Origin of the sequence: Streptomyces sp. NPDC051207 (assembly GCF_040682395.1) — a bacterium.
Taxonomy (GTDB): Bacteria; Actinomycetota; Actinomycetes; order Streptomycetales; family Streptomycetaceae; genus Streptomyces.
Genome location: NZ_JBFBAX010000005.1, coordinates 55,669 through 112,428 on the forward strand (window position 1 = coordinate 55,669; position 56,760 = coordinate 112,428).

The window sequence follows — 56,760 nt, forward strand, 5'->3', positions numbered from 1 at the left end:
ACAAGTTCGCCTACCGCGTCAACGCCGCCGTCTTCCCGCTGTGGACCTTCACGATCATCGCGGGCGCCATCTGGGCGGGCGACGCGTGGGGCCGCTACTGGGGCTGGGACCCCAAGGAGACCTGGTCCTTCATCACCTGGATCGCCTACGCCTGCTACCTGCACGCCCGGGCCACGGCCGGCTGGAAGGGCCGCAAGGCCGCCTACCTGGCCCTGGTCGCGTTCGGCTGCTGGCTGTTCAACTACTACGGCGTGAACATCTTCGTGTCCGGCATGCACTCCTACGCGGGCGTGTAGGCCGGACCGGCCCCACGCCCGGTCGGGGTGGTCCGGTTCACACCAGGCCGCGCGCGACGCTCGTGATGATGTCGCGCAGCCGCTCGGTGTAGAGCCGGAGGTTCTTGTGGGCGACGTCGGTGTCCGGGTAGCGGCCGGCGAACCACAGGCCCTCGTGGAGCCGGCTCACCCACGCGCACACCTGGTCGCCGTACGACACCCGGATCAGCCCGTACGCCTTCAGCTCCGGCCAGCGTTCGGCGCCGGGCATGGCGCGGGAGTCGACGAACGACACGATCGAGTACAGGTCGGGCGACGTCGGCCGGAAGTCGGAGCCGAGCAGCCGCAGCACGCGGGCCAGCGGCATCCGCGCGAGCCGCCGGTTGGCCTGCAGCCCGGCGCGCACCGCCCGCAGCGCGGCCGTGAAGTCGGGCAGTTCGGCCACCGGGATCTCCAGGGGCGCGCCGCCGACGTACCAGCCGACCGAGTCGGCCCACTGGGACCTGGCGCGGGTGTGGAACGGCACGACCGTGCGGTAGACGGGCGGGCCGCCGATCTCGTGGACGATGAGGGCCGTGGCGGCCAGGACACCGACGAGGCTGCCGCCGAAGGGGCGGCAGTGGGCCTCGAAGGCGGCGGCGTCGGCCGCGTCGACCAGCGGCTCGCTCAGCATCTTCTGCCGCGGCAGCGGGTCGCCGGGCCGCAGGCCGAGGTCCACGGGGAAGCCGGGCAGCCTGCCGTCGCACCGGTGAATGAACTCCCGCCAGCGGGCGACCACTTCGTGGGTCTCGTCGATGCGGTCGGCGTCGGCGCGCTCGGCCTCGCAGAAATCGACGTAGCTGCCCGCGGGCCGCCGGTCCACGGGCCGGCCCTCGACCTGCGCCGCGTACAGCTCGTGGATCTCGGCCGGGATGCGGTGCACCGAGTAGGCGTCGACGTTGCTGTGGTCGAAGGCCATGTAGACGCTGGTGCCGTCGTCCCGGACGACGGCCGTGTAGATGAGGTTGGGCCAGCGCAGCGCGTCCGCCGTCTCGTCGAAGCGCTGCTGGAGGTGGCGCACCAGCGCGGCGGCGTCGGTGAACTCCCCGACGTCCTCGCGCTGCAGCGACACCGCGTCGGCGTCGAGCGTGAAGCGGCGCATCTCGTCGCCGGACTCGCCGGCCCAGCGGAAGCCGCTGCGCAGCGTCTCGTGGCGCAGGGTCCAGCCGCGCAGCGCCTCCTGGAGGGCGTCCAGGTCGACGCGGCCCGGGATGTCGAAGGCGGCGCCGAGCCAGGTGGGCACGAACAGGCCGTCCTCGCGCACCGAGCGGGCGGTCCTGATGTGCGACTCCTGGATGTACGCCGGTGGCCGCGAGTCCTCCGGCAGGCCTGCCGCGGTCTCGACGGTCGCCGCGCTGAGCGTCCACTCGACGAGTCGTCCGGGCCGGACCTCGCAGCGTTGGATGTCGGTCGTTCGCACGGGGCGTCTCCGTTCGCAGGTGTGCACAGACCCGACCAAGGGAAAGCGGAGATGGCGAGTCCGCACCCGGCGTGTCGTGAGTTTTCCGTGGAACGGATGGCAGGTCGAACGGCGATGCGAAGGCCCCGGACCCGCGGTGGTGCCGGACTCCCTGTCAGGCCTCGTCCCGCTTGTCGTCCGGCCCGCCGTCCTTCGTGTCGTCGTCGAGGGACTTCAGGAAGTCGGGGTTGTCGTCGGGCGCCACCCACTGCCGGGACCGGCCGCCGCCCGCGCGCATCCCGGACCAGCCCTCGGCGGCCGGGCTGCGCTTCTTGCCGGCGATCAGCCAGGAGACCGAGCCGACCAGCGGGAACAGCAGCACGAGGATCGCCCACAGGGGCTTGGGCATGTGCCGGATGTCCTCGTCCTTCGTGCTGATGCAGTCGATGAACGCGTACACGCTCAGAGCCAGTGGCACGAGGAACATCAGCACCCGCAGCATGGGGCCTCTCCAGCGAAGCGGTCGTCGTAGGGGCCCGGCGGGACCCCCAGGTACAGGGCCAGGGTAGCCGCTCAGGGATACTGGGCCCCATGGCTTACGACGATCTTCGCTCCCTGCTCAGGGCGCTGGAGCGCGAGGGCGACCTCAAGCGCATCAAGGCCGAGGTCGACCCGTATCTGGAGGTCGGTGAGATCGTCGACCGGGTGCAGAAGGCCGGCGGCCCCGCCCTCCTCTTCGAGAACGTACGCGGTGCGAGCATGCCGCTCGCGATGAACGTGTACGGCACCGACCGCCGCCTGCTCAAGGCCCTCGGCCTGAAGTCGTACGGCGAGATCTCCGACAAGATCGGCGGCCTGCTCAAGCCGGAGCTGCCGCACGGCTTCGTCGGTGTGCGCGAGGCGTTCGGCAAGCTGGGCGCGATGACGCACGTACCGCCGAAGAAGGTGAAGTCCGGCTCCGCGCCCGTGCAGGAGGTCGTCCTCACCGGCGAGGACGTCGACCTGGAGCAGCTGCCCGCGCTGTTCACGTGGCCGAAGGACGGCGGCTCCTTCTTCAACCTGGGCCTGACCCACACCAAGGACCCCGAGACCGGCATCCGCAACCTCGGCCTGTACCGGCTCCAGCGGCACGACCGGCGCACCATCGGCATGCACTGGCAGATCCACAAGGACAGCCGCAACCACTACCAGGTCGCCGCCCGCCGCGGCGAACGCCTGCCGGTCGCCATCGCGTTCGGCTGCCCGCCCGCCGTCACCTACGCCGCCACCGCGCCGCTGCCCGGTGACATCGACGAGTACCTGTTCGCCGGGTTCGTCGCGGGCAGGCGGATCGAGATGGTCGACTGCAGGACCGTGCCGCTCCAGGTGCCCGCGCAGGCGGAAGTCGTGCTGGAGGGCTGGCTGGAGCCGGGCGAGATGCTGCCGGAGGGTCCGTTCGGCGACCACACCGGCTTCTACACGCCGCAGGAACCGTTCCCCGCACTGAAGATCGACTGCGTGACCATGCGCAGGCGCCCGCTGCTGCAGTCGATCGTCGTCGGGCGGCCCCCGACGGAGGACGGACCGCTCGGCCGGGCCACCGAGCGGTTCTTCCTGCCGCTGCTGAAGATCATCGTCCCCGACATCGTGGACTACCACCTGCCCGAGGCCGGCGGCTTCCACAACTGCGCGATCGTCTCGATCGACAAGAAGTACCCCAAGCACGCCCAGAAGGTGATGCACGCCATCTGGGGCGCGCACATGATGTCCCTGACGAAGCTGATCGTGGTGGTCGACGCCGACTGCGACGTGCACGATCTGCACGAGGTCGCCTGGCGGGCCCTGGGCAACACCGACTACGCCCGCGACCTCAGCGTCGTCGAAGGCCCCGTCGACCATCTCGACCACGCCTCCTACCAGCAGTTCTGGGGCGGCAAGGCGGGCATCGACGCCACGGAGAAGTGGCCCGAGGAGGGCTACATCCGGGACGGCGGCTGGCCCGACATGGTGCTGTCCGACCCGGACACGGCGGCGAAGGTCGACCGCCGCTGGAAGGAGTACGGACTGTGAGTCCGGCTTCCGCGGCGATCCCGCAGCCGGGGCGCACGAGGGCCTTCCTGCGCCTCGTCATGATCGAGCACTCCGTCTTCGCGCTGCCGTTCGCCTACATCGCCTCCCTGACGGCGATGTACCGGTGGGACCGGAACATCCACTGGGTCGAGCTCCTGCTGGTCACCGTGTGCATGGTGGGCCTGAGGACCTTCGCGATGGCCGTGAACCGGATCATCGACCGCGAGATCGACGCGCGCAACCCGCGCACGGCCCACCGCGAACTCGTCACCGGCGCGATGTCCGTGAAGCACGCCTGGACCGGCGCTCTCGTCGCGCTCGCCGTCTTCCTCGGCGCGGCGGCCCTGCTCAACCCGCTGTGCCTGGCCCTCGCCCCGGTCGCCGTGATCCCGATGGTGGTCTACCCCTACGGCAAGCGGTTCACGGACTTCCCGCAGGCCATCCTCGGACTCGCTCAGGCCATGGGGCCCATCGGCGGCTGGCTCGCCATCACCGGCAGCTGGTCCTGGGACGCGGTGATCCTGGGCCTGGCCGTCGGCATCTGGATCGGCGGCTTCGACCTGATCTACGCCTGCCAGGACGTCGACGCCGACCGCGCCATCGGCGTCCGCTCGGTGCCCGCCCGCTTCGGCGTCCCGGCCGCCGTGTGGGGCGCCCGCGGCTGCCACGCCGTCACCACGGCCCTGTTCGCCTGGTACGCGGTGGCCACCGGAGCCGGCCCCTTCTTCTGGCTCGGTTTGCTGATCGTCGCGGGCGCCTTCGTGTACGAGCACTCCATCGTCCGCCCGCACGACCTGTCCCGCCTGAACCGGGCGTTCTTCTCGACGAACGGCTTCATCGGGATCAGCCTCTTCGTGTGCGCCCTGATCGACCTCCTGGTCCGCGGGCTGACGGTCTGAACCATGCGAGCCGCCCGCTAGGCTCGACGTCATGAAGCCAGGACAGACGCAGCGCACGCCTTGGATCGTGGGGGTGTCCGGGGCCTCCGGGACGCCGTACGCGGCTGCCGTTCTGCGGGCGCTTCTCGACGCCGGGGAGAGCGTGGACCTCGTCGTCAGCCGGGCCTCGCGGCTCACCCTGCTGGACGAGACCGGCATCCCCTTCCGTGACGCCCACTGGCGGGACGACCTGCGCGAATGGCTCGCGCGGGGCGCCGACGGCAAGCCCGACGCCTTCACCGTGGACCTCACGGGCGTACGGCACTGGCCCGCGGGCGACCTCGCGGCGGGGCCGTCGTCGGGGTCGTACCCCGCCAAGGGCATGCTGATCGTGCCCGCCTCCACGGCCTGCGTCGCGGGCGTCGCGCTCGGCCTGTCCAAGGACCTGCTGCAGCGCGCGGCGAGCGTCACCCTCAAGGAGCGGCGCACCCTGGTGGTGGCCGTGCGCGAGACCCCGCTGGGCGGGCAGACCCTGCGGCACCTGGTGACGCTGGACGACGCGGGCGCCAGCGTGGTGCCCGCCTCGCCGGCCTTCTACGCGGGCGCGACGCACATCCAGGACCTGGTGGACTTCGTCGCCGGACGCGTCCTCGACTCGGCGGGCGTCGGACACACCCTGTACCGCCGCTGGAAGGGCGAGATCGGCGGCGGGAGCCGCACCACCTGAGTGCGGCGCGCCACCCCTCAGCAACGTTCAGGACCCTCTCAACAGACCATTTCAGTGGAAGGCTTCAATCGCATGGACGCGGTGGACAGGCAGCTCATCCAGGCCCTGAGGGAGAACGGCCGGGCCTCCTACGCGGAGCTGGGACGCCTCGTCGGCCTGTCGGGACCCAGCGTCACCGACCGCATCAACCGGCTGGAGGCGGCCGGTGTCATCACCGGCTACCGCGCCACCGTGGACGCCGCCTCGCTCGGCCTCGGCGTCATCGCCCTGATCGGCATCTCGCTGTCCGACGCCGCCGACCACGAGGACGTGGCCCGCCGGCTGAAGGACCTGCCGGAGATCGAGGACTGCTGGTTCATCGCGGGCGACGACTCCTTCATGCTCAAGGTGCGCGCCACGGACGTCGACGGCCTGGAGAAGATCATCCGCCGGCTCAGCGGCACCAAGGGCGTCTCCCGGACCCGCACCACCATCGTGCTCTCCACGAAGTGGGAGAACCGGGTGGGTGAGCTGCCCGAGGAGGCCTGACGGGCAGGGCGTACGGTTGACCGAGGCTTGGATCGAGGAGAGGTGGCGGCATGGACGTCGGGCTCAAGCGCGAGCTGGAGGAGAAGGTCCGCTCCGGTGAGCGGCTGACCCGCGAGGACGGCATCGCACTGTACGAGTCGGACGACCTGGCCTGGCTCGGCGGGCTCGCCCACGAGGTGCGGACGCGGAAGAACGGCGACGTCGTCCACTTCAACGTGAACCGTCACCTCAACATGACGAACGTGTGCACCGCGTCCTGCGCCTACTGCTCCTTCCAGCGCAAGCCGGGCGAGAAGGACGCGTACACGATGCGCATCGAGGAGGCCGTCGAGCTGGCCAGGGCGATGGAGGGGGAGAACCTCACCGAGCTGCACATCGTCAACGGCCTGCACCCGAATCTGCCCTGGCGGTACTACCCGCGCTCCCTGCGCGAGCTGAAGGCCGCCCTGCCGGACGTGTCCCTGAAGGCCTTCACGGCCACGGAGATCCACCACTTCGAGACGATCTCCGGGCTGAGCGCGAGCGAGATCCTGGACGAGCTGATCGACGCCGGCCTGGAGTCGCTGACCGGGGGCGGCGCGGAGATCTTCGACTGGGAGGTCCGGCAGCACATCGTGGACCACCGCACCCACTGGGAGGACTGGTCCCGCATCCACCGCCTGGCGCACGAGAAGGGCCTGAAGACCCCGTGCACCATGCTGTACGGCCACATCGAGGAGCCCCGGCACCGCGTGGACCACGTGCTGCGGCTGCGTGAGCTGCAGGACGAGACCTGCGGCTTCCACGTCTTCATCCCGCTGCGCTACCAGCACGACTTCGTGGACATGAAGGACGGCAAGATCCGCAACCGCCTCCAGGCCCGGACGCAGATGGCGACCGGCGCGGAGGCCCTGAAGACGTTCGCCGTGTCGCGGCTGCTGTTCGACAACGTCCCGCACGTCAAGGTCTTCTGGGTGATGCACGGCCTGCACACCGCCCAGCTCGCGCTCCAGCACGGCGCGGACGACATGGACGGCTCGGTCGTCGAGTACAAGATCACGCACGACGCGGACAACTACGGCACGCCGAACAAGCTGACCCGCGAGGACCTGCTGGACCTGATCCGCGACGCCGGTTTCCGGCCGGTGGAGCGGAACACGCGGTACGAGATCATCCGGGAGTACGAGGGTCCCGACCCGGAGCGCCGGGAGTCGCCGCAGCCGATGCGGGTGTGAGTCGCGCCGGGCCGTCGTCCGTGTGCGGGGTGCAGCCGTATCCGGGTACTCGGGCCGCATGCCCACGAAGGTTCCCGAGGATCAGTACACCGCCGAGCCCTTCGTCCCGGACGGCGGCGGTCTCGCCGCTCTCCGGGAGGCCGCCGCCGGCTGCCGCGGCTGCCCGCTGCACCGGGACGCCACGCAGACCGTGTTCGGCGCGGGCGGCGCCGACGCCCGCGTGATGCTCGTCGGTGAGCAGCCCGGTGACCAGGAGGACCGGCAGGGCAGGCCCTTCGTCGGCCCCGCCGGCAAGCTCCTGGACCGGGCGCTGGAGGAGGCCGGCATGGACCCGGCGGAGGCGTACGTCACCAACGCCGTCAAGCACTTCAAGTTCACGCAGGCCGAGCCCCGCAAGCGCCGTGTCCACAAGGCGCCCACCCTGCGCGAGACGACCGCCTGCGGGCCGTGGCTGGCCGCCGAGCTGGCCGTCGTCCGGCCCGAGCTGATCGTGGTGCTCGGCGCCACGGCCGGGAAGGCGCTGCTCGGCTCGTCGTTCCGGGTCACGCAGGTGCGCGGGACGGTGCTGGAGGAGGAGATCCACGGGCGCCCCGAGCGGCTGGTGCCGACCGTGCACCCCTCGTCGGTGCTGCGGGCGGACGACCGCGAGGCCGCCTACCAGGGACTGCTGTCCGACCTCAAGGTGGCGGCACGGGCCCTGGGGTGAGGGTGCGGGGCGCCGCCCGGTGTTCGGTGTCCGTTGGGCGAAACGGCGTTGAGCCGCACACATCGTAATGCCTAGTGTCGCCGCATGTCCCTTACCTTCACTCTCGATCCGGCCGTCACGCCCGAGCTGCGCGACGGGCTTCTCGACCTGTGGACCGACGCGTCCAACGCGGGCGGAGCCGTCGGCTTCGTCCCGCCCGTGACGCGGGAGGACGTCCGGCCCGAACTGGTCAAGCACTTCGCGGCGGCGGCCGAGGGACGCTCCAGGCTCCTCGTCGGCCACGACGAGGCGGGACGGGTGGCCGCCACGGCGTTCCTCACCTTCAACACCCACCGGCTGATGACCCACTGGCTGTGGCTCTACACCGTGATGGTGCACCCGCGGCACCAGGGCAAGGGCTACGGCCGCGACCTGCTGGCCGCCGCGGCCGACGCCGCCCGCCGCATCGACGGCATCGAGGCGATCCGGCTGACCTGCCGCGGCGGCCTCGGCCTGGAGCGGTTCTACGGCTCCTGCGGCTACAAGGAGGTCGGCCGCGTCCCCGGGGCGATCCGCGTCGCACCGGGCGACGACCGCGACGACATCGTCATGCTGCTGCCGCTGACCTGAGCCCCGCACAGCCGGCCCGCGCCCCCCGTACAAGATCCGTCTTCCGGCGTGCTTCACTGGAGAGTGCGCCCGGGAGACCCTGTCCCCCGGAAGACCATTGGGAACGAAAGAGTGGATTGAGATGCTCCGCTACACACTGATGCGCCTGGGGATCTTCGTGGGCTGCCTCGTGGTCGTCTGGGGCCTCGTCCACTTCGGCGTCTTCCCGCGCGGCCTCGGCGAGTCCAACGGCATGTGGATCATCCTGCTCGCCCTGGTGGTCTCCGCGCCGATCAGCTTCGTGGCGCTGCGCAAGGAGCGCGACCGGGCCTCCGAGCAGATCGTGCACAAGATGGACCGCGTGAAGGCCGGCTTCGAGGCCAGCCGCAGCCAGGAGGACGGCGCCGACGACGCGGCCCGCGCGCAGGGCCACACCTCGTAGGCCCCACCGGGCGGCGACTGCGCGGCGCCCCGGTTTTTCCGGTCATGACCGGAAAAACCGGGGCGCTTTGCATTGTGCGGGCGGCCGACGTGTCCAGCCTCTCAAAGCCAGGCTTTGAGTGCCCCAAAGCTCCGGTGTTAAAGTCGTTCTCATGAAGCCCGCAGCCGCGCCCCGCACACCCCCGAGCGTTCCGCTCGTGGCGCGCCTGCACGTGGACCTCTGCCGGTGCGCGTCCGCGACCTGTCGTCCCTGACGTCCTTCCCCGCCGTCCTCCACGTCAGTTCACCCCGCGCATCCCCGACGGAGCATGTCCGTGTCCACGAACACGAAGTCCTTCCCGCTGCCCAAGGTGCCCTTCTGGGCCCAGATACTCGGCGGTCTCGTCCTCGGCGTCCTGCTCGGCTGGCTCGCCCGCAGCCAGGACCTCGGCTGGCTCGTCACGACCCTCGACAAGATCGGCAGCACCTTCGTCGGCCTGCTGAAGCTGGCCGTCGCCCCGCTCGTCTTCTTCGCGATCCTCGTCTCCATCACCAACCTGCGGAAGGTCAACAACGCGGCCCGGCTGGCCTCGCGCACCCTCCTCTGGTTCATGATCACGTCACTGATCGCGGTCGCCATCGGCCTCGTCATCGGCCTGGTCACCAACCCCGGCGCGGGCACCGGCCTCAGCCCCAAGGACGGGGCGAAGCCCGAGACCACCGGCTCCTGGATCGACTTCCTCACCGGCATCGTCCCCACCGACGTCATCACGCCGTTCACCGAGCTGAACGTCCTCCAGATCGTCTTCATGGCCGCCGTCGCCGGCATCGCCGCCCTCCAGCTCGGCGAGAAGGCCCAGCCGATCCTCACCCTGAGCGAGTCCGTCCTCGAACTCCTCCAGAAGGCCCTGTGGTGGGTCATCCGCCTCGCCCCGCTCGGCACCGTCGGCCTCATCGGCAACGCCATCGCCAGCTACGGCTGGGACCTGATCGGGAAGTACGCCACCTTCACCGCCGACATCTACGTCGGCTGCGCGCTGGTCCTCTTCGGGGTCTACCCGGCGCTGCTCGCCACCGTCGCCAAGGTCGGCCCCGTCCAGTTCTTCAAGGGCGCCTGGCCCGCCATCCAGCTGGCCTTCGTCTCCCGCTCCTCCGTCGGCACCATGCCGCTCACCCAGAAGGTCACCGAGCGCCTCGGCGTGCCGAAGGAGTACGCGTCCTTCGCCGTGCCGTTCGGCGCGACCACCAAGATGGACGGCTGCGCCGCGATCTACCCGGCGATCGCCGCGATCTTCGTCGCCCAGATCTTCGACATCCCGCTCGGCGTCGGCGACTACCTGCTGATCGCGTTCGTCTCGGTGATCGGCTCCGCCGCCACCGCCGGGCTCACCGGCGCGACGGTCATGCTCACCCTGACCCTGTCCACGCTCGGCCTGCCCATGGAGGGCGTCGGCCTGCTGCTGGCCATCGACCCGATCCTGGACATGATGCGGACCGCCACGAACGTCGCCGGCCAGGCCCTGGTGCCCGTCATCGTCTCCGCCCGTGAGGGCATCCTCGACCGGGACGCCTACGCCGCGGTCGGCAGCTCGCCCGTGGACGAGCCGCAACCCGTGGTGGCAACTGCCTGACCGATGCGGCGGCGACGGCCCGGACGACGCCGGGCGGACCGTACGCTGACGGTATGGGTGCCGTGAAGACCAAGCGGATGCCGCGTGCGGTCCGCGAACAGCAGATGCTGGACGCCGCCGTACAGATCTTCGGCCGCCGGGGGTACATGGCCGCGTCGATGGACGAGATAGCCGAACTCGCGGGCGTGTCCAAGCCGTTGGTATATCTCTACCTGAACTCGAAGGAAGACCTGTTCACCGCCTGCATCCGCCGTGAGGCGAGGGCGCTCACCGAGGCGGTGCGCGCCGGGGTCCGCCCCGGCACGCCCGCCGACCGGCAACTGTGGGACGGGCTGCGGGCGTTCTTCACACACACCGCCCGGCACCCCGAGGGCTGGGTGGTGCTGCACCTCCAGGCCCGCACGCACGGCGAGCCGTTCGCCGCCGAGGTCGCCGCGATGCGCGAGGAGATCGTCGCGTTCGTGACACAGCTCATCGTGGCCGCCGCGCGGGACGCGCACCGCGACCCCGACCTGCCCGAGCGCGAGGTCGCCGGGCTCGCCGAAGCCCTCGTCGGCGCCGCCGAGGCGCTCGCCGACTGGGCCAACGCCACCCCGGGCGTCACCGCCGGGCAGGCCGCGGCGACACTGATGAACTTCGCGTGGGCGGGCCTGGGGAACCTGATGGACGGACGGCCCTGGGCGCCGCCCGGCGACAGCGGCACGCCGGCCGCTCAGAGCGGGGAGACCGTCCCGCTGACGTGACGGCGCTCCCCGCCGCGCAACTCGAAGCGCCCGTCCCGCGCCGCGTACGTCACCGTCCCCGGCAGCAGCACCGGCGCCCGGAACCGGGCCCGCACCGCGACCGCGTCCGGCGTCCCGTGCTCGGCCAGGCACCGGGCCACCGTCCACATGCCGTGCGCGACGGGACGCGGGAAGCCGAACAGGCGGGCGGTGAGCGGGTGCAGGTGGATGGGGTTGCGGTCACCGGAGGCGGCACCGTAACGACGCCCGACGTCGGCGCCGAGACGCCAGTGGGTGAGCGGGGGGAGGGGGGACGGGGGCTGGGCGGGGCCGGCGGATTCGCCGGGCTCGCCGCGGCCGTAGGACTCGCGTGACGTTTCCGTCTCCGCGCCGCCCGGCCCGCCGTGCCGGGCCAGATACGTGCTGCGTGACTCCCACACGACCTGTCCCGCGACCCGCGCCTCGGTCACGACGGCCGCCTCCGTGCCGCGCCGGTGCGGCGCCAGTCCCTCGACGTGGACGGCGAGTTCGTAGGGGTCTGCGGTCGTCAGACGGGTGCGGCGGGTGATCTCGATCGACGTGTGGACCAGCCCGAGCAGCGGCAGCGGGAAGGCGCGGTCGCTCATCAGCCGCATGGCGAGCGGGAAGCCGAGGACGTGCGGATACGTCACCGGCAGAGCGTCGTCCCCGGTAGGGAAGCCGCACACCCGCTCGTAGGCGGCGAGCCGTGCCTGGTCGACGCGCAGGCCGGGCAGGACGAGCCGGGCGCGCGGGAAGTCCGCGTCGGGGCGCGGGCGCCGGAACGGGGACAGCAGCGCGCCGCGCGCGAGGAGCGGCGCCAGGGCGGGGGAGTCGGTGAGGACGGTGAACGCGGCCGGGGCGGTCACTAGGCCCCCAGCAGGCTCTGGCCGCAGACCCGCACGACCTGGCCGTTGACCGCGCCGGAGGCGGGGTGGGCGAGCCAGGCGGTGGTCTCGGCGACGTCGGCGGGCAGGCCGCCCTGGGCGAGGGAGTTCATACGGCGGCCCGCCTCGCGGATGAGCAGCGGTACGGCGGCCGTCATCCTCGTCTCGATGAAGCCGGGCGCCACGGCGTTGACCGTCACGCCGTGCTCCTCCAGGGCCCGCGGCGCGAGGGAACGGACCAGGCCCACGATGCCCGCCTTGGCGGCGCCGTAGTTGGTCTGGCCCGCGTTGCCCGCGATGCCGGCGATGGACGCGGTGGCGACGATCCGGCCGCCGGGGCGCAGGGTGCCGGAGGCGAGCAGCGCGTCGGTGGTGCGCAGGACGCTCGCCAGGTTGACGTCGAGGACGGAACTCCAGCGCTCGGCGGGCATGTTGACCAGCCGCCGGTCCCGGGTGATGCCCGCGTTGTGGACGAGGACGTGCAGGCCGTCGGGGAGCGCGGCGGCGATGCGCTCGCCCGCGTCGGCGGCCGTGATGTCCAGGGCGAGGGCGGTGCCGCCGAGCCGTCCGGCGACCTCGCGGGCGTCCGCCTCGGCCCCCGGCACGTCGAGCACGACGACGTGGGCGCCGTCCCGGGCCAGCGTCTCGGCGACCGCCGCCCCGATGCCGCGGGCGGCGCCGGTGACGAGGGCGGTGCGGCCGGACAGGGGGCGGCCCCAGTCGTCCGGGGGTGTCGCCGGGCCCGCCCCGACCTCGACGACCTGGCCGCTGACGTAGGCGGACCGGGGGGAGAGCAGGAAGCGCAGGGTGGACTCGGCGGCGTCCGCGTCGGTGAGGCGGACGAGGTTGACGGTCCTGCCGCGGCCGATCTCCTTGCCGAGCGAGCGCGTGAAGCCCTCCAGGGCCTGCTGGGCGGCGGCCTGGTGGTGGTCGGCGGGGTCGAGCGGCGCGCCCAGCACGAGGACGCGTCCGCTGTCGGCGACGGACCGTACGACCGGGTGCAGGGCCGCGTGGACGTCGGCGAGCCCGTCGACGTCCCGCACCCCGGTGGCGTCCAGGACGACGGCGGCGGGCCTGCCGGTGTCGTCGGCGCCGAGTCCGGTGCGGGCGAGGACCGGCCCGAGGCCGAGGCCGGACGTGCCTGCGGTGAGGTGGAGCAGGCCGCCGCTCAGCGCGGGCCGCTCGGCGGACCAGCGGGCCAGCGGCGCCGGTTGCGGCAGGCCGAGGCGGCGGGTCAGAAAGCGGCCGGGCGCGGTGCCGGTGAAGCTCAGATAGCGGTCGGCCATGTCCAACTCCCCAGATGCGGTCGGTGCGGTCCCGACGGTCCCCGAAATCCTTACCGTGGAGTAAGGTTACCGTAGGTAAGCCTATGGTACGGAGGTCAGGATGAGCCCCCTGAAGTCACCGACGGCACGACGGGTCGCGGTCATCGGCGGCTCGCGCGTCCCCTTCGCCCGCTCCGACGGGCCGTACGCCACCGCGTCCAACCAGGAGATGCTCACCGCCGCCCTCGACGGCCTGGTCGAGCGGTACGGGCTGCACGCGCCGGGCGCGGTCGGCGAGTTCGTCGCCGGGGCCGTCCTCAAGCACAGCCGGGACTTCAACCTGGCCCGCGAGACCGTCCTCGGCTCGAAGCTGGACCCGCGCACCCCCGCGTACGACATCCAGCAGGCCTGCGGCACCGGGCTCCAGGCCGTGATCGCCGCCGCCAACAAGATCGCCCTCGGGCAGACCGAGGCGGCCGTCGCGGGCGGCGCGGACACCGCGAGCGACGCGCCCCTCGGCGTGAACGACCGGCTGCGCCGCATCCTCCTGGAGGCCCGGCGCGCCACGTCGGCGGGCGCCCGCCTGAAGGCCCTGGCGAAGATCCGCCCCGGCCACCTCGTCCCGGACATCCCGCGCAACGCCGAGCCGCGCACCGGCCTGTCCATGGGTGAGCACGCCGCCGTGACCGCCCGCGCCTGGGGCATCGGCCGCGAGGCGCAGGACGAACTGGCGGCGGCCAGCCACCAGCGGCTGGCGGCGGCGTACGAACGGGGCTTCTTCGAGGACCTCGTGGTGCCCTTCCGGGGCCTGGAGCGCGACCAGAACCTGCGCCCCGGCTCGACGGTGGAGAAACTGGCCGCTCTGAAGCCCGTGTTCGGCGTGGACCGGCCCGATCCGACGATGACGGCGGGCAATTCGACGCCGCTGACGGACGGCGCCGCGGTGGTGCTGCTGGCGAGCGAGGAGTGGGCGAAGGCGCGGGGCCTGCAGCCGCTCGCGTACCTCACGGCGTACGAGACGGCGGCGGTCGACTTCGTGCACGGGGACGTCGCGGACGGCGCCCCGGACGGTTCCCCGGGCGGAGACGGCCTGCTCATGGCGCCCGCGTACGCGGTGCCGCGCATGCTGGAGCGGGCCGGGCTGGGCATCGAGGACTTCGCGCTGTTCGAGATCCACGAGGCGTTCGCGTCCCAGGTGCTGGCGACGCTGGCCGCGTGGGAGAAGCGGGGCCTGGCCCCGGTGGACCGCGCCCGCCTCAACGTGGCGGGTTCGTCGCTGGCGACCGGGCACCCCTTCGCCGCGACCGGCGCGCGGATCGTCGCCACGCTGGCGAAGCTGCTCGCCGAGCGCGGGGAGCCGGGACGGGGACTGATCTCGGTGTGCGCGGCGGGCGGGCAGGGGGTCACGGCGGTGCTGGAGAGGGAGTGACGAGCAGGCGGCGCGGCGGCCGAGGCATGCGCCCCGGGGCGGCGCTGGGGAGAGGGCGACCGGCCGGTGGCGCGGCTTCCGCGGCGCGCGCCGGAGGGGAGCGGCGGGGCGCCCCGGTGCGCCGGGCGCGCACGCCCGGGGCCCGCGGGCACGGGAAGGACGCCCCGTGAGGGACGAGCGGCACGGTTGCCGCATTCGCCCCAGCGGCAGCGACCCGGCACCAAGGTGACAGACCGTCCGGTAACCCACGAGGCTGCACATCCCCGGCGCCGTACCCTCCCCGATTCCGCACAGACCCCCCACGCGCGGGCCGTACGATCTCCACACCCGACCGGCGGTGACCCCGACCCCGGGAGAGCCCGGGGAACCGCCGGTGCACGCCTCGGCGCGCGAGGCGCGTACGCCGTGCAGCGCCCGAGCGCCCGCTGCCGCCTCTGGAGCCGCCCGTGACCACCCCGCTGCCCTCCTTCGCGGCCTCCGCCGCTTACGACGACGCCCCCGGCCCCGTCCTCGTGGAGCCCGAGACCCGGCGCCTGGACGGGGTCGTGCGGGAGGCGTACGTACCGCCGTTCGCCCCGCCCGTGCGGCACGGCTCGCTCGCCGAGCTGCCCTTCGAGAACGCCGCCGCGGTGCCCGACGCCGTGGTCCTCAGCCGCAAGGGCCCGGACGGCACGTGGGGCGACGTCACGGCGACGCGGTTCGCCGCCGAGGTGCTGGCCGTGGCGAACGGATTCGTCGCCGAGGGACTGATGCCGGGCGACCGCGTCGCGATCATGGCGCGCACGACGTACGAGTGGACGCTGCTGGACTTCGCCGCGTGGGCGGCCGGACTGGTCACCGTCCCCGTCTACCCGACGTCCTCCCTCTTCCAGACCCGCTGGATCCTCCAGGACTCCGGCGCCGTCGCCCTCGTCACGGAGACGGCCGCGCAGGCCGCGTCCCTCGGCCCCGAACTCGAGCGCATCCCGGACCTGCGCCACCTGTGGGTCATGGAGAAGGGGCACGTGGACCGGCTCGCGGAGCTCGGCGCGGGCCGGCCGGACGGCGAGATCCCCGTACGCCGGGGCATGCTCGGCCCGGACACGCTCGCCACGCTGGTCTACACGTCCGGCACCACCGGGCGCCCCAAGGGCTGCGCCCTGACCCACGGCAACTTCTTCGCCGAGGTCGACAACGCCATCGAGCTGCTCTACCCGGTGTTCAAGGCCCGCACCGGCGACGAGCCGTCGGTCCTGCTCTTCCTGCCCATGTCGCACGTCTTCGGCCGCATGGTCGCCGTCGCCTGCGTCCGCGCCCGGGTACGGCTCGGGCACGCGCCGAGCCTGAAGGCGCAGGACCTGCTGCCGGACCTCGCGGCGTTCAGACCGACGTGCCTGCTGACCATCCCCTACATGCTGGAAAAGGTGTTCAACGCCGCCCGCGCCAAGGCGGAGGCGGGCGGCCGGCTGTCCTCCTTCGACCGCGCGGCCGAGGCCGCCCGGCGCTACGGCGAGGCCATGGAGGCCCGCCAGACGGGCACCGGCACCGGACCCGGCCGCGCCCTGCGCACCGCCCGCGCCTTCTATGACCCGCTGGTCTACCGGCGCATCCGCAACGCCATGGGCGGCCGGGTCCGCTACGCGATCTGCGGCGGCTCCCCGCTCGGCCGCCGCCTGGCCGCCTTCTACGCCGGTGCCGGCATCGAGATCTTCGAGGGTTACGGCCTCACCGAGACGACCGGCGCGGCGACGGTGACGCCACCGCTGAAACCCCGCCTGGGCACGGTCGGCTGGCCGCTGCCCGGCACCCGGGTCCGCATCGCCGTCGACGGGGAGATCCTCATCTCCGGCGCACAGGTGCTGCGCGGCTACTGGGACCCGCAGGCGGGCGGTGTCGTCCCCGTCGCCCGCGACGGCTGGCTGGCGACGGGCGACATGGGCGAGCTGGACGACGAGGGCTACCTGACCATCACCGGGCGCAAGAAGGAACTCCTGATCACGGCGGGCGGCAAGAGCGTGGCCCCGGCCCCGCTGGAGAACTGGCTGCGCTCCCACCCCCTGATCTCGCACTGCCTGGTCCTCGGCGACCGCCGCCCCTACGTCAGCGCCCTCATCACCCTCGACCCCGACGGCATCACCCACTGGCGCCGCATGAACGGCAAGCATCCGGTCCCGGCGGAACTCCTCGTGGACGACGAGGAGTTGCGGGCCGTCCTGCAACGCGCCGTGGACGAGGCCAACAAACTGGTCTCCCGCCCCGAGTCCATCCGCCGCTTCGCCGTCCTCCCCACCGACCTCACCGAGGAGTCCGGCCACCTGACCCCGTCGATGAAACTCCGCAGAGAGGCGGTCCTGCGGGACTTCGCGCACGTGGTGGAAGGGCTGTACGGGGGGTAGGCGGCTCGGCCGTCGGCGGCGGCCTGCTACTTGCGGGCGATCAGGGCCGCGTGCTGCGTGGACTCGCCGTTGCCGGTGTTCGGTTCGCGGACGGTCCGGCTGTGCGGGGTCAGGCCCGCCGCCGACAGCAGCGGCGTGATCCGCTCGGGCCGGCGGCGCAGGAAGTCCAGGCGGACCGGGTGGCCGAACGGGCGGTCGAGCGTGCGCGGCTCGTCGCCGACCTGGAAGGCCACCAGCAGATACCCGCCCGGCGCCAGCACGCGCGCGAACTCCGCGAAGAGGGCGGGGAGCCGGTCGTCGGGCGTGTGGATGCTCGAGTACCAGGACACGACGCCCGCGAGCGCCCCGTCGGGCAGGTCCAGGTCCAGCATCGAGCCCTGCTCGAAACGCAGCCCCGGGTGGTCGCGCCGGGCGATCTCCAGCATCGGCTCCGACAGGTCGACGCCGTGCACGGACAGGCCGAGCGAGGCGAGGTACGCGGTGACCCGGCCGGGCCCGCAGCCCAGGTCGGCCACCCGGCCGCCGGCCCCGACCGACTCCGCGAACGCGGTCAGCACCGCCCGGTCCAACGGCGCACTGGGCTCGGCCCGGAACCGGTCCGCGTAGTCCTCGGCGATGGCGTCGTAGAAGACGCGGGTGGTGGTCTCGGGTCCGGTCGTCATGGGCGGGGACCCTAGCGGGGGCCACCGACAGAGCGGTGCCGATCCGGCCACGGGTGGATCCGTGCCCGGCCGTGACGTCGCAGGCCGGAGTGAATGGAGCAGCCCGTGTGAAAAAGAAGGTGCGGAAAAGGGCAGGAGCCCCGTCGCCTGACGGCGCGGGGCTCCTTGGTATTACGTGTCAGACAGGGGTGACGTTCTCCGCCTGCGGGCCCTTCGGGCCCTGAGTGACGTCGAAAGACACCTGCTGGTTCTCCTCAAGCGAACGGAAGCCGGTCGCATTGATCGCGGAGTAGTGGACGAAGACGTCGGGGCCGCCGCCTTCTTGGGCGATGAAACCAAAGCCCTTTTCGGCGTTGAACCACTTAACGGTTCCGGTAGCCATAAGCCCTCCTTGGGCCCAAAGGGTTGCCCTGCTCCAGAACCAGCAAGTGTGAAGATGAATTCTGCACAACTGCCTATGCCTGAGAACGACGAGAGCCCGCGGTCACATGCTCCGCAGGCTCTGTACTGCAAGGGAAACCAAACTGCAACTTGCGACGAGCCTAGCACGCGAAGGTCGGGATGCAATAGAGGGCAAGATCACGTCACCCGAATGTTTGAAGATCTCTCCGAGGGCGCGGAAGAAGTCGCGCCCGGGCCCTCCGGGACCGGGACCGTGGCGTCCGCGGGGGCGGCGGCCGGACCCCGGGGCCCGAGGGCTAGCCTCACGATGTGGACAATTCCCGCACCCGGCCGCGTGTCGGCCACATCCAGTTCCTCAACTGCCTGCCCCTGTACTGGGGGCTCGCGAGAACAGGCACGCTCCTCGACTTCCAGCTCACGAAGGACACCCCCGAGAAGCTCAGCGAGAAGCTGGTGCAGGGCGACCTCGACATCGGCCCGATCACCCTGGTCGAGTTCCTCAGGCACGCGGACGACCTGGTCGCCTTTCCCGACATCGCCGTCGGCTGCGACGGCCCGGTGATGTCGTGCGTGATCGTCTCGCAGGTCCCGCTGGAGCGCCTGGACGGCGCCCGGGTCGCCCTCGGCTCGACCTCGCGCACCTCCGTGCGGCTCGCCCAGCTGCTGCTGGCGGACCGTTTCGGCGTACGGCCGGACTACTACACCTGCCCGCCCGACCTCAGCCTGATGATGCGGGAGGCCGAGGCCGCCGTACTGATCGGCGACGCCGCGCTGCGCGCCAACCTGCACGACGGGCCGCGCTTCGGGCTCCAGGTGCACGACCTGGGCGCGCTGTGGAAGGAGTGGACGGGGCTGCCGTTCGTCTTCGCGGTGTGGGCGGCGCGGCGCGACTACCTGGAGCGCGAGCCGGTCATCACCCGCAAGGTGCACGAGGCCTTCCTCGCCTCCCGCAACCTCTCCCTGGAGGAGGTCGGCAAGGTCGCCGAACAGGCGGCCCGCTGGGAGGACTTCGACGAGCGGGTCCTGGAGCGGTACTTCACCACCCTCGACTTCCGCTTCGGCGAACCACAGCTGGCGGCGGTCGCGGAGTTCGCCCGGCGCGTCGGCCCGACGACGGGCTTCCCGGCGGACGTCAAGGTCGACCTGCTGGAGCCGTGACGCTGCCGCGGGGGCCGTGAGACGCGGCGGCTGCGGCACTACGCTGCTGGGCAGTCGTACGGGGGTCGGGTCCGGGGAGGCTCGGGGCTCGGGGGAGGAGTGACCATGCAGCCGCTCGACGCCGACGAACCGGTCGTGGTGGGGCCCTACCGGCTGCTCGGCCGGCTCGGCTCCGGCGGCATGGGCCGGGTCTACCTGGGACGCAGCGCGGGCGGCCGTACCGTCGCCGTCAAGATCGTGCACCCGCACCTGGCGCTGGACGGGGAGTTCCGGGCCCGGTTCCGCCGCGAGGTGCAGGCCGCGCGGCGGGTCGGCGGCGCGTGGACCGCGCCCGTGCTGGACGCCGACCCGGAGGCGCGCGTGCCGTGGGTCGCCACGGCCTACGCCGCGGGCCCCTCGCTGACGGCGGCCGTCGCGGACGGCGGCCCGCTGCCGCTCCACACCGTACGGGTGCTGGGGGCGGGACTGGCCGAGGCGCTGACGGCCGTGCACGCGCTGGGCCTGGTGCACCGGGACGTGAAGCCGTCCAACGTCCTGCTCACCCTGGACGGGCCCCTGCTGATCGACTTCGGCATCGCCCGCGCCACCGACGGCACGGCGTCCCTGACCTCGACGGGCGTGTCCGTCGGTTCCCCCGGCCACATGGCGCCCGAGCAGATCCTCGGCAAGGGCGTCACGGGCGCCGCCGACGTGTTCTCGCTGGGCGCCGTCCTGACGTACGCGGCGACCGGCGAACCGCCCTTCCGCGGCGACTCCTCGGCCGCGCTGCTCTACAAGGTCGTCCACGAGGAACCCGAACTGGGCGCCCTGTCCGGCGAGATGCGGGACCTGGCGGCGGCCTGCCTCGCCAAGGACCCGGCCGCCCGGCCGGCCCCGGCCGAGCTGGCCCGGCGGCTGGCTCCCGAGGGGGCGGCCCGGCTCGTCGCGGGCGGCTGGCTGCCGGGCTCGCTGGTGGAGAAGGTCAGCAGGAGCGCCGTACAGCTGCTGCATCTGGAGGCCGCGGGCGCCGGTGCCGCGTCCGGGCCGGTGGGCTTCAGCAGCCCCGCGGTACGGGCGCCGGACACGGCGGGCGGGGAGGCGGCCGGGGCGCCGACGGTGGGGCAGTTCGGGCCGGCGCCGGTGATGCCGGGGGGTGCGGGTGGCGCCGGTTCTCCCGGTGGTGTGGGCGGCGCGGGTGGTGTGAGTGGCTCGGGCGGTGCGGTGCCGCCGCCCCCGGCCGGGCCGCCGTCGGGTGCTGTGCTCACGCCGCCGGGCGGGTCGCCGTCGGCCGGGACGCCGCCGAGTGGCGCGGTGCCCTCGCCGGGCGGGAGGCCGTCAGGTGGTCCGGTGCCGTCGCCGGGCGGGGCGCCCGGTGTTCCCCGGCAGGCGTTCGGCGCGCGGCCCGGCAAGCTGTCCGTCTCCGTCGCGGCCACGTCGGCTCCCGGCGCCGGCGGACGCGGCCGGCGCCTGAGCTGCACCCTCGCCCTGGCCGTCGCGGGGGCGCTGGCGGCGGTGACGGTCGGCTCGGTGTTCGTGTTCGACCTGCTGCCGGACGGCAGGCGGGACGGCGCCGGCGACGCCGCGTCCCCGGCCCCGAGCGCGACCGGCGGCGCGGCGTCCGACGTGCCCGCCCGCTACCTCGGCACCTGGGAGGGGCAGGGCACGGCACTCGGCGGCACACTGCCCGCGGGCACCTTCCGGGTCACGGTGCAACGCGCCCGCGTGGGCGAGGAGATGGGCCGCGTCACCCAGACCGACCAGCTCGGCAGCGTCTGCACCGACGTCCTCACCCTGAAGCAGGTCACGAGGGAACACCTGGTGGCGGTCTCCGTGGGCGCCGGGAAGAACCCCGGCCACTGCAGTCAGGGCGCGACGACCGTACGCCTCGTCCCGGTCGGCGACGACCTCAGGTACGAGTCGGACAGCAAGCCGTCGGGGAAGCCCGAGGCGCGCCTGTCGAAGGTCGAGTAGCGTCCCGGGGGATCGGGTGAGGGGGAGCGGGCCATGAGCAGCGTGCCGGACACGGGCCTCGTCGTCGCCGTCGCCGTCGCCGCGGTGTGGGGCGGGGCGGCGGGCGCCCTGCTGCCGCGTGCCGCCCACCGGTTCTCCGTGCCCTCCGGTGAGCCGTGGCGGGAGCGGTGTCCCGGGGGGCACCCGCTGCGCGGGTGGCTCGGGCGCGCCCGGTGCGGTCAGTGCGGGGAGCGCGCGCCGGCCTACGGGCCGGGCGGGGGCCGCCTCGCGGTCGTCACCGGCCTGGTGTGCGCCGGGCTCGCCGCCGCCACCGGGACCCGGCCCGAGCTGGCCGTCTGGCTGCTGCTCGCGCCGGCCGGCGTGCTGCTGGCGGTGGTCGACCTGCGGGTGAAGCGGCTGCCCGACCCGCTCACCCTGCCGCTCGCGGGCGCCGCGCTCGCGCTGCTCGCCCCGGCCGCCCTGCTGCCCGAGCACGCCGGGCGGTGGACGACCGCGCTGCTGGGCGCCCTGACGCTCGGCGCCGGCTACTTCGTGCTGTTCCTGATCAACCCCGCCGGGATGGGCTTCGGCGACGTGAAGCTGGCGCTCGGGGCGGGCGCCGCCCTCGGCTGGTACGGCTGGCCGACGGTGGTGCTGGGCACCTTCGCCGGGTTCCTGCTGGGCGCGCTGTACGGCGGCGCCCTGGTCGTCGCCCGCCGGGCGAACCGCAAGACGGCGATCCCGTTCGGGCCGTTCCTGATCACGGGCGCGTACCTGGGCGTCCTGGCGGGCGCCTACGCGGCATGACCGCGCGGGTACGGGCCCCCGACGGCCTGGCGCCAACGGCCTGGCGTCGGCCGGGCAAAGCCCCTGGCGTACGCTGAGGACGTCCGTCCACACCCCTTACGAAAGGGACGCCGGTGACCGAGAAGGCCGACCTTCAGCCCATCCTCGACCGCGCAGCCGCCGGTGGGCGGATCACCCCCGAAGAAGCGCTCGACCTCTACCGCCACGCGCCGCTGCACGCGCTGGGCGCCGCCGCCGACGCCGTACGCCGCCGCAAGTACGCCGGCACCGAGCACATCGCCACGTACATCATCGAGCGGAACATCAACTACACCAACGTGTGCGTCACGGCGTGCAAGTTCTGCGCCTTCTACGCCGCCCCCAAGGACACCGCCAAGGGCTGGACGCGCGACCTGGACGACATCCTGCGCCGCTGCGCGGAGACCGTCGAGCTGGGCGGCACGCAGATCATGTTCCAGGGCGGCCACCACCCGGACTTCGGCGTCGAGTACTACGAGAAGCACTTCAAGGCCATCAAGGACGCCTTCCCGCAGCTGGTGATCCACTCGCTGGGCGCGTCCGAGGTCGAGCACATGGCGCGGATCTCCGGAGTGCCGGTCGAGGAGGCCATCACCCGCATCCACGAGGCCGGCCTCGACTCCTTCGCCGGCGCCGGCGCCGAACTGCTGCCCGCCCGCCCGCGCAAGGCCATCGCGCCGCTGAAGGAGTCCGGGGAGCGCTGGCTGGAGATCATGGAGATCGCGCACAACCTCGGCGTCGAGTCCACGTCCACCATGCTCATGGGCACCGGCGAGACCAACGCCGAGCGCATCGAGCACCTGCGGATGATCCGTGACGTGCAGGACCGCACCGGCGGCTTCCGCGCCTTCATCCCGTACACCTACCAGCCCGAGAACAACCACCTGAAGGGCCGCACGCAGGCCACGATCTTCGAGTACCTGCGGATGATCGCCGTCGCCCGGCTGTTCCTGGACAACGTGGCGCACATCCAGGGCTCCTGGCTGACGACGGGCAAGGAGGTCGGCCAGCTGTCCCTGCACTACGGCGCCGACGACCTCGGCTCGATCATGCTGGAGGAGAACGTGGTGTCCTCCGCGGGCGCCCGGCACCGCTCCAACCGGCTGGAGATCATCGACCTGATCCGGCGCGCCGGGCGGGTGCCCGCGCAGCGCACGACGACGTACGAGCACCTCGTCGTCCACGACGACCCGGCGAACGACCCCGTCGACGACCGCGTGGCCTCCCACATCTCCTCCACGGCCATCGAGGGCGGCACGGCCCACCCCGAGCTGAAGCTGCTCGCGTCCAACTGACCCCGGCATGCTGACGATCCACACCGCCGGTCTCCTGCTCGCCGGGGACCGGCGGCCACCCCTGCCCGGCGGCGCGGTCCTGGTCGACGGCCGGCGGATCGCGGCCGTCGGCCCGTACGAGGAACTGGCGGCGGCGCATCCGGCCGCCCGGGTCCGCACCTGGCCGGGGCTCCTCACGCCCGGGCTGCTGAACCCGTACGGGCCCGAACTGCTGGAGCGGGCCTACCACCCGGACCCGCGCGAGGCCGCCGAGCTGGGCACCGAACCGCTCACCGGGGACGCCCTCGCCGCGCTGCCCATGACCGACGCCCGCTGGGGCGCGAGCGCGCGGCGCGGCGTGCAGCGGATGCTGGCGCACGGGACCGTCGCCGTCGCCGGGGACCTCGCGCGGCCCGCCGTACGGGACGCCGTGCACCGCGCGGGACTCACCACCGGACCGCGCCCCGGGCCACCGGCCGGGCCGCCCGGCCTGGATCCGCTGGCCGGGCGGAGCCTGGCCGAGGCGATCGCGCTGCCGCTGGCGCCCGCGGGCGCGGCCGGGCAGGACGCCACCTTCGCGGTGTTCGACGTCCCCGACGAGGCCGCCCTCCGCGCCCGCGGAGCCGGGACCTGCGTGGCGACGGTCCTCGCGGGCCGGCTCGTGCACCGGCGCCGCTGACCCCCCGGTCCACTCCGGCACTTCGGTCCGGCCGCACGGGCACGGCGCCGCGGGCGCGCCCGGCCCGCCCTGCCACAATGGGCGGGTGACCCGCGCATCCCTGGACAAGCAGCCGCACGAAGTCGCCTCGATGTTCGACGACGTGGCGGACCGGTACGACCTGACCAACGACGTGCTGTCCCTCGGGCAGGCGCGGCTGTGGCGCAAGGAGGTCGCCAGGGCGGTGGACGCCCGGCCCGCGCAGAAGGTCCTCGACCTCGCCGCCGGCACGGCCACCTCCTCGCTGCCGTTCGCCCGCACCGGCGCCTACGTCGTCCCCTGCGACTTCTCCCTCGGCATGCTCCAGGTCGGCAAGGAGCGCCACGGCTGGCTGCCGTTCACCGCCGGGGACGCGACCCGGCTGCCCTTCCGCGACGACGTGTTCGACGCCGTCACCATCTCCTTCGGGCTGCGCAACGTCCAGGACCACGGCGCCGCCCTGCGCGAGATGTACCGCGTGACGCGGCCCGGCGGACGCGTCGTGATCTGCGAGTTCTCCCAGCCGACCTGGGCGCCGCTGCGGACCGTCTACACCGAGTACCTGATGCGCGCCCTGCCGCCGGTCGCCCGCGCGGTGTCGTCCAACCCCGACGCGTACGTCTATCTCGCCGAGTCCATCCGCGCCTGGCCCGACCAGGCCGCTCTCGCCGGGCACCTGATCGAGGCCGGCTGGTCGAAGGTGGCGTGGCGCAACCTCTCGGGCGGCATCGTGGCCTTGCACCGGGGATACAAGGAGAGCTGACCCCCTCGGCGCGGCCCGCCGTCCGGAAGGAATGGTCGAGGACCGCTGGGAAGGTGGCCGGGGAACGCTAAAAGGGGTGGCTGAGGACCGCGCAAGGGTCCTCCGGCTCGCCCCGTTCGCGGCGCAGCCCGCCCGGCGGTGGGGCGCCCCGCCGCGGCTCCCGGACGCCCCCGCCGCCCTCGCCGTCCCCGGCGTCGAACCACACGGTGACGACGGCGCCCCGGGGCACCGCGACCCCGGGCGGCGGGTACTGCCGTACGACGTGGTCCACGACGTGGAGGTCGGGCCGGTCGGGCGAGGCGAGCAGCACGCCGCCCGCCTCGGCCGTCTCCCGCGCGTCCACGGCCATCAGGCCGACCAGGCGCGGCACAGGCACTTCCGGACTCTTGGGTGTCAGGCGCACGGACGTCACCCCCAGCGGTACAGGCAGAGTAGCGCCGCCCCCCACCGCCCGGAAGCGTCAAGTACCGTTCCGTAGCCGATGATTACCGTACGTCACGAGTGAGGCCGCTGCGGTGCCCCTCGCGCCGCGGGGCCGGGCCCGTGACCGTCCCGGCGGGCCCGGTCGAGAGGGCAACCCTTCGGCCGGTTGATCCATTCCGCTGAATAGACTGCCCCTGTCCAGTGCCGGTCGGCACGCAGACTTCGACCCTGGGGAGATCCCGCCGTGACCGAGCCCCTCTCCGACAACTCCGCCGATGTGATCGTCGTGGGCGCGGGCCCAGCCGGCTCCACCACCGCGTACCACCTGGCCAGGGCAGGGCTCGACGTCCTCCTGCTGGAGAAGGCCGAGTTCCCTCGGGAAAAGGTGTGCGGCGACGGCCTGACCCCGCGCGCCGTCAAGCAGCTGGTGTCGATGGGCATCGACATCTCCGAGGAGGCCGGCTGGCTGCGCAACAAGGGCCTGCGGATCATCGGCGGCGGAGTCCGGCTCCAGCTGGACTGGCCGGACCTCGCCTCCTTCCCGGACTACGGCCTCGTCCGCAAGCGCGACGACTTCGACGAGCAACTCGCCCGCCAGGCGCAGAAGGCGGGCGCCCGGTTCTACGAGCGCTGCAACGTCTCCGGCCCGGTCCTCGACGACCGCACCGGCCGCATCACCGGCGTCACCGCCAGGCTCGGTGAGGACAAGCGCGAGGTCACCTTCCGCGCGCCGCTCGTCGTCGCCGCCGACGGCAACTCCACCCGGCTGTCGCTGGCGATGGGCCTGCACCGACGCGAGGACCGCCCGATGGGCGTCGCCGTCCGCACGTACTTCACCTCGTCCCGCCACGAGGACGACTACCTGGAGTCCTGGCTGGAGCTGTGGGACCGCCGCGGCCCTCAGGACCGCCTGCTGCCCGGCTACGGCTGGATCTTCGGCATGGGCGACGGCACCTCGAACGTCGGTCTCGGCGTCCTCAACACCTCCGAGTCCTTCAAGGAGCTGGACTGGCGCGAGGTCCTGAAGGCCTGGTGCGCGTCCATGCCGGAGGAGTGGGGCTACACCCCGGACAACATGACCGGCCCGATCCGCGGCGCCGCCCTCCCCATGGCCTTCAACCGCCAGCCGCACTACACCAGGGGCCTGCTCCTGGTCGGCGACGCGGGCGGCCTGGTCAACCCCTTCAACGGCGAGGGCATCGCCTACGCCATGGAGTCCGGCCAGATCGCCGCCGAGGTCATCGTCCAGGCGCACGCCCGCACGACGCCCGTCCAGCGCGAGGCGGCGCTGCGGCGCTACCCGCGCATCCTGAAGGACACCTACGGCGGCTACTACACCCTCGGCCGGGCCTTCGTGAAGCTCATCGGCAACCCGAAGGTCATGCAGATCGCCGCCCAGCGCGGCCTGACGCACCCGATGCTGATGAAGTTCACCCTGAAGCTGCTCGCCAACCTCACCGACCCGTCGGGCGGCGACGCGATGGACCGCATCATCAACGGCCTGAGCCGGGTGGCCCCGAAGGCCTGACCGGCGCCACGGCGTGACGGAAGGGCCGCTGCCCCGAGGCAGCGGCCCTTCCGTGTCCGTGTTCCGTGTGGCCGACCGGTGCTGCCGGAGGTGACCCGGTCAGCCAGTCCTTCGGCTCGTCCGTCCGGTCCGGGTCAGAGGACGCGCACCGCGCCCGACGCCGGGTAGCCGGAGAGGTCCTGGATGACGACGCCCTTGGACGGGTTGGCCGCGTCGAGGTACTGACCGTTGCCGATGTAGACGCCCGTGTGATACGCGGAGCCCTTGCCGCCCCAGTACAGGATGTCGCCGACCTGGAGGCTGGACAGCGACACCTCGGTGCCGGCCATCGACTGGTCCTGGGAGACGCGCGGCAGTTCCACGCCGACCTGACGGAACGCGGCCTGCACGAGGCTGGAGCAGTCCCAGGCGTGGGGGCCGGTGGCGCCCATGACGTAGGCGTCGCCCAGCTGGGCCTTGAGGAAGGCGATGACGGTGGCGACGCTGCCGCCGGCCGGCGCGGACGCGGTCGCGGTGCTCGCGGCGGTGGAGAGGCTCAGCGTGGGGCGCTCGGCGCTGCGGGCGGCGCGCTCGGCGGCGGCCTTGCGGGCGGCCTCCGCGGCCTTCTTCTTGGCCTCCGCCTTCTTCTTGGCCTCGGCCAGGTCGGCCTTGGCCTCCTTGGCCGCCTCGGCGGCGGCCGCGTCACGCTCGGCCTGCAGCTGGTAGTTCGCGGCGGCCAGCTGCGTGGCGTCCGCGGACTCGGCGACCTGTGCGGCCAGGTCGGCCGTCAGGGTGGGCAGTTCCAGAGTCTGCGCCACCGGCTCGGCGGCGTTCGCCGGACCCGACGCACCGGCCACTGCCAGGGTGCTGAGGACGCCACCGGCAACTCCGGCCCGCATCGCGATCGTCGACGCGCTGCGGCGGGGTTTCCGGTGGCTGCGTATGTGAGCGGTGTGGGACATGAGAACAACGGGTACCAGGGGCTCCTCCATACCTACAAGAAACGTGTGCTGCGCCACAGTTGTTCAACGGAGGTCCCGAATCCCGGGCGCGTGACTCTTTATTGACGCCGTAACGGACATTGCGGGCAGACCTCACGTGGCCCGTGATCACGGTCTTTCGCCATTACGCCCGAATTGCCCCCCGCCTACCATCACTTGGGACGGATGGCCAAGCCCGCTTCTCGGGCACCCCCCATGAGTGTGGCGGAGGTCACGGAACGGTCACCGGGATGACTGCGTCCTGTGCGGGTCGCGTCGCGCGAGCCGTCCACCCGGTTCTGCTCGTGAATGCGTGCACGCGTCCACATCGCCCCCCGGACCCCGCGGGAGTGTGAACACGATCCCCTATCAAGCGATCCCGTCCAGCGCCAATTTGCATGCACCGGAAGCATCTTGATATGGAGACGCACCCTCCCTACCTGCGCTGACTAGCGGAAATGTCACGTCTGGTGATCGACTGAACGCTTCGCGTGCGAAGATCAACGCTCATACGACTTCATGATCCTTCGTCAGGTGGTGGAGATCACAAAGCTTGTGCAATACCCCGTGTCGCAGATCACAGACCTGCGGGCATAAGATGCGGAGCAGTTGGGCTTGTGACCTGCTTCACATGTTCTCGATCTTCGCCCGGGACGGGCGGGGTTCCCGGGGACGCCGGGGCGGACGTGAGCCCAATGCAAACCGCCAGCAGTCAGTGCCGACTGAGAGGAGCGAGGAGCGGTGAACGCGTATGCGCCCATCCTCGTACTGGGAGCCCTCGGGGCAGGCTTTGCGATCTTCTCCGTGGTCATGGCCACGCTGATCGGTCCGAAGCGGTACAACCGCGCCAAGGTCATGGCCTACGAGTGCGGTATCGAGCCGACCCCCACGCCGGCCGGCGGCGGGCGCTTCCCCATCAAGTACTACCTGACGGCGATGCTCTTCATCGTCTTCGACATCGAGATCATCTTCCTCTACCCCTGGGCCGTCTCCTTCGACGCCCTCGGGATCTTCGGGCTCGTCGAGATGCTGCTCTTCGTGCTCACCGTCTTCGTCGCGTACGCGTACGTGTGGCGGCGCGGCGGGCTGGAATGGGACTGAGGGGCCTTTAGCCATGGGACTCGAAGAAAAGCTGCCGAGCGGCTTCCTGCTGACCACCGTCGAGCATGCCGCGGGACTGGCACGCAAGTCGTCGGTCTTCCCCGCCACGTTCGGTCTGGCCTGCTGCGCCTTCGAACTGATGGCGGCGGGGGCCGGCAGGTACGACCTCGCGCGCTTCGGCATGGAGGTCTTCCGCGGCTCACCGCGCCAGGCGGACCTGATGATCGTCGCGGGCCGGGTGAGCCAGAAGATGGCCCCGGTGCTGCGGCAGGTCTACGACCAGATGCCGAACCCCAAGTGGGTGATCTCCATGGGGGTCTGCGCCTCCTCCGGCGGCATGTTCAACAACTACGCGATCGTCCAGGGCGTCGACCACATCGTCCCGGTCGACATCTACCTCCCGGGCTGCCCGCCGCGCCCCGAGATGCTGATGGACGCCATCCTCAAGCTCCACCAGAAGATCCGGAACGGCAAGCTCGGCGTGAACGCCGAGGAGGCGGCCCGCGAGGCGGAGGAGGCGGCCCTGAAGGCGCTGCCCACGATCGAGATGAAGGGTCTGCTGCGATGAGCGACGTGAACGACTCCGGCGGCGTGAACCCCGAGAAGGACCTCTCGGCCTCCAACCTCCCCGGCCGGCGCGGCCAGGGCGGCGAGGAGATCCGCGTCCAGCGGGGCATGTTCGGCGCCGGCGACGGCGGCGACACCTCCGGCTACGGCGGCCTGGTGCGCTCGGTCCGGCTCCCGGGACCGACGGCCCGCCCCTACGGCGGCTGGTTCGACGAGGTCGCCGACGAACTCGAGGGCGCGCTGGAGGAACAGGGACTGCTCCCCGGCAACGCCATCGAGAAGACGGTCGTCGACCGCGGCGAGCTGACCTTCCACATCGAGCGGGAGCACCTGGTCCGCGTCGCCCGCACCCTGCGCGACGACCCGGCCCTGCGGTTCGAGCTGTGCACCGGCGTCAGCGGCGTCCACTACCCGAACGACAAGGGCCGCGAGCTGCACGCCGTCTACCACCTGCGCTCGATCACCCACAACCGGCTGATCCGCCTCGAGGTCAGCTGCCCCGACAGCGACCGGCACATCCCGTCGTTGGTCTCCGTCTACCCGACCAACGACTGGCACGAGCGCGAGGCCTACGACTTCTTCGGGATCGTCTTCGACGACCACCCCGCCCTGACGCGGATCATCATGCCGGACGACTGGCAGGGCTTCCCGCAGCGCAAGGACTACCCCCTCGGTGGCATCCCCGTCGAGTACAAGGGCGCCCAGATCCCGGCCCCGGACCAGCGGAGGTCGTACTCGTGAGCACCCGCCACCCCCCGTCGGCCGCCACCTCCGCGCCGGCCGCCCCGCGGGAGACCACCGAGGGCGCCGTCTACACCGTCACCGGCGGCGACTGGGACGAGATCGTCCGCTCCGCGTCCCGCGCCGACGACGAGCGCATCGTGGTCAACATGGGCCCGCAGCACCCCTCCACGCACGGCGTGCTGCGCCTGATCCTGGAGATCGAGGGCGAGACCGTCACCGAGGCCCGCTGCGGCATCGGCTACCTCCACACCGGCATCGAGAAGAACATCGAGTACCGGACGTGGGCCCAGGGCAGCGCGTTCGTGACGCGCATGGACTACCTGACGTCGTTCTTCAACGAGACGGCGTACTGCCTCGCGGTCGAAAAGCTCCTCGGCATCGAGGACCAGGTGCCCGACCGGGCGTCGGTCGTCCGCGTGCTCCTGATGGAGCTGAACCGGATGTCCTCCCACCTGGTCGCCATCGCCACCGGCGGCATGGAACTCGGCGCCAGCACGGTCATGATCTACGGACTGCGCGACCGTGAACTGATCCTCGACCTCTACGAGCTGATCACCGGCCTGCGGATGAACCACGCGTACATCCGCCCCGGCGGACTCGCCCAGGACCTGCCGCCCGGCGCGGTGGACCGGATCCGCGAGTTCGTGACGACGATGAGGACGAACCTCCCGGCCTACGACAAGCTCGCCACCGGGAACCCCATCTTCAAGGCCCGCATGCAGGGCATCGGCCACCTCGACCTGACCGGCTGCATCGCCCTCGGCGCGACGGGCCCCGTCCTGCGCGCCAGCGGCCTGGCACACGACCTGCGCAAGGCCCAGCCGTACTGCGGCTACGAGACGTACGACTTCGACGTCCCGACCGCCGACACCTGCGACGCCTACGGCCGCTTCCTGATCCGGCTGGAGGAGATGCGCCAGTCGCTCAGGATCGTCGAGCAGTGCCTGGACCGGCTGGAGCCCGGCCCGGTCATGGTCGCCGACAAGAAGATCGCCTGGCCCGCCCAGCTCGCCCTGGGACCCGACGGACTGGGCAACTCCCCCGACCACATCAGGAAGATCATGGGCACCTCCATGGAGTCCCTGATCCACCACTTCAAGCTGGTCACCGAGGGCTTCCGCGTACCGCCGGGACAGGCGTACGCGGCCGTCGAGTCGCCGAAGGGCGAACTCCTGGTGCACGCCGTGTCCGACGGCGGCACCCGTCCCTACCGGGTCCACTTCCGTGACCCGTCCTTCACCAACCTGCAGACGGTGGCGGCGATGTGCGAAGGCGGCCAGATCGCCGACGTCATCGTCGCTGTCGCGTCCATCGACCCCGTGATGGGAGGCGTCGACCGGTGACCACCAGTTCTTCGGAGCGGGGCGTCAGCCTGGGCATGCCTGAACTGCCCGCGCCCGCCTACCCGGACGAGGTCCGAGCCCGGCTGGAGACCGACGCGCGCGAGATCGTCGCCCGCTACCCGGACTCCCGGTCCGCCCTCCTGCCGCTGCTGCACCTCGTGCAGTCGGAGGAGGGACACGTCACGCGCACCGGGATGCAGTTCTGCGCGGACGTCCTCGGTCTGACCACCGCCGAGGTGACCGCCGTCGCCACCTTCTACACCATGTACCGGCGCAAGCCCTCCGGCGACTACCAGGTCGGCGTGTGCACCAACACCCTGTGTGCGGTGATGGGCGGTGACGCGATCTTCGAGGAGCTCCAGGAGCACCTCGGCGTCGGCAACGGCGAGACCACCGACGACGGCAAGGTCACCCTGGAGCACATCGAGTGCAACGCGGCCTGCGACTTCGCCCCCGTCGTGATGGTCAACTGGGAGTTCTTCGACAACCAGACCCCGGACAGCGCCCGTCGTCTCGTCGACGACCTGCGCGCGGGACGCGAGGTCACCCCCACCCGCGGGGCGCGGCTGTGCACCTTCAAGGAGACCGCGCGGATGCTGGCCGGCTTCCCCGACGAGCGGCCCGGGGCCGTCGAGGAGAGCGGCAGCGCGGGACCCGCGTCGCTGGTGGGCCTCCGCCTGGCCAAGGGAGAGACCGCACCCGCGCGCGTGGTCCATCCGCGCGACGGCGGACCCCACGACGAGCCGCGGGACACCGTGCACGAGCCGTCACCGTCCGAGCACCTGAGCTCGCACGACGCGCCACAGGAGACGTCGGCCTCCGACCCGGACCACCCGGCCGGGCCTGCCGCCGAGGAGGGGGAGTGATGACCTTGGCACCCGAACTCAAGGACACGAGTCCGGAGAAGCTGCTCGCACCCGTGCTGTCGGCCTTCTGGGACGAGGACAGGTCCTGGACGCTGGACGTCTACCGAAGGCACGAGGGGTACGAGGGGCTCCGCAAGGCGCTCGCCATGTCACCGGACGACGTGATCGCGTACGTCAAGGACTCGGGTCTGCGCGGCCGCGGTGGCGCGGGGTTCCCGACGGGCATGAAGTGGCAGTTCATCCCGCAGGGCGACGGAAAACCGCACTATCTGGTTGTCAACGCCGACGAATCGGAGCCCGGGACCTGCAAGGACATCCCGCTCCTCTTCGCGAACCCGCACAGCCTCATCGAGGGCATCGTCATCGGGTGCTACGCGATCAGGTCGTCGCATGCCTTCATCTATCTGCGGGGTGAGGTCGTCCCCGTTCTGCGGCGGCTGCACGAGGCCGTGCGCGAGGCCTACGCGGCCGGCTACCTCGGGAAGAACATCCTGGGCAGCGGCATGGACCTGGAACTCACCGTGCACGCGGGCGCGGGCGCGTACATCTGCGGTGAGGAGACCGCGCTGCTGGACTCCCTCGAAGGCCGCCGTGGCCAACCGCGGCTGCGTCCCCCCTTCCCTGCTGTCGCGGGCCTCTACGCGTGCCCGACTGTGGTGAACAACGTCGAGTCGATCGCGTCGGTTCCCGCCATCATGAACCGGGGCAAGGAATGGTTCCGGTCGATGGGGAGCGAGAAGTCTCCCGGCTTCACGCTGTACTCCCTCAGCGGTCACGTCGCCAACCCCGGACAGTTCGAGGGTCCGATGGGCCTCACGCTCCGCCAGCTCCTCGACATGAGCGGCGGGATGCGGCCCGGCCATCGCCTCAAGTTCTGGACGCCGGGCGGCTCCTCGTCCCCGCTGCTCACCGACGAGCACCTCGACGTCCCTCTCGACTACGAGGCAGTGGCCGCCGCGGGTTCCCTGCTCGGCACAAAAGCGCTCCAGTGCTTCGACGAGACGACCTGCGTCGTCCGCGCCGTCACGCGCTGGACCGAGTTCTACGCCCACGAGTCCTGCGGCAAGTGCACCCCCTGCCGCGAAGGGACGTACTGGCTCGTGCAGTTGATGCGCGACATGGAGGCCGGCAAGGGCACGATGGCCGACCTCGACAAGCTGAACGACATCGCCGACAACATCAACGGCAAGTCGTTCTGCGCCCTCGGCGACGGCGCCGCCGCGCCGATCTTCTCCTCGCTGCAGTACTTCCGTGAGGAGTACGAACAGCACATCACGGGCCGCGGCTGCCCCTTCGACCCGGCCAAGTCGACGGCGTGGGCCGACCGCACGGAGGTGAACGCATGACCGTGACCACCAACGCTCCCTCCAGCGGGGGAGAGGCGGCGGTCCCGCCGGAGGACCTCGTCACGCTGACGATCGACGGCGTCGGGATCAGCGTGCCCAAGGGCACGCTGGTGATCCGCGCCGCCGAACAGCTCGGCATCGAGATCCCCCGGTTCTGCGACCACCCCCTGCTCGACCCGGCCGGCGCCTGCCGCCAGTGCATCGTCGAGGTCGAGGGCCAGCGCAAGCCCATGGCGTCCTGCACCATCACCTGCACCGACGGCATGGTGGTCAAGACCCACCTCAGCTCGCCGGTCGCGGAGAAGGCGCAGAAGGGCGTGATGGAGCTGCTGCTCATCAACCACCCGCTGGACTGCCCCGTCTGCGACAAGGGCGGCGAGTGCCCGCTGCAGAACCAGGCGATGTCGCACGGCAACGCCGAGTCCCGCTTCGAGGGAAAGAAGCGGACCTTCGAAAAGCCCGTGCCGATCTCCACGCAGGTCCTGCTCGACCGTGAGCGGTGCGTGCTGTGCGCCCGCTGCACCCGGTTCTCCAACCAGGTCGCGGGCGACCCGATGATCGAGCTGCTCGAACGGGGCGCGCTGCAGCAGGTCGGCACCGGCGAGGGCGACCCGTTCGAGTCGTACTTCTCCGGCAACACCATCCAGATCTGCCCGGTCGGCGCGCTCACCTCGGCCGCCTACCGGTTCCGCTCCCGCCCCTTCGACCTGGTGTCCTCGCCGTCGGTGTGCGAGCACTGCTCCGGCGGCTGCGCCACCCGCACCGACCACCGGCGCGGCAAGGTCATGCGCCGCCTCGCGGCCGAGGACCCCGAGGTCAACGAGGAGTGGATCTGCGACAAGGGCCGCTTCGCGTTCCGGTACGCGCAGCAGCGGGACCGGCTCGACACGCCCCTGGTGCGCAACGCGGAGGGCGACCTCCAGCCGGCGTCCTGGCCGGAGGCCCTCCAGATCGCCGCCCAGGGGCTGCTCGCCTCGCGGGGCCGCACCGGTGTGCTGACCGGCGGCCGGCTCACCGTCGAGGACGCGTACGCGTACAGCAAGTTCGCGCGCGTGGCGCTCGACACCAACGACATCGACTTCCGCGCGCGGGTGCACAGCAGCGAGGAGGCCGACTTCCTCGCCGCGCGGGTCGCCGGCCGCGGCCGTGACCTCGACGGCACGGGCGTCACGTACACCGCGCTGGAGAAGGCGCCCGCGGTGCTGCTGGTCGGGTTCGAGGCCGAGGAGGAGGCGCCCGGCGTCTTCCTCCGGTTGCGCAAGGCCTGGCGCAAGCACGGCCAGCGCACCTTCGCGCTGGCCACGCACGCCACCCGGGGCCTGGAGAAGGCGGGCGGCACGCTGCTGCCGGCCGCTCCCGGCACCGAGACCGAGTGGCTGGACGCGCTCGCGAGCGGCGTCGGCCTGGAGGGCGACGGCGCGGTGGCCTCCGAGGCGCTGCGCGCCGAGGGCGCGGTGATCGTCGTCGGTGAGCGGCTGGCCGCCGTGGCCGGCGGGCTCACCGCCGCCGTACGGGCCGCGACGGCGACCGGCGCCCGGCTGGTGTGGATCCCGCGCCGGGCCGGGGAGCGCGGCGCCATCGAGGCGGGCGCGCTGCCGTCGCTGCTGCCGGGCGGGCGCCCGGCGACCGACCCACGCGCGCGGGACGAGGTCGCCGGCATCTGGGGCGTCGCCGAACTCCCGCACCGCTACGGCCGCGACACCGGCCAGATCATCGAGGCGGCGGCGTCCGGGGAACTCCAGGCGCTGCTGGTCGCCGGCGTGGAGATCGCCGACCTGCCCGATCCGGCACGCGCGCGTGAAGCGCTCGCCGAGGTCGGCTTCCTGGTGTCGCTGGAGCTGCGGCCCAGCGAGGTCACCCGCCACGCCGACGTCGTCCTGCCGGTCGCCGCGGTCGCCGAGAAGCCGGGCACCTTCCTCAACTGGGAGGGCCGGGTCCGTATGTTCGAGACCGCGCTCAAGCCCGAGCTGATGACCCGCCGCGTGGCGCCGACCGACGGGCGCGTACTGCAAATGCTGGCCGATGCCATGGACGTCCACCTCGGTCTGCCGGACCTGCGGACCACGCGCATCGAGCTGAACCGGCTCGGCGCCTGGGGCGGGCCACGCGCCACCGACCCGCTGGAGAGCGGGGGAGCGCTGCCGCGGCCCGCCGCCGGGGAGGCCGTCCTCGCCGGGCACCGGATGCTGCTCGACCAGGGCGTCCTGCAGCAGGGCGACGAGGCGCTCGCCGGGACACGGCACGCCGCGTACGCGCGCGTGTCGGCCGCGACGGCCGCCGAGGCCGGCATCAAGGACGGCGACCTGCTGGCCGTGACCGGCCCCGCAGGAACGACCGAACTTCCGTTGCGCATCACCGAGATGCCCGACCGGGTGGTCTGGCTCCCGCTGAACTCCAACGGCTCCGGCGTCGCCTCCGACACCGGCGCCCGGCCCGGTTCTCTCGTCCGTATCGGCCCGGCGACCCTCGCCGACGAGGCCCCCAAGGAGGTGGAGGCATGAGCCCGTACCTCGCCGCTGAAGACCTCTCGATGTTCGGCCGCGACCCCTGGTGGCTGATCGTCGTCAAGGCGGTGTTCTGCTTCGCCTTCCTGATGGTGACCGTGCTGCTCACCATTGTCATGGAGCGCAAGGTCGTCGCCTGGATGCAGCTGCGCATCGGCCCCAACCGGCACGGCCCCTGGGGCATGCTCCAGTCGCTCGCCGACGGCGTGAAGCTGATGTTCAAGGAAGACATCATCGTCAAACGCGCGGACAAGGTCGTCTACGTCCTCGCCCCGATCGTGGCGACCATTCCGGCGTTCATGGCGATCGCCGTGATCCCCTTCGGCCCGGCCGGCAACGAGGTCTCGATCTTCGGTCAGCGCACCACGATGCAGCTCACCGACCTGCCGATCGCCATGCTGTACGTCCTCGCCATCGCGTCGGTCGGCATCTACGGCATCGTCCTGGCGGGCTGGAGCTCCGGATCGACGTACCCGCTGCTCGGCGGGTTGCGGTCCTGCGCGCAGATGATCTCGTACGAGATCGCGATGGGCGCCGCGTTCGCCTCGGTGTTCCTGTACTCCGGGTCGATGTCGACGTCGACGATCGTCGAGCAGCAGACGGACCGCTGGTACATCCTGCTGCTGCCGGTCTCCTTCGTGCTCTACATCGTGACGATGGTCGGCGAGACCAACCGCGCGCCGTTCGACATGCCGGAGTCCGAGGGCGACCTGGTCGGCGGCTTCAACACCGAGTACTCCTCGATCAAGTTCGCGCTGTTCATACTGGCCGAGTACGCGAACATGGTGACGGTCTCGACGGTCGCGGTCACGCTGTTCCTGGGCGGCTGGCGGGCCCCGTGGCCCATCAGCACCTTCTGGGAGGGCGCCAACCACGGCTGGTGGCCGATGCTCTGGTTCATCCTCAAGGTGCAGCTGCTGCTGTTCTTCTTCGTCTGGCTGCGCGGCACGCTCCCCCGCGTGCGCTACGACCAGCTGATGAAGCTCGGCTGGAAGGTCCTCATCCCGGTCTCCGTGGTGTGGCTGATGCTCGTGGCGACCGTGCGGGCCCTCAGGAACGAGAACTACGACTTCGCCGACATCGCGCTCTACATCGGCGGCGGTGTGCTCGTCCTGCTCCTGCTGTCCTTCGTCGCCGACATGTACCGCGAGCGGTCGAAGCCGGCCGAGAAGGCCGCCGCGGAACCGGCCCCGTTCGACCCGATGGCCGGTGGATTCCCCGTGCCGCCACTGCCCGGACAGCAGTTGCCACCCGTGCCGCGGCGCCCCTCGCGCCGTGAGCGCGAGCTGATTGTCAGTGGCGGACCCGATACTCAGAGTGATGGACCTCTGGGCGGATCTACGGATGGAAAGGAGGCGTCCGATGGCTGAGGAGCCCAAGGAGATCAAGCCCGGTTTCCTGAATCCCGTGGCCGGCTTCGGCGTGACCTTCAAGGCCATGTTCAAGAAGCGGCTCACGGAGCAGTATCCGGAGCAGAAGAAGACCACCGCTCCGCGCTTCCACGGACGGCACCAGCTCAACCGCCATCCGGACGGCCTGGAGAAGTGCGTCGGCTGCGAGTTGTGCGCCTGGGCCTGTCCCGCCGACGCGATCTACGTGGAAGGCGCGGACAACACCGAGGAGGAGCGCTACTCGCCGGGCGAGCGGTACGGACGGGTGTACCAGATCAACTACGCCCGCTGCATCCTGTGCGGCCTGTGCATCGAGGCGTGCCCCACCCGCGCGCTGACGATGACCAACGAGTTCGAGCTGGCCGACTCCACCCGCGCCGACCTCATCTTCACCAAGGAGCAACTGCTCGCCGGCCTCGAAGAAGGCATGGTCGACGCCCCGCACGCCATGTACCCGGGCACGGACGAACAGGACTACTACCGGGGCGTGGTGACCGAGGCCGCGCCGGGCACGGTGCGGCAGGTCGCGCACTCCAAGGGCGAGGTCGTCCAGGAGGCCGACTCGACCTTCGGCGAGAGCGAACCGGCGTCGGAGAAGGTGATCGGCCGATGACTGCGCAGCTCGCCGCCTACACCACCTCCACCGGAGAGGCGCTCCAGTTCTGGGTGCTCGCCACGATCGCCGTGATCGGCGCCCTGTGCACCGTCTTCATGAAGAAGGCCGTGCACAGCGCGCTCTGCCTGGCCGGAACCATGATCGTCCTGGCGGTGTTCTACCTCGCCAACGGCGCCTACTTCCTGGGCGTCGTGCAGATCGTCGTCTACACCGGCGCGATCATGATGCTGTTCCTGTTCGTGGTGATGCTCGTCGGCGTCACCTCGGCGGACTCCCTGAAGGAGACGATCAAGGGCCAGCGCTGGCTGGCCCTGCTGAGCGGGCTCGGCTTCGGCATCCTGCTGATCGCCGGCATCGGCCACGCCTCCCTCACGGAGTTCAGCGGCACCGGCCGGGCCAACGCGGGCGGCAACGTGGAGGGCCTCGCGGCGCTCATCTTCACCAAGTACGTCTTCGCCTTCGAGATGACCGGTGTGCTGCTCATCACGGCCGCCATCGGCGCCATGGTGCTCACCCACCGGGAGCGCACCGAGCGCGCCAGGACGCAGCGCGAGCTCGCCGAGGCACGCGTGCGCGAAGGCACGCACCTCCCGCCGCTGCCCGCGCCCGGCGTGTACGCCCGGCACAACGCGGTGGACATCGCGGGCCTGCTGCCCGACGGCACCCCGTCCGAGCTCACCGTCAGCAAGACGCTGCGGGAGCGCGGGCAGATCCGAGACGTGTCGCCGGAGGCGCTCAACGACCTGCGGGCGCTGGAGCAGCGCGCCGAGGAGCGCCTGGAGCGCCGCGCCATCGAGCCGGCCAACTTCAAGCGGGCCGAGGAGGCGTCGAAGTGAACCCCGTCAACTACCTCTACCTCGCGGCCCTGTTGTTCACGATCGGCGCCACGGGCGTACTGATCAGACGCAACGCGATCGTGGTGTTCATGTGCGTGGAGCTGATGCTCAACGCCTGCAACCTCGCGTTCGTCGCGTTCTCCCGGATGCACGGCAACCTCGACGGCCAGATCATCGCGTTCTTCACGATGGTCGTCGCCGCCGCGGAGGTCGTGGTCGGGCTCGCGATCATCGTGTCCCTGTTCCGTGCCCGCCACTCGGCCTCGGTCGACGACGCCAGCCTGATGAAGCTGTGAGGGGTCGCTGAACCGTGACTAACGCAGAGAACCTGATTGCGCTGCTGGTGGCGGCGCCCCTGCTCGGAGCGGCGGTCCTGCTGTGCGGCGGACGCCGGCTGGACGCCGTCGGCCACTGGATCGGCACGCTGCTCGCGGCCGTGTCCTTCGTCATCGGCCTGGTGCTCTTCGCCGACCTGCTCGGTGAGGACGCCGCACACCGCACCCTGACGCAGCACGTGTTCAGCTGGATCCCGGTGGAGGGCTTCCAGGCCGACGTGGCCTTCCGCCTCGACCAGCTGTCGATGACGTTCGTGCTGCTGATCACGGGCGTCGGCTCGCTGATCCACCTGTACTCCATCGGGTACATGGAGCACGACGAGCGGCGCCGCCGCTTCTTCGGCTACCTGAACCTGTTCCTCGCGGCGATGCTGCTGCTCGTCCTCGCCGACAACTACCTGCTGCTGTACGTCGGCTGGGAGGGCGTCGGTCTCGCCTCCTACCTGCTGATCGGCTTCTGGCAGCACAAGCCGAGCGCCGCCACGGCGGCGAAGAAGGCCTTCCTCGTCAACCGCGTGGGTGACGTCGGCCTGTCCATCGCGATCATGCTGATGTTCACGACGTTCGGGACGTTCGCGTTCGGCCCGCTGCTCGGCTCGCACGAGGAGCCGGGCCTCGCCGGGGACGCCACGGAGGGCCAGCTCACGGCCATCGCCCTGATGCTGCTCCTCGCGGCCTGCGGCAAGTCCGCGCAGGTGCCGCTGCAGTCCTGGCTCGGCGACGCGATGGAGGGCCCGACCCCGGTCTCGGCCCTCATCCACGCCGCGACGATGGTGACCGCCGGCGTCTACCTGATCGTCCGCTCCGCCGCCGTCTTCAACGGCGCGCCGGACGCGCAGCTCGTCGTCACCATCGTCGGCGCGGTCACGCTGCTGTTCGGTGCGATCGTCGGTTGCGCGAAGGACGACATCAAGAAGGCACTGGCCGGTTCGACCATGTCGCAGATCGGCTACATGGTGCTCGCCGCGGGCCTCGGCCCCATCGGCTACGTCTTCGCGATCATGCACCTGGTGACGCACGGCTTCTTCAAGGCCGGGCTGTTCCTCGGCGCGGGCTCCGTCATGCACGGCATGAACGACGAGGTCGACATGCGCCGCTACGGCGGCCTGCGCAAGTACATGCCGGTCACCTTCATCACCTTCGGCCTCGGCTACCTCGCCATCATCGGCTTCCCCGGCCTGTCCGGCTTCTTCTCCAAGGACAAGATCATCGAGGCGGCGTTCGCCAAGGGCGGCACCGAGGGCTGGATCCTCGGTGCCTGCGCCCTGCTCGGCGCGGCCATCACGGCGTACTACATGACGCGCGTGATGCTGATGACGTTCTTCGGCGAGGAGCGCTGGCGCAACGCCCCGACGCCGTCGCCGGCCGAGCCCGACGTGGAGCCGGCCGCCGAGACGCGCGGCGCGTACGAGCCGCCGCACCCGCACGAGTCGCCGAAGGTCATGACGATCCCGATGATCGTGCTGGCCGTCGGGTCCGTGTTCGGCGGCGCGTTCTTCGGCATCGGCGACCGCTTCCTGCACTGGCTGGAGCCCGTCACCGGGCACGACCACGGCCACGCCCCGATCGGCGCCCTGACGGTCACGCTGTCCACGGTCGCCGTGATGGTGATCGGCGTCGCCCTCGCCTGGGCGCAGTACGGGCGCCGACCGGTCCCGGCCGTCGCCCCGCGCGGGTCGCTGCTCACCCGGGCGGCCCGGCGCGACCTGCTCCAGGACGACTTCAACCACGTCGTCCTGGTCCGCGGCGGGGAGCACCTCACGCGCTCCCTGGTGTACGTCGACCACACGCTGGTCGACGGGGTCGTCAACGGCACGGCGGCGTCGGTCGGTGGCCTGTCCGGGCGGATGCGCAGGCTGCAGAACGGCTTCGCGCGTTCCTACGCGGTCTCGATGTTCGGCGGTGCGGCGGTCCTCGTCGCCGCGACCCTGCTGATGAGGGCGGTCTGATACCGATGTCCTTTCCCCTGCTGACAGCGACGGCGGTGCTCCCGGCCGTCGGGGCCATCGCCACGGCCGCCGTACCGGCCGCCAAACGCACCGCGGCGAAGTGGCTGGCGCTGCTCTTCTCGCTCGCCACGCTCGTCCTGGCGATCGTCGTGCTGGTCCGCTTCGACCCGGGCGGCGACCGCTACCAGCTCACCGAATCGCACTCCTGGATCAAGGAGTTCGGGGTGCGCTACGAGCTGGGCGTGGACGGCATCGCGGTGGCGCTCATCGCGCTGACCGCCCTGCTCATCCCGTTCATCATCCTGGCGGGCTGGCACGACGCCGACCCGCTGGAGACCGGCAGCAAGCGGTGGCGGCCGACGCAGGGCTTCTTCGCCCTGATCCTGGCCGTCGAGGCGATGGTGATCATCTCCTTCGAGGCCACCGACGTCTTCCTCTTCTACATCTTCTTCGAAGCCATGCTCATCCCGATGTACTTCCTCATCGGCGGCTTCGGGGACCGTGCCCACGAGCACGGCGAGGAGGCGGCGTCGACGCAGCGGTCGTACGCGGCGGTGAAGTTCCTCCTCTACAACCTGGCCGGCGGTCTGATCATGCTGGCCGCGGTGATCGGGCTGTACGTGGTCGCGGGGAACTTCTCGCTCACGGAGATCGCCGAGGCGCGGGCCAACGGCTCGCTGGACATGGCGACGAACACCGAGCGGTGGCTGTTCCTCGGCTTCTTCTTCGCCTTCGCGGTGAAGGCGCCGCTGTGGCCGCTGCACACCTGGCTGCCCAACGCCATGGGTGAGGCCACCGCCCCGGTCGCCGTGCTCATCACGGCGGTCGTCGACAAGGTCGGCACCTTCGCGATGCTGCGCTTCTGCCTCCAGCTGTTCCCGGAGGCCAGCACGTGGGCGACGCCCGCGATCCTGGTCCTCGCCCTGATCAGCATCATCTACGGGGCGCTGCTCGCGGTGGGCCAGCGCGACATCAAGCGGCTGGTGGCGTACGCGTCGATCTCGCACTTCGGCTTCATCATCATGGGCATCTTCGCCATGACCAGCCAGGGCCAGTCCGGCGCGACGCTGTACATGGTCAACCACGGCATCTCGACGGCCGCGCTGATGCTGGTGGCCGGCTTCCTGATCTCGCGGCGCGGCTCCCGGCTCATCGCCGACTACGGGGGAGTGCAGAAGGTCGCCCCGGTGCTCGCCGGCACGTTCCTGATCGGCGGTCTGGCGACGCTGTCGCTGCCCGGTCTGGCGCCGTTCGTCAGTGAGTTCCTGGTCCTGGTCGGCACGTTCGCGCGCTACCCGGTGGTCGGCGTCATCGCCACCCTCGGCATCGTGCTCGCCGCGCTCTACACCCTCGTCCTGTACCAGCGGACGATGACGGGCCCGGTGAAGCCCGAGGTGGCCGCGATGCCGGACCTCAGGGTGCGCGAGCTGGCGGTGGTCGCCCCGCTGGTCGTGCTGCTGATCTTCCTGGGCGTCTACCCGAAGCCCTTGACGGACATCGTGAACCCGGCGGTCGAGCAGACCATGTCGGACGTACAGAAGAAGGACCCCCAGCCCGAGGTGGAGGCGGCCAAGTGAGCGCATCAGCCGTCCACAGCCTGTGGACAACCGCGGCCGACCCGATCTCGAAGATCGAAGCGCCGAAGATCGAGTACGGACAGCTGGCGCCGACGCTGATCGTCGTCGCGGCCGGCCTCGTCGGCGTGCTCGTCGAGGCGTTCGTCCCGCGCAAGGCCCGCTACTACGTCCAGATGTTCGTGTCGGTCGTCGCGCTGGTCGCCGCGTTCGCCGCGGTCGTCGCGCTCGCGGCCGACGGATACGGCACCACCAAAGCGCGCATCGCGGCGATGGGCGCGATCGCCGTCGACGGTCCGGCGCTGTTCCTGCAGGGCACCATCCTGCTGGCCGGACTGGTCGGGCTGTTCACCTTCGCCGAGCGGCGGCTCGACCCGCTGGTGCACGGCAACCGCGTCGACTCGTTCGCCGCGCAGGCCGCGTCCGTGCCGGGCAGCGACAGCGAGAAGACGGCCGTCAAGGCCGGGTTCACCACGACCGAGGTCTTCCCGCTGCTGATGTTCGCCGTCGCCGGCATGCTGATCTTCCCGGCGGCGAACGACCTGCTGACGCTGTTCATCGCGCTGGAGGTGTTCTCGCTCCCGCTGTACCTGATGTGCGCGCTGGCCCGCCGCAAGCGCCTGATGTCGCAGGAGGCCGCCGTCAAGTACTTCCTGCTCGGCGCGTTCGCCTCGGCGTTCACGCTGTTCGGCATCGCGCTGCTGTACGGCTACGCGGGTTCGATGTCGTACGCGACGATCGCGCAGGTCGTCGACGGCAGCGTGCAGAACGTCACGCCGGCGCTCGCCAACACCATGGGCAACGACGCGCTGCTGCTGATCGGTGCCGCGCTGGTGGTGATGGGCCTGCTGTTCAAGGTGGGCGCCGTGCCGTTCCACATGTGGACGCCGGACGTGTACCAGGGCGCGCCGACGCCGGTGACGGGCTTCATGGCGGCGGCGACCAAGGTCGCGGCCTTCGGCGCCCTGCTGCGGGTGCTGTACGTGGTGCTGCCGGGCCTGCGCTGGGACTGGCGGCCGGTGATGTGGGCCGTCGCCGTCGTCACGATGCTGGGCGGTGCGATCGTCGCGATCACGCAGACCGACATCAAGCGGCTGCTGGCGTACTCGTCGATCGCGCACGCGGGCTTCATCCTCGCCGGTGTCATCGCGACGACGCCCGACGGTGTGTCCTCGGTCCTGTTCTACCTGGCGGCGTACTCCTTCGTGACGATCGGCGCGTTCGCCGTGGTCACGTTGGTGCGGGACGCGGGCGGCGAGGCGACACACCTGTCCAAGTGGGCGGGGCTCGGCCGCCGCTCCCCGCTGGTGGCGGCCGTGTTCGCGGTGTTCCTGCTGGCCTTCGCGGGCATTCCGCTGACGTCGGGTTTCTCGGGCAAGTTCGCCGTGTTCAAGGCGGCGGCGGAGGGCGGGGCCGCCCCGCTGGTCGTGGTCGGTGTGATCTCGTCGGCGATCGCGGCGTTCTTCTACATCCGGGTGATCGTCCTGATGTTCTTCAGCGAGCCGAAGCCGGAAGGCCCGACGGTCGCGGTGCCGTCACCGCTGACGATGACGGCGATCGGCGTCGGCGTGGCCGTCACGCTGGTCCTGGGCGTGGCTCCGCAGTACTTCCTGGACCTCGCCGGACAGGCGGGCGTGTTCGTGCGCTGACACGGACGCCCGTCCACGCGGAACGGCTCGGCACCCGCTCGGGGGGTGCCGGGCCGTCCGCGTTGCGGAGGGCCGCGCGACGGCGGGTCACGAGATCGGGGCGGTCCTGTGGACAACTTCCGGGCCTGTCGGCGTGGACCCCTATCGTGGAGGCAGTGGTCGAGGACTGCGTACGGGGGACGGGCGATGCAAGGGATGGGCGGGACGGTTGTGACGACCGACGTGGACACGTCGAGGGTGGACGACGCGAGCGAGGCGCTGGCCACGCTGCACCGGGTCTTCGGTTACGAGGCCTTCCGCGGCGAGCAGGAGGCCGTGATAGAGCACGTCGTGGCGGGCGGCGACGCCGTGGTGCTCATGCCGACCGGCGGCGGCAAGTCGCTGTGCTACCAGATTCCGGCCCTGGTCAGGCCGGGCACCGGGGTGGTCGTCTCCCCGCTCATCGCGCTGATGCAGGACCAGGTGGACGCGCTGCGGGCGCTGGGCCTGCGCGCCGGGTTCATGAACTCCACGCAGGACTTCGACGAGCGGCGCATGGTCGAGGCCGAGTTCCTGGCCGGTGAGCTCGACCTGGTCTACCTCGCGCCGGAGCGGCTGCGGCTCGACGCGACGCTGGACCTGCTGTCGCGCGGCAAGATCTCCGTCTTCGCCATCGACGAGGCGCACTGCGTCTCCCAGTGGGGCCACGACTTCCGGCCCGACTACCTGTCGCTGTCGTTGCTCGGCGAGCGCTGGCCGGACGTCCCGCGGATCGCCCTGACGGCGACGGCCACGCACGCCACGCACCAGGAGATCACCCAGCGGCTGAACATGCCGCGGGCCCGCCACTTCGTGGCGAGCTTCGACCGGCCCAACATCCAGTACCGCATCGTTCCGAAGGCCGACCCGAAGAAGCAGCTGCTGGCCTTCCTGCGCGAGGAGCACCCCGGCGACGCGGGCATCGTCTACTGCCTCTCGCGCAACTCGGTGGAGAAGACCGCCGAGTTCCTCTCGCGCAACGGCGTGGCGGCGGTGCCGTATCACGCGGGGCTCGACGCGGGCACCCGGGCCGCGCACCAGTCCCGCTTCCTGCGGGAGGACGGGCTGGTGGTCGTGGCGACCATCGCCTTCGGCATGGGCATCGACAAGCCGGACGTCCGCTTCGTCGCCCACCTCGACCTGCCCAAGTCGGTCGAGGGCTACTACCAGGAGACGGGCCGCGCCGGCCGGGACGGGCTCCCGTCGACGGCGTGGATGGCGTACGGGCTCAACGACGTCATCCAGCAGCGCAAGATGATCCAGTCCTCGGAGGGCGACGAGGCGTTCCGCCGGCGGGCCGCCCAGCACCTGGACTCGATGCTGGCGCTGTGCGAGACGGTCCAGTGCCGCCGCGGCCAGCTCCTGGCCTACTTCGGCCAGGATCCCGCCGCGCCGCGCTGCGGGAACTGCGACACCTGCCTCAGCCCGCCCGAGACGTGGGACGGCACCGTGGCCGCGCAGAAGGTGCTGTCGACGGTGGTGCGGCTCAAGCGGGAGCGGGGGCAGAAGTTCGGCGCCACGCAGATCGTCGACATCCTGCTGGGGCGGCGCACCGCCAAGGTGATCCAGTTCGACCACGACCAGCTGTCCGTGTTCGGCATCGGCGAGGACCTGACCGAGGGTGAATGGCGGGGCGTCATACGGCAGTTGCTGGCCCAGGGGCTGCTCGCGGTCGAGGGGGAGTACGGCACGCTGGTGCTGACCGAGGCGAGCGGGGCCGTGCTGCGGCGGGAGCGGGAGGTGCCGCTGCGCAAGGAGCCGAAGAAGCCGGCCACCTCGCGCGGCACGGCGTCCCGCGGCGACCGCAAGCCCAGGGCCGCGGCGGCCGAGCTGCCGGAGGAACTGCTCCCGGCGTTCGAGGCGCTGCGCGCCTGGCGCGCCGAACAGGCCAGGGAGCAGGGCGTCCCGGCGTACGTCATCTTCCACGACGCCACGCTCCGGGAGATCGCCACCGTGTGGCCGACGTCGGTCGCCGAGCTCGGCGGCATCAGCGGGGTCGGTGAGAAGAAGCTCGCCACGTACGGGGAGGGGGTGATCGGGGTACTGGCCTCGCTGGAGGCCCCCGGGGGTGCGGAGGTCGCACCCGCCTCGGCTCCGACATCGGCGGCTTCGGCTTCGATGGACGGTGCTGGGCCGGGCGGGGCCGACTGGCCCGAGGAGGAGCCCGAGCCGGACGACTGGATATAGCGTGGCCTGCGGTTTCGCGTCGCTGTGGGCACGGCGCGCCACCGTGCTCGACGGCGGCGTTCGGCGCCCGTGAGGGCTTCCGCCGCCGCTGCGACAGGTGCTTACGACAGTGCCGTCAGGCCCGGGGCGAACGTGATCAGGATCGGGACCAGCGGGACCAGGGCCGCGGCCGTCGTGGTGAGGGCGCGGTGTCTGCGGTCCAGGCGGGGCGGGGGCTCCAGCAGGCGGTCGACGCGCTCGCTGAGGAGGCGGTTGCTGGAGGCGCAGGACAGGACGCCCCGGTGCTGGTTCAGCTCGATCAGGGCCAGGGCCGTGGTGAGGTGACCGCAGCGGCGGGAGGCGGTGTCGTCGGCGGCCAGTTCGACGAGGCGGTGGGTCTGGTCGCAGAAGTGGGTGAACAGCGGCACGTGCGGGAAGCCGGTGGCCAGCGCGCTCGACAGGTGCAGCAGCCAGTCGTGCCGGGCGCGGGCGTGGCCCCGCTCATGGGTGAGGACGGCGTCGAGCTGGTGGTCGGTGAGGCGGTGCAGGGCGCCGGTCGTGACGACCAGCTGGGGCCGGCTGCCGGGCATCCACCAGGCGTCGGGGTAGTCGTCCTCCAGGACCAGCAGGGGGCCGCGGGCCGTGGGCAGGCCGGCGGGCAGCTCCGGGGCGCGCTCGCGCAGGTGCGCCCGGGTCCGTGCGCGGCATCGGCGCGCCTCGACCAGCTCGCGGGCGAGCATCGCCGTCGTCCAGGCGGCGCCGCACGCCAGCAGCACGAAGAGGGCGAGGGCCCAGGGCGGCGCGGCGGACAGGTCGTAGGCGGCGGTCACCGCGGGCGGCGCGGGGGCGAACAACTGGGCGCGGACGGTGCCGAAGACGGCTGCGGCGCCGAGGGCCAGGGCGGTCAGGCAGCACAGCAGGACGGTGGCGACCAGGCACTGCCACACCCACAGCCCGACCACGGGTTCCCGCTCGGGCCAGGCGGCGCGGGTCAGTGCGCGGGGGACCGGCACGGCGGCGGTCAGGGCGACGACGCTCAGCAGGAGCAGGCAGACAGTCATGCCACGGGCTCCGGTTCTGGTCAGAGAAGGTGCGGCTTCGGGTCGTGCTGTCGGGGCCGGTGCACGGTGGCCGCGACGCCTGCGGTCCCGCGGCAGCTCCGGGACCGCCCGCGCCGGCCGTCGTGAACCGGCCGGGAGCGCGCGGAGTCGCGGCACCGGGCGTGGCGTGCGTCCCGTGCACACCGCCCGACGCCAGTATGACGGCGCCGGGCGGTGCGAGACAGGTGTCAGCAGCGATCCGCCGGGGAATGGGCCCCCGGAATATTCACTGCGGCACGATGCGCCCGGTGACCTCGCCGAGCCCGACCCGGACCCCGTCCGGTCCCGGCGCCCAGGCGGTCAGGGTCACGACGTCCCCGTCCTCCAGGAACGTCCGCTTGCCGTCGGGGAGTTCCAGCGCGTCGCGGCCGTTCCACGTCAGCTCCAGCAGCGAGCCGCGCTGACCGTGCTCGGGGCCGCTGACGGTGCCCGAGCCGTACAGGTCGCCGGTGCGCAGGGAGGCGCCGTTGACGGTCAGGTGGGCAAGTTGCTGGGCGGCCGTCCAGTACATGGTGGAGAAGGGCGGCTCGGAGACGGGGTGGCCGTTGATCGCGACGGTGATCCGCAGGTCGTAGCCGCCGGGTTCGTCGTCGGTGTCGTCCAGGTAGGGCAGCAGGTCGTGGGTGCGCCGCGGGGGTGCGACGCGGGCCGCGTCCAGGGCGTCCAGCGGGGTGATCCACGCGGAGACGGAGGTGGCGAAGGACTTGCCGAGGAACGGGCCGAGGGGGACGTACTCCCAGGCCTGGATGTCGCGCGCGGACCAGTCGTTCAGCAGGCACAGCCCGAAGACGTGCTCGCGGAAGTCACCGAGCGCGACCGGGCTGCCCAGCGCGGACGGCACGCCGACGACGAAGCCGACCTCCGCCTCGATGTCCAGGCGGACGGACGGCCCGAAGACCGGCGCCGGGTCGGTGGGCGCCTTGCGCTGCCCCGAGGGCCGTACGACGTCCGTGCCCGAGACGACGACCGTGCCGGAGCGGCCGTGGTAGCCGATGGGCAGGTGCTTCCAGTTCGGGGTGAGGGAGTCCTCGGCGTCGGGGCGGAAGATCTGGCCGACGTTCCGGGCGTGGTGCTCGGAGGCGTAGAAGTCGACGTAGTCGGCGACCTCGAAGGGCAGGTGCAGGGTCACCTCGGACAGCGGGTGGAACAGCGGTTCCAGGGTCTCCCGGTGCGAGGGGACCGTCACCCACGCCGTCAGCGCGCGCCGCACGTCCGACCAGGCGGTGCGGCCGGCGGCCAGCAACGGGTTCAGGGTCGGCCGCGCGAGCAGGGAGGCGTACGGCGAGCCGAGCGCGCGGGCCGCGGCGCCCGCGTCGAGGACGTGGTCGCCGAGCCGGACGCCCACGGTCCGCTCCTCGGAGCCGGGGAGCGAGAACACGCCGTACGGAAGGTTGTGCGGGCCGAAGGGGTCGCCCTCGGGTACATCGAACGGGGGCATGGGGTGCTGCCTCGCTTTCGTGTGCGCCAGGTGTGTTCCACGCGTCGTGGGACCGCGCCACACGTTACGGCCGGTCTGTCGTTCTTGGGCGCACCGCTTCCGCTTCCGTACCAGAAGTTGTCCACAGGCAGGTGTGTGATCTTGACGGAGCGGTGGGAGCAGGGTGACTCCGGGCGCGTGCCGGAAGGCCGCCGGCCGGGGCTCCCGGCCGTCCTCGCCTTCGGTAGGTGGCGGAGCACGTTGGCGCGAACCGGAACCGAGGGCTCGACAGGGGCGCTTCACGCACCCCGGCACACGGTCGCGCGCCCCCGGACGGGACCGTCCAGCGGTCCCGGAGAGGACCGTTGAGCGGTTCCGGACAGGACCGTTCAGCCGGTGACCGGCAGTGCTCAGATGCGGCTGGTGAAGACAAGAAACGGCTGGTCGGGATCGGAAATGACGGGTGGGGAACAGAATTGACGGGTGGGAAAAGCGCGGTGAGGCGAGGGCGCGCGATGTCCGTATTCTCTGATCATGCCCGCACCCCTCGCATACTCACTGATCGCCACCGACCTGGACGGAACGCTTCTGCGTGGTGACGACACCCTCTCCGACCGGTCGCTCGCCGCGCTCGCGCGGGCGGCCGAGGCAGGCGCCCGGCATCTCGTCGTGACCGGGCGCCCGGCCCCCCGGGTGCGTCCGCTGCTCGCCGATCTCGGCAGCACGGGGCCGGCGGTGTGCGGGCAGGGCGCGCAGGTCTACGACGCCGGTACGGACCGCCTGCTGTGGTCGGTCACCCTGGACCGGGAACTGGCCGAGACGGCGCTCGGCAAGATCGAGGCCGAGGTGGGTGAGGTGTTCGCGGCCGTCGACCAGGACGGCGTGGACGGGCTCACGCTGATCGAGCCGGGCTACCTGATGCCGCACCCGACCCTGCCGGCCGTGCGGGTCGACCGGCGCGACGCCCTGTGGCAGGAGCCGATCAGCAAGGTGCTGCTGCGCCATCCCGGGCTGTCCGACGACGAGTTGGCGGCGACGGCGCGTGGAGTGGTCGGCTCCCTGGCGACGGTGACCATGTCGGGCCCGGGGACCGTCGAGCTCCAGCCGTGCGGCATCACCAAGGCGACCGGTCTGGCACTGGCCGCCGAGTACCTGGGGATCGGCCCGGACCGGACGATCGCCTTCGGGGACATGCCCAACGACATCCCGATGTTCGACTGGGCCGCGCACGGCGTCGCCATGGCCAACGCGCACCCCGAACTGAAGGCCGTCGCGGACGAGATCACCCTGTCGAACGAGGACGACGGCATCGCCGCCGTCCTGGAGCGACTGTTCCCCGCGGTCGGAGCGGGAGCCGCAACCGCGGCCGGAACGGGAGCCGTGGCCGGAGCAGGAGCGGGAGCGGGAGCCCCGGCCAGGCCCAAGCCCAGGGCCGCAACCGCGGCGGTCCCGAAGCCCCGCTCCCCCCAATAGGCGCTCCGTCCGACTCAGTACGCCCCGAAGACGTTGTCGATCGAGCCGTACCGCTGGGCCGCGTAGTTGCAGGCGGCGGTGATGTTCGCGACCGGGTCGTACGGATCGAACGACGTGCCGGGCACGTGGTACGCCAGGAAGGTGGGGTCGATGACCTGGAGCAGGCCCTTGGACGGCGTACCGGCGGCGGCGTTGGAGTCCCAGTTGTTGATGGCGTACGGGTTGCCCGAGGACTCCCGCATGATGTTGCGGTGGATGCCGTCGTAGGAGCCGGGGATGCCGTGCTCCGCCATGACGGCGAGGGACTGGCGGATCCAGCCGTCGAGGTCGTCCGGGTACGCCGTCGCCGCGGCCGGGGCCGGCGCGGCCGGGGTGGCGGCGGACGCGCTCGTCGCGCCGATCAGCGGAAGGGCGAGCACGGCGGCGCCGGCGGCGGCGAGCTTGCGGACGAGGCCGCGGTTCCCGGCACGGCGGGACTGAACGGATGCAGGCATGGCGAATGTCCTCTCCTGCGCCTGCGAGGTGAGCTGTCGGGTTCGGGCGGGAGGTGCCCGGCCGGGCCCTGTGACGGGCACGGCTTCACCCCGAGCCGTTCCGGTGCGGTGACCGGTCCGGCGTCTTGCCTGGGTCCCCCGCTCCTGCCTGCGAGTGGGTTCGTGGTCGGTGGTGCGGGCGGTGGCAGGACTCGGCGTCCGCCCGACAGGCCGGGAACGTATGCGAGGGCACATGTCCGGAACAAGGGACCGGATCACAGAACGCCCGGGTTGACCTTGGTGTGAGGCATATGGGGAGCTTGATCCTCCGCCGTCGCCAAGGTGCAACTCGCCCGTGGCGCGCGGGGATGCGGGCGCGGGGAGTGCGGTGCCGCGCCCGGGGAACGCGTGACTCAACTCACGGGCGCGAGCCGTGAGGAGCATCTGGGGCCAAGGGGAATTCGAGTGCCAAGCTCGACAAAGAGGACATCAGGCACGTGTCCGGTGCTTTGTCGGGCGAGTCGTGTAGAGCCGCACATGTCGGCTATGTCGTTATCTGTCGAGTGATCGAGAAAATGCCGGTCGTGATCCGATAGCTGGTGGCCTGGACGGGTGGGCGCTGGCGGTGATCGAAACATGACCGGATACGCTGACTTGAGTGAGGGCAGCGACCTATCGACAAACAGGTAATCGCCAGTAGGCGCCAGCAGACAGGAGACCTTCGTGACCGTCGTCGGGCCGTTCGGGCTGAGCGTGCGGGACCAGGCTCTGGAGGCCGATGTCCAGGCCGGGTTGGCGGCTGTCGAAGAAGGGTTGCTCGAAGCAACCAAGAGCGAGGTGCCTTTCATCACCAAGGCAGCCCAGCACCTGATGCGGGCGGGCGGCAAGCGGTTCCGTCCCCTGCTGGTGATGCTGTCCGCGCAGTTCGGCGACCCCTACGCGCCCGGGATCGTGCCGTCGGCCGTCGTCGTCGAGCTGACCCACCTGGCCACGCTGTACCACGACGACGTGATGGACGAGGCCGAGGTGCGCCGCGGGGTCGCCAGCGCGAACACCCGCTGGGGCAACTCGGTGGCCGTCCTCACCGGCGATTTCCTGTTCGCCCGCGCCTCGCAGATCCTCGCCGACCTCGGGCCCGAGGCGGTCCGCGTGCAGGCCCTCGCGTTCGAGCGGCTGGTCACCGGGCAGATCCTGGAGACGGCGGGACCGCAGGACGGTCGAGACCCGGTCGAGCACTACTTGGACGTGCTCGGAGGCAAGACGGGCTCTCTGGTGGCGGTGTCGTGCCGGTTCGGCGCGATGATGTCCGGCGCCGACGAGCGGGTCGTGAACGTCCTCACGCAGTACGGCGAGCGGCTCGGGGTCGCCTTCCAGCTCGCCGACGACGTGCTCGACATCGCGTCCGAGTCGGCCGAGTCCGGCAAGACACCGGGCACCGACCTGCGCGAGGGCATCGCGACGCTGCCGGTGCTGCGGCTGCGGGAACGGGCGGCGCGGCTCGGTCTCGCCGAGGACCTCGCGCTGTGCGAGCTGCTGGACTCCGACCTCAGCGACGACGTGCGGCACCGGAAGGCGCTGGCGGCCCTGCGGGCGCACCCGGCGCTGGAGCAGGCCCGGCGGGACACCATCCGGTACGCGGAGGAGGCGCGCACGGCGCTGGCCCCGCTGCGGGACTGCGACGCGAAGGTGGCGCTGATGGAGCTGTGCGACGCGGTGGTGCACCGGGCGGGTTGATCCGGTGATGCGGTGGGCGGGCCGACCCGGTGATGCAGACGGGCGGGCCGACCTGCCGCAGCCGACCCGACCCCTACTGGTCGGGGGAGTCCCGGAGCCCTCGTGTCATACCCCAGGTGTACGCGGAGCTGGGCCCCCGGGCTGACGCAACTCGGCGGCGGATTTGGTCAGATGGATGTCACGGACAACACCACTGCTCACCGATTCGGGTGACAATGGCGGCTCGGGGTGGGACCGGCGCGAGTACACGAGACGCGGGGACACGAGACGGACAGCCGCCGCCGACGACGGAGGTAAGGCACACATGGCACCGTACGCATCCGACGACACCACGACCGCCGGGGAGGCCGACGACCTCAGCGCGGGCCGGCGCAAGGCCGCGCGGTACGTCGTCCCGGTGGCGGTGATGGGGCTGGCCGCCGCGACCATCGGGCTCGTGCCGGCGATCGCCGACTCCGGTGACCCCGACCTCCCGGAGATCACCGCCCAGCAGCTCATCGAGAAGATGGCCGAGTCGGACGTGCAGCAGCTGTCCGGCACCGTGAAGATCAGCACGGACCTGGGGCTGCCCGACCTCGGCGGGCTGGAGGACAGCCTGCTGTCGGGCGCCGGCCGGACGGACGGCGAGGACGGTTCGCCCGCCGACCCGTCCTCCCGGCTCACCGAGCTGGCGAACGGCACGCACACGCTGCGCGTCGCCGCCGACGGCCCGGACCGGCACAAGCTGTCCCTGCTGGAGAACGCCGCGGAGTACAGCCTCATCCACAACGGCAAGGACGTCTGGGGCTACGACAGCGCGTCCAACGAGGTCTACCACTCCACCGCCGAGGACACCGGCCGCGGCGAGCGGAAGGACGAGGTCCCGGCCACGCCGAAGGACTTCGCCGAGCAGGCCCTGAAGGCCGTCGACGACACCACGTCCGTGACCGTCGACGGCACCGCCCAGGTCGCCGGCCGGGACGCGTACAAGCTGTTGATCAAGCCGAAGCAGTCCGGTTCCACGGTCGGCGCCATCAGCGTCGCGGTGGACGCGAAGACCGGCATGCCGCTCAAGTTCACGCTGACCCCGGCCTCCGGCGGCGCCGCCGTCGTGGACGCGGGCTTCACCAAGGTCAGCTTCGCCAGGCCGGCCGCGTCGACGTTCGACTTCACGCCGCCCAAGGGCGCCAAGGTCACCGAGGACGACGAGGCCGCCGGGCACGCCCCCCGGCCGTCGGCCAAGTCCGGTGAGCACCTCGGCAAGGAACTCGACGGGCTGAAGGTCATCGGCGAGGGCTGGAACTCGGTGGCCACCTTCGACACCGGCGGCCAGGGCCTGCCGACCGGTTCCGGGGCCGGCGGGTCCGGCGCGTTCGGCGGTTTCCTGGACTCGCTCGGCGACAAGGTGAACGGCGCCTTCGGCTCGGGCACGGTCTTCAAGACCCGCCTGGTCAACGCCCTGATCACCGACGACGGCAAGGTCTACGTGGGCACCGTCACGAAGGACGCCCTCGTGAAGGCGGCCGACGCGGGCCGGTAGGCACCGTAAGGCAGGGCGCAGCGGGGAGCGGGGGAGAGTCGATGGGTGACACGGACGGCGGTGTCGTCATCGACACCCGTGCGCTCACCAAGCGCTACCGCGGCGGACAGCTCGCCGTGGACGGTCTCGACCTGACCGTCCCGGCGGGCAGCGTCTTCGGCTTCCTCGGCCCGAACGGCTCCGGCAAGACCACCACCATCCGCATGCTGATGGGCCTCGTCGAGCCGACCTCCGGCACCGCGCGCGTCCTCGGGAAGCCCATGCCCCGGGCCGCGCGCTCCGTGCTGCCGCACGTCGGCGCCCTCATCGAGGGCCCCGCGCTCTACGGCTTCCTGTCCGGCCACGACAACCTGATCCGCTACGACGCCGCCGACCCGACCGCCGACCCGCGCATCCGGCGTGCCCGTGTCGCGGCGGCGCTGGAGCGGGTGGGGCTCGCCGCGGCGGCCGGCAAGAAGGCGAAGGCGTACTCGCTGGGCATGAAGCAGCGGCTGGGCCTGGCCGCCGCGCTGCTGAGGCCGCGCCGGCTGCTGGTCCTGGACGAGCCGACCAACGGGCTCGACCCGCAGGGCATGCGGGAGATCCGCACGCTGGTGCGGGAACTGGCCTCGGACGGCACGACCGTGTTCCTCTCCTCGCACCTGCTGGACGAGATCGAGCAGGTGTGCACGCACGCCGCCGTGATGGCGCAGGGCCGCCTCCTCACCCAGGGCCCGGTCGCCGACCTGGCCGCCGGGGCGCGCGGGCGGCTCGCGGTGACCACGCCGGACCCCGGGGAGGCGGCCCGCGTCCTGAAGGAGCAGGGCGTCGGCGACGTGGTGGCCGACGGCGAGCGGGTGACCGGCGAGGTGCCGGGGCGCGACCTCGCCGAGGTGAACGCCGCGCTGGTGACGGCGGGCGTCCGGGTCCGCGGCTTCGCCGTCGAACGGGCCTCCCTCGAGGACGCGTTCGTGGCGCTGACCGGGGAGGGCTTCGATGTCGCGCGCTGACCCGGCCGCCGCGGGGAGCCGCCCGGTGCGCGCGGTGTGGACGTTCGGGCTGCTGCGCAACGAACTGGCGGTGACCTTCCGGCGCTGGCGCACGCTCGCGCTGCTGGGCGTGCTGGCCGCCGTACCGGTGCTGATCGGGGTCGCCGTCGAGATCGAGACCGACGGCGGGTCGCCGGGCGGCGGCGGAGGCGGCGAGGGGCCCGCGTTCATCTCGCAGATCACCAACAACGGGCTGTTCCTCGTCTTCAGCGCGCTGGCCGCGACCCTGCCGTTCTTCCTGCCGATGGCGGTGGGCGTCGTCGCGGGCGACGCCGTGGCCGGCGAGGCGAGCGCGGGCACCCTGCGCTATCTGCTGGTCGCCCCCGCCGGCCGCACCCGCCTGCTGCTCACCAAGTACGCCACCGTGGTCGCCTTCTGCCTGGTCGCCACCCTCGTCGTCGCGGTGTCCGCGCTGGCCACCGGGGCCCTGCTGTTCCCGCTCGGCGACCTCACGACCATCTCCGGCACGCGCATCGGCTTCGCCGACGGCCTGCTCAGGGCGCTGCTGATCGCCCTCGTCGTCGCCGCGTCACTGCTCGGCGTCGCGGCGCTCGGCCTGTTCGTGTCCACGCTGACCCACAGCGGCATCGCGGCGATGGCCACGACCGTGGGGCTGCTGATCACCGTGCAGATCCTCAACCAGATCCCGCAGCTCCACGCGATCCACCCCTACCTCTTCCCGCACTACTGGCTGTCCTTCGCCGACCTCATGCGCGAGCCGGTCCACTGGGACGACCTGCTGAGGAACCTCGGCCTGCAAGGGCTGTACGCGGGAGTGTTCGGGTCGGCGGCATGGGCCCGGCTGGCGGCGAAGGACATCACGACGTAGGCCCCGCCGTGGTCGTCCCGGCGAGCCGTCAGCTCTCGTAGGGGAAACGGGCGAGGGGCGGGTCCTGGGCGAAGAACGTCTTCGCGCGCGCCAGCGCCTCCGTGTCCTTCAGGACGTCGCCCGGCCTGCTGCCGTTGCCGAGCAGGACACCGCCGAAGCGCATCCCCATGTACGCCGCCGAGTTGCGCAGCGTGCCGATCAGCGGGTCGGCGACCTCCTGCTCCTCGTGCGCGAGCGCGGTGACGCCCCACAGGGTGCGGCCCGCCATCGTGGCCAGGAAGTCCAGGCCGGGGGTGCGCAGCCAGCCCGACCAGTGGTCGAGGTAGCGCTTGGTGTGCGCGGAGACCGTGTACCAGTACAGGGGCGAGGCGATGACCAGGTCCGTCGCGGCGAGGGTGGCGTCGAGCAGCAG

At 71.8% G+C, this 56,760-nt stretch carries 53 protein-coding genes and 1 riboswitch (2 of these 54 cut by a window edge); of the genes, 41 read left to right on the plus strand and 12 right to left on the minus strand.

Translation table 11 applies throughout. From position 1 onward, the window contains the following. A protein-coding gene (ccsB, locus tag AB0M97_RS07070; protein WP_365959718.1) for a c-type cytochrome biogenesis protein CcsB crosses the window boundary here: on the plus strand, positions 1-296 show its final stretch. Its footprint begins 802 nt before the window's first position; only the last 296 of its 1,098 coding nucleotides appear in the window; its start codon lies beyond the left edge, outside the window; the stop codon is at positions 294-296. Positions 297-333: 37 nt separating this feature from the next. Here the strand turns inward: ccsB and AB0M97_RS07075 are convergent, their stop codons facing one another. After that, the gene (locus AB0M97_RS07075) at positions 334-1,734 is read right to left on the minus strand and encodes a condensation domain-containing protein (RefSeq protein ID WP_365959719.1); all 1,401 of its coding nucleotides are present in this window, start codon (positions 1,732-1,734) and stop codon (positions 334-336) included. Between the two features lie 154 nt (positions 1,735-1,888). Next, positions 1,889-2,215: a PLD nuclease N-terminal domain-containing protein gene (locus AB0M97_RS07080; RefSeq protein WP_365959720.1), complete on the minus strand. Its 327-nt coding sequence runs from the start codon at positions 2,213-2,215 to the stop codon at positions 1,889-1,891. Between the two features lie 89 nt (positions 2,216-2,304). On the opposite strand from AB0M97_RS07080, the gene AB0M97_RS07085 reads away from it, so the two are divergent. From AB0M97_RS07085 to AB0M97_RS07135, 11 genes are all read left to right on the plus strand, one after another. Next, positions 2,305-3,762, plus strand: coding sequence for a menaquinone biosynthesis decarboxylase (locus AB0M97_RS07085; protein ID WP_365959721.1), 1,458 nt, complete (start codon positions 2,305-2,307; stop codon positions 3,760-3,762). Beyond that, the gene (mqnP, locus tag AB0M97_RS07090) at positions 3,759-4,661 is read left to right on the plus strand and encodes a menaquinone biosynthesis prenyltransferase MqnP (RefSeq protein ID WP_365959722.1); all 903 of its coding nucleotides are present in this window, start codon (positions 3,759-3,761) and stop codon (positions 4,659-4,661) included. Before AB0M97_RS07085 ends, mqnP begins: the two co-directional genes overlap by 4 nt. Before the next feature lie 31 nt (positions 4,662-4,692). After that, the gene (locus AB0M97_RS07095; RefSeq protein WP_365959723.1) at positions 4,693-5,367 is read left to right on the plus strand and encodes a UbiX family flavin prenyltransferase; all 675 of its coding nucleotides are present in this window, start codon (positions 4,693-4,695) and stop codon (positions 5,365-5,367) included. Positions 5,368-5,439: 72 nt separating this feature from the next. Continuing rightward, positions 5,440-5,895, plus strand: a complete 456-nt coding sequence (locus tag AB0M97_RS07100; protein WP_324935193.1) for an Lrp/AsnC family transcriptional regulator — start codon at positions 5,440-5,442, stop codon at positions 5,893-5,895. A 50-nt stretch (positions 5,896-5,945) separates the two neighbouring features. Continuing rightward, positions 5,946-7,109, plus strand: a complete 1,164-nt coding sequence (gene mqnE, locus AB0M97_RS07105) for an aminofutalosine synthase MqnE (protein ID WP_365959724.1) — start codon at positions 5,946-5,948, stop codon at positions 7,107-7,109. Positions 7,110-7,167: 58 nt separating this feature from the next. Next, positions 7,168-7,815, plus strand: a complete 648-nt coding sequence (locus AB0M97_RS07110) for a UdgX family uracil-DNA binding protein (protein WP_365959725.1) — start codon at positions 7,168-7,170, stop codon at positions 7,813-7,815. An 84-nt stretch (positions 7,816-7,899) separates the two neighbouring features. Continuing rightward, on the plus strand, positions 7,900-8,424 hold the full coding sequence (locus AB0M97_RS07115) for a GNAT family N-acetyltransferase (RefSeq protein WP_365959726.1): 525 nt from the start codon (positions 7,900-7,902) through the stop codon (positions 8,422-8,424). Between the two features lie 121 nt (positions 8,425-8,545). Further along, positions 8,546-8,845 (plus strand): DUF4229 domain-containing protein, encoded by a 300-nt coding sequence (locus tag AB0M97_RS07120; protein ID WP_365959727.1) that lies wholly within the window; start codon positions 8,546-8,548, stop codon positions 8,843-8,845. A gap of 151 nt (positions 8,846-8,996) precedes the next feature. Continuing rightward, positions 8,997-9,098, plus strand: coding sequence for a putative leader peptide (locus AB0M97_RS07125; RefSeq protein ID WP_336621081.1), 102 nt, complete (start codon positions 8,997-8,999; stop codon positions 9,096-9,098). A gap of 54 nt (positions 9,099-9,152) precedes the next feature. Next, positions 9,153-10,454 carry a dicarboxylate/amino acid:cation symporter gene (locus AB0M97_RS07130; protein ID WP_365959728.1) on the plus strand — a complete coding sequence of 434 codons (1,302 nt, stop codon included), beginning with the start codon at positions 9,153-9,155 and terminating at the stop codon, positions 10,452-10,454. 53 nt (positions 10,455-10,507) lie between these two features. Next, positions 10,508-11,197 (plus strand): TetR/AcrR family transcriptional regulator, encoded by a 690-nt coding sequence (locus AB0M97_RS07135; RefSeq protein WP_365959729.1) that lies wholly within the window; start codon positions 10,508-10,510, stop codon positions 11,195-11,197. Here the strand turns inward: AB0M97_RS07135 and AB0M97_RS07140 are convergent. Further along, positions 11,167-12,063, minus strand: coding sequence for a MaoC/PaaZ C-terminal domain-containing protein (locus AB0M97_RS07140; RefSeq protein ID WP_365959730.1), 897 nt, complete (start codon positions 12,061-12,063; stop codon positions 11,167-11,169). The two genes, AB0M97_RS07135 and AB0M97_RS07140, sit on opposite strands and share 31 nt — an antisense overlap. Next, positions 12,063-13,367, minus strand: a complete 1,305-nt coding sequence (locus tag AB0M97_RS07145; RefSeq protein ID WP_365959731.1) for a 3-oxoacyl-ACP reductase — start codon at positions 13,365-13,367, stop codon at positions 12,063-12,065. The genes AB0M97_RS07140 and AB0M97_RS07145 overlap by 1 nt, the downstream gene beginning before the upstream one ends. Before the next feature lie 100 nt (positions 13,368-13,467). Here AB0M97_RS07145 and AB0M97_RS07150 point away from each other — a divergent pair, with 100 nt between their 5' ends. Next, on the plus strand, positions 13,468-14,775 hold the full coding sequence (locus AB0M97_RS07150; protein WP_365959733.1) for an acetyl-CoA C-acetyltransferase: 1,308 nt from the start codon (positions 13,468-13,470) through the stop codon (positions 14,773-14,775). Positions 14,776-15,221: 446 nt separating this feature from the next. Further along, positions 15,222-17,150 (plus strand): AMP-binding protein, encoded by a 1,929-nt coding sequence (locus tag AB0M97_RS07155; protein WP_365959734.1) that lies wholly within the window; start codon positions 15,222-15,224, stop codon positions 17,148-17,150. A 26-nt stretch (positions 17,151-17,176) separates the two neighbouring features. Here the strand turns inward: AB0M97_RS07155 and AB0M97_RS07160 are convergent, their stop codons facing one another. Together AB0M97_RS07160 and AB0M97_RS07165 are read right to left on the minus strand one after the other, a co-directional pair. Beyond that, positions 17,177-17,812, minus strand: a complete 636-nt coding sequence (locus tag AB0M97_RS07160) for a methyltransferase domain-containing protein (protein WP_365959735.1) — start codon at positions 17,810-17,812, stop codon at positions 17,177-17,179. 178 nt (positions 17,813-17,990) lie between these two features. Continuing rightward, entirely contained in the window at positions 17,991-18,194 is a 204-nt protein-coding gene (locus AB0M97_RS07165; RefSeq protein ID WP_004984723.1) for a cold-shock protein, read from the minus strand. Between the two features lie 329 nt (positions 18,195-18,523). On the opposite strand from AB0M97_RS07165, the gene AB0M97_RS07170 reads away from it, so the two are divergent. From AB0M97_RS07170 to AB0M97_RS07195, 6 genes are all read left to right on the plus strand, one after another. Continuing rightward, the gene (locus tag AB0M97_RS07170) at positions 18,524-19,372 is read left to right on the plus strand and encodes a menaquinone biosynthesis protein (protein ID WP_365959736.1); all 849 of its coding nucleotides are present in this window, start codon (positions 18,524-18,526) and stop codon (positions 19,370-19,372) included. Between the two features lie 105 nt (positions 19,373-19,477). Next, a complete protein-coding gene (locus tag AB0M97_RS07175; protein WP_365959737.1) occupies positions 19,478-21,322 on the plus strand; it encodes a protein kinase in 1,845 nt (614 codons plus the stop codon). Positions 21,323-21,355: 33 nt separating this feature from the next. Continuing rightward, positions 21,356-22,108, plus strand: a complete 753-nt coding sequence (locus tag AB0M97_RS07180; RefSeq protein WP_365959738.1) for an A24 family peptidase — start codon at positions 21,356-21,358, stop codon at positions 22,106-22,108. A gap of 113 nt (positions 22,109-22,221) precedes the next feature. Next, positions 22,222-23,421 (plus strand): cyclic dehypoxanthinyl futalosine synthase, encoded by a 1,200-nt coding sequence (gene mqnC, locus AB0M97_RS07185; protein ID WP_365959739.1) that lies wholly within the window; start codon positions 22,222-22,224, stop codon positions 23,419-23,421. A gap of 7 nt (positions 23,422-23,428) precedes the next feature. Continuing rightward, complete coding sequence (locus AB0M97_RS07190) at positions 23,429-24,079, plus strand: hypothetical protein (RefSeq protein WP_365959740.1); 651 nt, start codon at positions 23,429-23,431, stop codon at positions 24,077-24,079. Between the two features lie 85 nt (positions 24,080-24,164). Continuing rightward, positions 24,165-24,860 (plus strand): demethylmenaquinone methyltransferase, encoded by a 696-nt coding sequence (locus tag AB0M97_RS07195; RefSeq protein WP_365959741.1) that lies wholly within the window; start codon positions 24,165-24,167, stop codon positions 24,858-24,860. Between the two features lie 67 nt (positions 24,861-24,927). Here AB0M97_RS07195 and AB0M97_RS07200 read toward each other — a convergent pair whose 3' ends face one another. Beyond that, the gene (locus AB0M97_RS07200) at positions 24,928-25,263 is read right to left on the minus strand and encodes a PASTA domain-containing protein (RefSeq protein WP_365959742.1); all 336 of its coding nucleotides are present in this window, start codon (positions 25,261-25,263) and stop codon (positions 24,928-24,930) included. 264 nt (positions 25,264-25,527) lie between these two features. On the opposite strand from AB0M97_RS07200, the gene AB0M97_RS07205 reads away from it, so the two are divergent. Beyond that, entirely contained in the window at positions 25,528-26,811 is a 1,284-nt protein-coding gene (locus tag AB0M97_RS07205; protein ID WP_365959743.1) for a geranylgeranyl reductase family protein, read from the plus strand. 134 nt (positions 26,812-26,945) lie between these two features. Here the strand turns inward: AB0M97_RS07205 and AB0M97_RS07210 are convergent, their stop codons facing one another. Beyond that, a complete protein-coding gene (locus AB0M97_RS07210) occupies positions 26,946-27,782 on the minus strand; it encodes a C40 family peptidase (RefSeq protein WP_365959744.1) in 837 nt (278 codons plus the stop codon). A gap of 729 nt (positions 27,783-28,511) precedes the next feature. On the opposite strand from AB0M97_RS07210, the gene AB0M97_RS07215 reads away from it, so the two are divergent. The 15 genes from AB0M97_RS07215 (at position 28,512) to recQ (ending at position 46,796) form a co-directional block, all read left to right on the plus strand. Beyond that, complete coding sequence (locus tag AB0M97_RS07215) at positions 28,512-28,871, plus strand: NADH-quinone oxidoreductase subunit A (RefSeq protein ID WP_365959745.1); 360 nt, start codon at positions 28,512-28,514, stop codon at positions 28,869-28,871. 13 nt (positions 28,872-28,884) lie between these two features. Continuing rightward, on the plus strand, positions 28,885-29,439 hold the full coding sequence (locus AB0M97_RS07220) for an NADH-quinone oxidoreductase subunit B family protein (RefSeq protein WP_365959746.1): 555 nt from the start codon (positions 28,885-28,887) through the stop codon (positions 29,437-29,439). After that, positions 29,436-30,179 carry an NADH-quinone oxidoreductase subunit C gene (locus AB0M97_RS07225; RefSeq protein ID WP_365959747.1) on the plus strand — a complete coding sequence of 248 codons (744 nt, stop codon included), beginning with the start codon at positions 29,436-29,438 and terminating at the stop codon, positions 30,177-30,179. The genes AB0M97_RS07220 and AB0M97_RS07225 overlap by 4 nt, the downstream gene beginning before the upstream one ends. After that, entirely contained in the window at positions 30,176-31,525 is a 1,350-nt protein-coding gene (locus tag AB0M97_RS07230) for an NADH-quinone oxidoreductase subunit D (protein WP_365959748.1), read from the plus strand. Before AB0M97_RS07225 ends, AB0M97_RS07230 begins: the two co-directional genes overlap by 4 nt. Next, the gene (gene nuoE / locus AB0M97_RS07235) at positions 31,522-32,391 is read left to right on the plus strand and encodes an NADH-quinone oxidoreductase subunit NuoE (protein WP_365959749.1); all 870 of its coding nucleotides are present in this window, start codon (positions 31,522-31,524) and stop codon (positions 32,389-32,391) included. Before AB0M97_RS07230 ends, nuoE begins: the two co-directional genes overlap by 4 nt. Next, positions 32,388-33,737, plus strand: a complete 1,350-nt coding sequence (nuoF, locus tag AB0M97_RS07240; protein WP_365959750.1) for an NADH-quinone oxidoreductase subunit NuoF — start codon at positions 32,388-32,390, stop codon at positions 33,735-33,737. The genes nuoE and nuoF overlap by 4 nt, the downstream gene beginning before the upstream one ends. Next, positions 33,734-36,238, plus strand: coding sequence for an NADH-quinone oxidoreductase subunit G (locus AB0M97_RS07245; RefSeq protein WP_365959751.1), 2,505 nt, complete (start codon positions 33,734-33,736; stop codon positions 36,236-36,238). The genes nuoF and AB0M97_RS07245 overlap by 4 nt, the downstream gene beginning before the upstream one ends. Next, positions 36,235-37,611 carry an NADH-quinone oxidoreductase subunit NuoH gene (nuoH, locus tag AB0M97_RS07250; protein WP_365959752.1) on the plus strand — a complete coding sequence of 459 codons (1,377 nt, stop codon included), beginning with the start codon at positions 36,235-36,237 and terminating at the stop codon, positions 37,609-37,611. The genes AB0M97_RS07245 and nuoH overlap by 4 nt, the downstream gene beginning before the upstream one ends. Then, positions 37,604-38,245, plus strand: a complete 642-nt coding sequence (gene nuoI / locus AB0M97_RS07255) for an NADH-quinone oxidoreductase subunit NuoI (RefSeq protein WP_365959754.1) — start codon at positions 37,604-37,606, stop codon at positions 38,243-38,245. The genes nuoH and nuoI overlap by 8 nt, the downstream gene beginning before the upstream one ends. Next, a complete protein-coding gene (locus AB0M97_RS07260; protein ID WP_365959756.1) occupies positions 38,242-39,084 on the plus strand; it encodes an NADH-quinone oxidoreductase subunit J in 843 nt (280 codons plus the stop codon). The genes nuoI and AB0M97_RS07260 overlap by 4 nt, the downstream gene beginning before the upstream one ends. Next, the gene (gene nuoK, locus AB0M97_RS07265; RefSeq protein WP_062928520.1) at positions 39,081-39,380 is read left to right on the plus strand and encodes an NADH-quinone oxidoreductase subunit NuoK; all 300 of its coding nucleotides are present in this window, start codon (positions 39,081-39,083) and stop codon (positions 39,378-39,380) included. Before AB0M97_RS07260 ends, nuoK begins: the two co-directional genes overlap by 4 nt. A 14-nt stretch (positions 39,381-39,394) precedes the next feature. Next, complete coding sequence (gene nuoL, locus AB0M97_RS07270; RefSeq protein ID WP_365959757.1) at positions 39,395-41,368, plus strand: NADH-quinone oxidoreductase subunit L; 1,974 nt, start codon at positions 39,395-39,397, stop codon at positions 41,366-41,368. A 5-nt stretch (positions 41,369-41,373) separates the two neighbouring features. Beyond that, a complete protein-coding gene (locus tag AB0M97_RS07275; RefSeq protein ID WP_365959759.1) occupies positions 41,374-42,945 on the plus strand; it encodes an NADH-quinone oxidoreductase subunit M in 1,572 nt (523 codons plus the stop codon). Further along, positions 42,942-44,591 carry an NADH-quinone oxidoreductase subunit NuoN gene (nuoN, locus tag AB0M97_RS07280; protein ID WP_365959760.1) on the plus strand — a complete coding sequence of 550 codons (1,650 nt, stop codon included), beginning with the start codon at positions 42,942-42,944 and terminating at the stop codon, positions 44,589-44,591. Before AB0M97_RS07275 ends, nuoN begins: the two co-directional genes overlap by 4 nt. A gap of 195 nt (positions 44,592-44,786) precedes the next feature. Further along, entirely contained in the window at positions 44,787-46,796 is a 2,010-nt protein-coding gene (gene recQ, locus AB0M97_RS07285; RefSeq protein ID WP_365959762.1) for a DNA helicase RecQ, read from the plus strand. Positions 46,797-46,897: 101 nt separating this feature from the next. On the opposite strand, the gene AB0M97_RS07290 is transcribed toward recQ, so the two are convergent. Continuing rightward, on the minus strand, positions 46,898-47,836 hold the full coding sequence (locus AB0M97_RS07290; protein WP_365959763.1) for a M56 family metallopeptidase: 939 nt from the start codon (positions 47,834-47,836) through the stop codon (positions 46,898-46,900). A 265-nt stretch (positions 47,837-48,101) separates the two neighbouring features. Continuing rightward, positions 48,102-49,313 carry a fumarylacetoacetase gene (gene fahA, locus AB0M97_RS07295; RefSeq protein ID WP_365959764.1) on the minus strand — a complete coding sequence of 404 codons (1,212 nt, stop codon included), beginning with the start codon at positions 49,311-49,313 and terminating at the stop codon, positions 48,102-48,104. A gap of 513 nt (positions 49,314-49,826) precedes the next feature. Here fahA and AB0M97_RS07300 point away from each other — a divergent pair. Next, positions 49,827-50,765 carry an HAD family hydrolase gene (locus AB0M97_RS07300; RefSeq protein WP_365959765.1) on the plus strand — a complete coding sequence of 313 codons (939 nt, stop codon included), beginning with the start codon at positions 49,827-49,829 and terminating at the stop codon, positions 50,763-50,765. A 14-nt stretch (positions 50,766-50,779) separates the two neighbouring features. On the opposite strand, the gene AB0M97_RS07305 is transcribed toward AB0M97_RS07300, so the two are convergent. Then, positions 50,780-51,259, minus strand: a complete 480-nt coding sequence (locus AB0M97_RS07305) for a transglycosylase SLT domain-containing protein (protein WP_365959766.1) — start codon at positions 51,257-51,259, stop codon at positions 50,780-50,782. A 3-nt stretch (positions 51,260-51,262) separates the two neighbouring features. Then, positions 51,263-51,430: riboswitch (cyclic di-AMP (ydaO/yuaA leader) on the minus strand. Between the two features lie 531 nt (positions 51,431-51,961). On the opposite strand from AB0M97_RS07305, the gene AB0M97_RS07310 reads away from it, so the two are divergent. The 4 genes from AB0M97_RS07310 (at position 51,962) to AB0M97_RS07325 (ending at position 56,348) form a co-directional block, all read left to right on the plus strand. After that, positions 51,962-52,972, plus strand: a complete 1,011-nt coding sequence (locus AB0M97_RS07310; protein WP_365959767.1) for a polyprenyl synthetase family protein — start codon at positions 51,962-51,964, stop codon at positions 52,970-52,972. A 304-nt stretch (positions 52,973-53,276) separates the two neighbouring features. Next, positions 53,277-54,491: a DUF2092 domain-containing protein gene (locus tag AB0M97_RS07315; protein ID WP_365959769.1), complete on the plus strand. Its 1,215-nt coding sequence runs from the start codon at positions 53,277-53,279 to the stop codon at positions 54,489-54,491. A gap of 41 nt (positions 54,492-54,532) precedes the next feature. Continuing rightward, positions 54,533-55,480, plus strand: coding sequence for an ABC transporter ATP-binding protein (locus tag AB0M97_RS07320; RefSeq protein WP_365959770.1), 948 nt, complete (start codon positions 54,533-54,535; stop codon positions 55,478-55,480). Next, positions 55,467-56,348 (plus strand): ABC transporter permease, encoded by an 882-nt coding sequence (locus AB0M97_RS07325; RefSeq protein ID WP_365959772.1) that lies wholly within the window; start codon positions 55,467-55,469, stop codon positions 56,346-56,348. The genes AB0M97_RS07320 and AB0M97_RS07325 overlap by 14 nt, the downstream gene beginning before the upstream one ends. Before the next feature lie 28 nt (positions 56,349-56,376). On the opposite strand, the gene AB0M97_RS07330 is transcribed toward AB0M97_RS07325, so the two are convergent. Beyond that, a protein-coding gene (locus AB0M97_RS07330) for an NAD(P)H-dependent oxidoreductase (RefSeq protein ID WP_365959774.1) crosses the window boundary here: on the minus strand, positions 56,377-56,760 show its 3' portion. The gene runs 198 nt beyond the window's last position; 384 of the gene's 582 nt are visible here — the last part of the coding sequence; its start codon lies off the right edge, out of view; the stop codon is at positions 56,377-56,379.

Coding starts and splice junctions, on each gene's coding strand:
- AB0M97_RS07080 (WP_365959720.1), bottom strand. CDS start 2,215: ATGCTGCGGGTGCTGATGTTCCTCGTGCCACTGGCTCTGAGCGTGTAC.
- AB0M97_RS07085 (WP_365959721.1), top strand. CDS start 2,305: ATGGCTTACGACGATCTTCGCTCCCTGCTCAGGGCGCTGGAGCGCGAG.
- AB0M97_RS07095 (WP_365959723.1), top strand. CDS start 4,693: ATGAAGCCAGGACAGACGCAGCGCACGCCTTGGATCGTGGGGGTGTCC.
- AB0M97_RS07100 (WP_324935193.1), top strand. CDS start 5,440: ATGGACGCGGTGGACAGGCAGCTCATCCAGGCCCTGAGGGAGAACGGC.
- mqnE (WP_365959724.1), top strand. CDS start 5,946: ATGGACGTCGGGCTCAAGCGCGAGCTGGAGGAGAAGGTCCGCTCCGGT.
- AB0M97_RS07110 (WP_365959725.1), top strand. CDS start 7,168: ATGCCCACGAAGGTTCCCGAGGATCAGTACACCGCCGAGCCCTTCGTC.
- AB0M97_RS07115 (WP_365959726.1), top strand. CDS start 7,900: ATGTCCCTTACCTTCACTCTCGATCCGGCCGTCACGCCCGAGCTGCGC.
- AB0M97_RS07120 (WP_365959727.1), top strand. CDS start 8,546: ATGCTCCGCTACACACTGATGCGCCTGGGGATCTTCGTGGGCTGCCTC.
- AB0M97_RS07125 (WP_336621081.1), top strand. CDS start 8,997: ATGAAGCCCGCAGCCGCGCCCCGCACACCCCCGAGCGTTCCGCTCGTG.
- AB0M97_RS07130 (WP_365959728.1), top strand. CDS start 9,153: ATGTCCGTGTCCACGAACACGAAGTCCTTCCCGCTGCCCAAGGTGCCC.
- AB0M97_RS07135 (WP_365959729.1), top strand. CDS start 10,508: ATGGGTGCCGTGAAGACCAAGCGGATGCCGCGTGCGGTCCGCGAACAG.
- AB0M97_RS07145 (WP_365959731.1), bottom strand. CDS start 13,367: ATGGCCGACCGCTATCTGAGCTTCACCGGCACCGCGCCCGGCCGCTTT.
- AB0M97_RS07150 (WP_365959733.1), top strand. CDS start 13,468: ATGAGCCCCCTGAAGTCACCGACGGCACGACGGGTCGCGGTCATCGGC.
- AB0M97_RS07160 (WP_365959735.1), bottom strand. CDS start 17,812: ATGACGACCGGACCCGAGACCACCACCCGCGTCTTCTACGACGCCATC.
- AB0M97_RS07165 (WP_004984723.1), bottom strand. CDS start 18,194: ATGGCTACCGGAACCGTTAAGTGGTTCAACGCCGAAAAGGGCTTTGGT.
- AB0M97_RS07175 (WP_365959737.1), top strand. CDS start 19,478: ATGCAGCCGCTCGACGCCGACGAACCGGTCGTGGTGGGGCCCTACCGG.
- AB0M97_RS07180 (WP_365959738.1), top strand. CDS start 21,356: ATGAGCAGCGTGCCGGACACGGGCCTCGTCGTCGCCGTCGCCGTCGCC.
- AB0M97_RS07190 (WP_365959740.1), top strand. CDS start 23,429: ATGCTGACGATCCACACCGCCGGTCTCCTGCTCGCCGGGGACCGGCGG.
- AB0M97_RS07210 (WP_365959744.1), bottom strand. CDS start 27,782: ATGGAGGAGCCCCTGGTACCCGTTGTTCTCATGTCCCACACCGCTCAC.
- AB0M97_RS07220 (WP_365959746.1), top strand. CDS start 28,885: ATGGGACTCGAAGAAAAGCTGCCGAGCGGCTTCCTGCTGACCACCGTC.
- AB0M97_RS07225 (WP_365959747.1), top strand. CDS start 29,436: ATGAGCGACGTGAACGACTCCGGCGGCGTGAACCCCGAGAAGGACCTC.
- AB0M97_RS07245 (WP_365959751.1), top strand. CDS start 33,734: ATGACCGTGACCACCAACGCTCCCTCCAGCGGGGGAGAGGCGGCGGTC.
- nuoH (WP_365959752.1), top strand. CDS start 36,235: ATGAGCCCGTACCTCGCCGCTGAAGACCTCTCGATGTTCGGCCGCGAC.
- nuoI (WP_365959754.1), top strand. CDS start 37,604: ATGGCTGAGGAGCCCAAGGAGATCAAGCCCGGTTTCCTGAATCCCGTG.
- AB0M97_RS07260 (WP_365959756.1), top strand. CDS start 38,242: ATGACTGCGCAGCTCGCCGCCTACACCACCTCCACCGGAGAGGCGCTC.
- AB0M97_RS07275 (WP_365959759.1), top strand. CDS start 41,374: ATGTCCTTTCCCCTGCTGACAGCGACGGCGGTGCTCCCGGCCGTCGGG.
- recQ (WP_365959762.1), top strand. CDS start 44,787: ATGGGCGGGACGGTTGTGACGACCGACGTGGACACGTCGAGGGTGGAC.
- AB0M97_RS07290 (WP_365959763.1), bottom strand. CDS start 47,836: ATGACTGTCTGCCTGCTCCTGCTGAGCGTCGTCGCCCTGACCGCCGCC.
- fahA (WP_365959764.1), bottom strand. CDS start 49,313: ATGCCCCCGTTCGATGTACCCGAGGGCGACCCCTTCGGCCCGCACAAC.
- AB0M97_RS07300 (WP_365959765.1), top strand. CDS start 49,827: ATGCCCGCACCCCTCGCATACTCACTGATCGCCACCGACCTGGACGGA.
- AB0M97_RS07305 (WP_365959766.1), bottom strand. CDS start 51,259: ATGCCTGCATCCGTTCAGTCCCGCCGTGCCGGGAACCGCGGCCTCGTC.
- AB0M97_RS07315 (WP_365959769.1), top strand. CDS start 53,277: ATGGCACCGTACGCATCCGACGACACCACGACCGCCGGGGAGGCCGAC.
- AB0M97_RS07320 (WP_365959770.1), top strand. CDS start 54,533: ATGGGTGACACGGACGGCGGTGTCGTCATCGACACCCGTGCGCTCACC.
- AB0M97_RS07325 (WP_365959772.1), top strand. CDS start 55,467: ATGTCGCGCGCTGACCCGGCCGCCGCGGGGAGCCGCCCGGTGCGCGCG.